This is a genomic window from Skermanella sp. TT6, from assembly GCF_016653635.2.
Lineage (GTDB): Bacteria > Pseudomonadota > Alphaproteobacteria > Azospirillales > Azospirillaceae > Skermanella > Skermanella cutis.
On record NZ_CP067421.1, the window covers coordinates 681108 to 738237 of the forward strand.

At 68.4% G+C, this 57130-nt stretch carries 49 protein-coding genes and 3 pseudogenes (2 of these 52 only partly in view); 33 read left to right on the forward strand and 19 right to left on the reverse strand.

The features are described 5' to 3' along the window. From tnpC to tnpA, 3 genes are all read right to left on the reverse strand, one after another. Positions 1–1209: the 5' portion of an IS66 family transposase gene (gene tnpC, locus IGS68_RS31025; protein ID WP_201082120.1), read on the reverse strand. 378 nt of this gene lie to the left of the window's left edge; the window shows 1209 of its 1587 coding nt (coding positions 1–1209); it begins with the start codon at positions 1207–1209; the stop codon falls past the left edge of the window. 77 nt (positions 1210–1286) lie between these two features. Then, the gene (tnpB, locus tag IGS68_RS31030; RefSeq protein ID WP_158046331.1) at positions 1287–1640 is read right to left on the reverse strand and encodes an IS66 family insertion sequence element accessory protein TnpB; all 354 of its coding nucleotides are present in this window, start codon (positions 1638–1640) and stop codon (positions 1287–1289) included. Next, positions 1637–2014: an IS66 family insertion sequence element accessory protein TnpA gene (gene tnpA / locus IGS68_RS31035; protein ID WP_158046808.1), complete on the reverse strand. Its 378-nt coding sequence runs from the start codon at positions 2012–2014 to the stop codon at positions 1637–1639. The genes tnpB and tnpA overlap by 4 nt, the downstream gene beginning before the upstream one ends. A gap of 241 nt (positions 2015–2255) precedes the next feature. Here tnpA and IGS68_RS31040 point away from each other — a divergent pair, with 241 nt between their 5' ends. The 8 genes from IGS68_RS31040 (at position 2256) to IGS68_RS31075 (ending at position 12366) form a co-directional block, all read left to right on the forward strand. Continuing rightward, positions 2256–3104: a glutamine amidotransferase-related protein gene (locus IGS68_RS31040; RefSeq protein WP_201082121.1), complete on the forward strand. Its 849-nt coding sequence runs from the start codon at positions 2256–2258 to the stop codon at positions 3102–3104. A 69-nt stretch (positions 3105–3173) separates the two neighbouring features. Further along, positions 3174–3392, forward strand: a complete 219-nt coding sequence (locus IGS68_RS31045; RefSeq protein WP_247881445.1) for a hypothetical protein — start codon at positions 3174–3176, stop codon at positions 3390–3392. Between the two features lie 391 nt (positions 3393–3783). Further along, positions 3784–5070, forward strand: a complete 1287-nt coding sequence (locus tag IGS68_RS31050) for a nucleoside hydrolase-like domain-containing protein (protein WP_201082123.1) — start codon at positions 3784–3786, stop codon at positions 5068–5070. 148 nt (positions 5071–5218) lie between these two features. Then, positions 5219–7081, forward strand: coding sequence for a glycoside hydrolase family 15 protein (locus IGS68_RS31055; protein ID WP_247881446.1), 1863 nt, complete (start codon positions 5219–5221; stop codon positions 7079–7081). Between the two features lie 367 nt (positions 7082–7448). Then, positions 7449–8930 carry a putative bifunctional diguanylate cyclase/phosphodiesterase gene (locus tag IGS68_RS31060; protein ID WP_247881447.1) on the forward strand — a complete coding sequence of 494 codons (1482 nt, stop codon included), beginning with the start codon at positions 7449–7451 and terminating at the stop codon, positions 8928–8930. 22 nt (positions 8931–8952) lie between these two features. Then, on the forward strand, positions 8953–9396 hold the full coding sequence (locus tag IGS68_RS31065; RefSeq protein ID WP_201082128.1) for a BLUF domain-containing protein: 444 nt from the start codon (positions 8953–8955) through the stop codon (positions 9394–9396). A gap of 118 nt (positions 9397–9514) precedes the next feature. Further along, complete coding sequence (locus IGS68_RS31070) at positions 9515–11242, forward strand: IlvD/Edd family dehydratase (protein ID WP_201082130.1); 1728 nt, start codon at positions 9515–9517, stop codon at positions 11240–11242. Positions 11243–11331: 89 nt separating this feature from the next. Beyond that, positions 11332–12366, forward strand: a complete 1035-nt coding sequence (locus IGS68_RS31075) for an alpha/beta hydrolase (protein ID WP_201082132.1) — start codon at positions 11332–11334, stop codon at positions 12364–12366. Positions 12367–12389: 23 nt separating this feature from the next. Here IGS68_RS31075 and IGS68_RS31080 read toward each other — a convergent pair whose 3' ends face one another. From IGS68_RS31080 to IGS68_RS31090, 3 genes are read right to left on the reverse strand one after another with little or no spacing between them, the layout of a single operon-like run. Continuing rightward, positions 12390–13124 (reverse strand): sulfite exporter TauE/SafE family protein, encoded by a 735-nt coding sequence (locus tag IGS68_RS31080; RefSeq protein ID WP_201082133.1) that lies wholly within the window; start codon positions 13122–13124, stop codon positions 12390–12392. A gap of 31 nt (positions 13125–13155) precedes the next feature. Next, positions 13156–14076: an ornithine cyclodeaminase family protein gene (locus IGS68_RS31085; RefSeq protein ID WP_201082134.1), complete on the reverse strand. Its 921-nt coding sequence runs from the start codon at positions 14074–14076 to the stop codon at positions 13156–13158. Further along, a complete protein-coding gene (locus tag IGS68_RS31090) occupies positions 14073–14801 on the reverse strand; it encodes a GntR family transcriptional regulator (protein ID WP_201082135.1) in 729 nt (242 codons plus the stop codon). The genes IGS68_RS31085 and IGS68_RS31090 overlap by 4 nt, the downstream gene beginning before the upstream one ends. A 422-nt stretch (positions 14802–15223) precedes the next feature. Here IGS68_RS31090 and IGS68_RS31095 point away from each other — a divergent pair, with 422 nt between their 5' ends. The 8 genes from IGS68_RS31095 to IGS68_RS31130 all read left to right on the forward strand — a co-directional run bounded on the left by IGS68_RS31095 (position 15224) and on the right by IGS68_RS31130 (position 21804). Further along, the gene (locus IGS68_RS31095) at positions 15224–16810 is read left to right on the forward strand and encodes a hypothetical protein (protein ID WP_201082136.1); all 1587 of its coding nucleotides are present in this window, start codon (positions 15224–15226) and stop codon (positions 16808–16810) included. 127 nt (positions 16811–16937) lie between these two features. Continuing rightward, positions 16938–17669 (forward strand): TenA family transcriptional regulator, encoded by a 732-nt coding sequence (locus IGS68_RS31100; RefSeq protein ID WP_201082137.1) that lies wholly within the window; start codon positions 16938–16940, stop codon positions 17667–17669. 67 nt (positions 17670–17736) lie between these two features. Then, a complete protein-coding gene (locus tag IGS68_RS31105) occupies positions 17737–18042 on the forward strand; it encodes a 2Fe-2S iron-sulfur cluster-binding protein (RefSeq protein WP_201082138.1) in 306 nt (101 codons plus the stop codon). A 51-nt stretch (positions 18043–18093) separates the two neighbouring features. Then, positions 18094–18417 carry a ferredoxin gene (locus tag IGS68_RS31110; RefSeq protein WP_201082139.1) on the forward strand — a complete coding sequence of 108 codons (324 nt, stop codon included), beginning with the start codon at positions 18094–18096 and terminating at the stop codon, positions 18415–18417. Then, complete coding sequence (locus tag IGS68_RS31115; RefSeq protein ID WP_201082141.1) at positions 18417–18695, forward strand: 2Fe-2S iron-sulfur cluster-binding protein; 279 nt, start codon at positions 18417–18419, stop codon at positions 18693–18695. Before IGS68_RS31110 ends, IGS68_RS31115 begins: the two co-directional genes overlap by 1 nt. A 55-nt stretch (positions 18696–18750) precedes the next feature. Next, a complete protein-coding gene (locus IGS68_RS31120; RefSeq protein WP_201082143.1) occupies positions 18751–20220 on the forward strand; it encodes an aldehyde dehydrogenase family protein in 1470 nt (489 codons plus the stop codon). Between the two features lie 22 nt (positions 20221–20242). Further along, entirely contained in the window at positions 20243–20722 is a 480-nt protein-coding gene (locus tag IGS68_RS31125) for a GlcG/HbpS family heme-binding protein (RefSeq protein WP_201082145.1), read from the forward strand. Between the two features lie 50 nt (positions 20723–20772). Then, positions 20773–21804, forward strand: a complete 1032-nt coding sequence (locus IGS68_RS31130; RefSeq protein WP_201082147.1) for a 2Fe-2S iron-sulfur cluster-binding protein — start codon at positions 20773–20775, stop codon at positions 21802–21804. 155 nt (positions 21805–21959) lie between these two features. On the opposite strand, the gene IGS68_RS31135 is transcribed toward IGS68_RS31130, so the two are convergent. The 3 genes from IGS68_RS31135 to IGS68_RS31145 form a co-directional block, all read right to left on the reverse strand. Further along, positions 21960–22355, reverse strand: coding sequence for a PRC-barrel domain-containing protein (locus tag IGS68_RS31135; RefSeq protein WP_201082149.1), 396 nt, complete (start codon positions 22353–22355; stop codon positions 21960–21962). A 426-nt stretch (positions 22356–22781) separates the two neighbouring features. Continuing rightward, positions 22782–23675, reverse strand: a complete 894-nt coding sequence (locus tag IGS68_RS31140; protein WP_201082151.1) for an urea carboxylase-associated family protein — start codon at positions 23673–23675, stop codon at positions 22782–22784. A gap of 106 nt (positions 23676–23781) precedes the next feature. Continuing rightward, positions 23782–25434 (reverse strand): right-handed parallel beta-helix repeat-containing protein, encoded by a 1653-nt coding sequence (locus tag IGS68_RS31145; protein ID WP_201082153.1) that lies wholly within the window; start codon positions 25432–25434, stop codon positions 23782–23784. 502 nt (positions 25435–25936) lie between these two features. On the opposite strand from IGS68_RS31145, the gene IGS68_RS31150 reads away from it, so the two are divergent. From IGS68_RS31150 to IGS68_RS31160, 3 genes are read left to right on the forward strand one after another with little or no spacing between them, the layout of a single operon-like run. Next, positions 25937–26788, forward strand: a complete 852-nt coding sequence (locus IGS68_RS31150; protein WP_201082155.1) for a class I SAM-dependent methyltransferase — start codon at positions 25937–25939, stop codon at positions 26786–26788. A gap of 43 nt (positions 26789–26831) precedes the next feature. Then, on the forward strand, positions 26832–28040 hold the full coding sequence (locus IGS68_RS31155; RefSeq protein ID WP_201082157.1) for a glycosyltransferase family 4 protein: 1209 nt from the start codon (positions 26832–26834) through the stop codon (positions 28038–28040). Continuing rightward, positions 28041–29504: a lipopolysaccharide biosynthesis protein gene (locus IGS68_RS31160; protein WP_201082159.1), complete on the forward strand. Its 1464-nt coding sequence runs from the start codon at positions 28041–28043 to the stop codon at positions 29502–29504. A gap of 32 nt (positions 29505–29536) precedes the next feature. Here the strand turns inward: IGS68_RS31160 and IGS68_RS31165 are convergent, their stop codons facing one another. From IGS68_RS31165 to IGS68_RS31180, 4 genes are all read right to left on the reverse strand, one after another. After that, on the reverse strand, positions 29537–31744 hold the full coding sequence (locus IGS68_RS31165) for a hypothetical protein (RefSeq protein ID WP_201082161.1): 2208 nt from the start codon (positions 31742–31744) through the stop codon (positions 29537–29539). 84 nt (positions 31745–31828) lie between these two features. Beyond that, positions 31829–32257, reverse strand: coding sequence for a GtrA family protein (locus IGS68_RS31170; RefSeq protein ID WP_201082163.1), 429 nt, complete (start codon positions 32255–32257; stop codon positions 31829–31831). Further along, positions 32254–32967: a class I SAM-dependent methyltransferase gene (locus IGS68_RS31175; RefSeq protein WP_201082165.1), complete on the reverse strand. Its 714-nt coding sequence runs from the start codon at positions 32965–32967 to the stop codon at positions 32254–32256. Before IGS68_RS31175 ends, IGS68_RS31170 begins: the two co-directional genes overlap by 4 nt. Before the next feature lie 5 nt (positions 32968–32972). Then, positions 32973–33932 (reverse strand): glycosyltransferase, encoded by a 960-nt coding sequence (locus IGS68_RS31180; RefSeq protein ID WP_201082167.1) that lies wholly within the window; start codon positions 33930–33932, stop codon positions 32973–32975. 414 nt (positions 33933–34346) lie between these two features. Here IGS68_RS31180 and IGS68_RS31185 point away from each other — a divergent pair, with 414 nt between their 5' ends. After that, on the forward strand, positions 34347–34697 hold the full coding sequence (locus tag IGS68_RS31185; RefSeq protein WP_201082169.1) for a hypothetical protein: 351 nt from the start codon (positions 34347–34349) through the stop codon (positions 34695–34697). A gap of 49 nt (positions 34698–34746) precedes the next feature. Next, positions 34747–35190, forward strand: coding sequence for a methylglyoxal synthase (locus IGS68_RS31190; protein WP_247881448.1), 444 nt, complete (start codon positions 34747–34749; stop codon positions 35188–35190). A 21-nt stretch (positions 35191–35211) separates the two neighbouring features. Here IGS68_RS31190 and IGS68_RS35805 read toward each other — a convergent pair. The 5 genes and pseudogenes from IGS68_RS35805 to araD all read right to left on the reverse strand — a co-directional run. Then, positions 35212–36408, reverse strand: a pseudogene (locus tag IGS68_RS35805) (ATP-binding protein); the annotation flags it as partial. Positions 36409–36432: 24 nt separating this feature from the next. After that, a pseudogene (locus tag IGS68_RS35810) lies at positions 36433–37920 on the reverse strand (PAS domain S-box protein); the annotation flags it as partial. A gap of 600 nt (positions 37921–38520) precedes the next feature. Beyond that, positions 38521–39240, reverse strand: a complete 720-nt coding sequence (locus IGS68_RS31200) for a ribonuclease activity regulator RraA (protein WP_201082175.1) — start codon at positions 39238–39240, stop codon at positions 38521–38523. Between the two features lie 85 nt (positions 39241–39325). Further along, positions 39326–40096: an aldolase/citrate lyase family protein gene (locus tag IGS68_RS31205; RefSeq protein ID WP_201082177.1), complete on the reverse strand. Its 771-nt coding sequence runs from the start codon at positions 40094–40096 to the stop codon at positions 39326–39328. A 49-nt stretch (positions 40097–40145) separates the two neighbouring features. Then, on the reverse strand, positions 40146–41879 hold the full coding sequence (gene araD / locus IGS68_RS31210) for an L-arabinonate dehydratase (protein WP_201082179.1): 1734 nt from the start codon (positions 41877–41879) through the stop codon (positions 40146–40148). Positions 41880–42086: 207 nt separating this feature from the next. Between araD and IGS68_RS31215 the strand changes: the two genes are divergently transcribed. The 11 genes and pseudogenes from IGS68_RS31215 (at position 42087) to IGS68_RS31265 (ending at position 54943) form a co-directional block, all read left to right on the forward strand. Then, positions 42087–43169, forward strand: coding sequence for a LacI family DNA-binding transcriptional regulator (locus IGS68_RS31215; protein WP_247881449.1), 1083 nt, complete (start codon positions 42087–42089; stop codon positions 43167–43169). Between the two features lie 126 nt (positions 43170–43295). Further along, positions 43296–44048 (forward strand): FadR/GntR family transcriptional regulator, encoded by a 753-nt coding sequence (locus tag IGS68_RS31220; protein WP_201082183.1) that lies wholly within the window; start codon positions 43296–43298, stop codon positions 44046–44048. A gap of 58 nt (positions 44049–44106) precedes the next feature. After that, complete coding sequence (gene kdgD / locus IGS68_RS31225; protein ID WP_201082185.1) at positions 44107–45012, forward strand: 5-dehydro-4-deoxyglucarate dehydratase; 906 nt, start codon at positions 44107–44109, stop codon at positions 45010–45012. A 67-nt stretch (positions 45013–45079) separates the two neighbouring features. After that, positions 45080–46591 (forward strand): ABC transporter substrate-binding protein, encoded by a 1512-nt coding sequence (locus tag IGS68_RS31230; protein WP_201082187.1) that lies wholly within the window; start codon positions 45080–45082, stop codon positions 46589–46591. Positions 46592–46661: 70 nt separating this feature from the next. Further along, on the forward strand, positions 46662–47585 hold the full coding sequence (locus IGS68_RS31235; protein WP_201082189.1) for an ABC transporter permease: 924 nt from the start codon (positions 46662–46664) through the stop codon (positions 47583–47585). Then, positions 47582–48508 (forward strand): ABC transporter permease, encoded by a 927-nt coding sequence (locus IGS68_RS31240; protein ID WP_201082190.1) that lies wholly within the window; start codon positions 47582–47584, stop codon positions 48506–48508. Before IGS68_RS31235 ends, IGS68_RS31240 begins: the two co-directional genes overlap by 4 nt. Beyond that, positions 48505–50196, forward strand: a complete 1692-nt coding sequence (locus IGS68_RS31245) for an ABC transporter ATP-binding protein (protein ID WP_201082191.1) — start codon at positions 48505–48507, stop codon at positions 50194–50196. The genes IGS68_RS31240 and IGS68_RS31245 overlap by 4 nt, the downstream gene beginning before the upstream one ends. After that, positions 50193–51111 (forward strand): annotated as a pseudogene (locus IGS68_RS31250) (dihydrodipicolinate synthase family protein). The gene IGS68_RS31245 and the pseudogene IGS68_RS31250 overlap by 4 nt, the downstream one beginning before the upstream one ends. Before the next feature lie 34 nt (positions 51112–51145). Next, positions 51146–52672 (forward strand): ABC transporter substrate-binding protein, encoded by a 1527-nt coding sequence (locus IGS68_RS31255; protein WP_201082192.1) that lies wholly within the window; start codon positions 51146–51148, stop codon positions 52670–52672. Between the two features lie 124 nt (positions 52673–52796). After that, entirely contained in the window at positions 52797–53630 is an 834-nt protein-coding gene (locus tag IGS68_RS31260; RefSeq protein ID WP_201082877.1) for a DMT family transporter, read from the forward strand. A gap of 167 nt (positions 53631–53797) precedes the next feature. After that, a complete protein-coding gene (locus IGS68_RS31265; RefSeq protein ID WP_201082193.1) occupies positions 53798–54943 on the forward strand; it encodes a PEP-CTERM sorting domain-containing protein in 1146 nt (381 codons plus the stop codon). Between the two features lie 60 nt (positions 54944–55003). On the opposite strand, the gene IGS68_RS31270 is transcribed toward IGS68_RS31265, so the two are convergent. Further along, positions 55004–56413 (reverse strand): sodium:solute symporter family protein, encoded by a 1410-nt coding sequence (locus IGS68_RS31270; protein WP_201082194.1) that lies wholly within the window; start codon positions 56411–56413, stop codon positions 55004–55006. A gap of 128 nt (positions 56414–56541) precedes the next feature. Here IGS68_RS31270 and IGS68_RS31275 point away from each other — a divergent pair, with 128 nt between their 5' ends. Beyond that, positions 56542–57130, forward strand: the beginning of a protein-coding gene (locus IGS68_RS31275; RefSeq protein WP_201082196.1) for a metal-dependent hydrolase family protein. 656 nt of this gene lie beyond the right edge of the window; the window shows 589 of its 1245 coding nt (coding positions 1–589); it begins with the start codon at positions 56542–56544; the stop codon falls past the right edge of the window.

Genomic DNA, 57130 nt, shown 5'->3' on the forward strand with positions numbered 1-57130 from the left:
GCTGCGCGGCGCCACCTGGCTCAGCCGCTCGGTCAGCCAGGCCCGCAGGACATCGAGCAGCGGCACCGCCTCGCTCTGGCGCACCGCCAGGCGTTCCGCGGGCGGCAGCCCGTAGATTCGCCGCTCGATGCGGTACAGCGCGGCAATCTGCTTCACGCCCTCGCCAGCAACCGGCGAGCCCTTGGCGCGCACCAGATCGACCAGCTTGCGCCGGGCGTGGCCAAGGCAGCCGGCCTCGACCATGGCACCATCCCGGTACAGGTGATCGAAGCCGGAGAAGGCATCGGCCTGCAGGGTGCCGGTGAAGCCCGCCAAGTGCTGGCCCGGATGCTTGCCAGCGCGTCCGGCGGAGAAGCGGAACACCGCGATCGAGGGTTCGCTGCCGCCGCGCGGCCGGGTGTCGTCGGCATAGACCCAGAAGCGGCCGTCGTGAGTGCCGGAACGGCCCGGATTGAGAACGGTCACCGGCGTGTCGTCGGCATGGATCTTGGTCCGCCGGATCAGCAGTTCGAGCAGGCGGTCGGCAATCGGCGCCAGATCGCGCGCGGCCGCTTCGACCCAGCCGTACAGGGTGGTGGTGGCGAGCAGCACGCCGAACCGGGCGTAGTGCGCCGCCTGCCGGTGCAGCGGCATGTGGTTGAGGTACTTGGCGATGACGACCTGGGCGATGGTGCCGGCGGTGGGCAGGCCGCGCTCGATCGGCCGGTCGTCAGGAGCCGGAGCCTGGGCCAGTTCACCGCAGGTCCTGCAGGCGAACTTGGGCCGGACCGTGACGTGAACCTCGGCATGGGCCGGCACGAGGTGGAGCTGTTTGCTCTCGTCCTGGCCGATCCGGGCCATCTCCCGGCTGCAGCACGGGCACTGCGTGCTGGCGGGCAGGATCTCGCGGGTCACCCGCGGCAGACTGTCGGGCAGAGGACGCCGACCCCCGCGGCTGCGGCGGTGCCGTCCGGTCGTGTCCTCGCCCGAGGGTTCCGCCTCGCCGGGATCGGCCGGGGCAGGTGCTGCCGTGTCGAGCAGGCTGAACTGATCCGGGCTCATCTTCTCCGAGGAACGGCCGAAGATCCTGTGGCGCAGAACCGCCAGGAACGTCTCCAGTCGTTCGTTCTCGCGCGTCAGCACCGCGACCCGACGTTCCAGCACGGCGATCCGCTCGAGCGGATCATCCTTCGGGTTCGCAGGATTGCTGTCGTGCCGGGCATCATCCATGTAAAGAAAGTATCCGCGCCGCCCCTCGTCGTAAACCGCAGCAGAAGCAGTAACATAGAAGTAATGCAGGCTTCTGTTCAGACGATAAGCAGGGGCTTCGCGATGGGTTTTGTCTTGGCTGATCGCCAGTCCAGACCGTCAACGAGCAGCGACATCTGGGCACGGCTGATCGTCACGATGCCATCCGCCGGGCTTGGCCAGATGAACTTTCCCTCGGTCAGGCGTTTCTGCATCAGCAGAAAGCCGGTGGTGTCGTACATTAGAACCTTGATCGTGTGCGCCGAACGCCCTCGGAAAACGAAAAGATGGCCACTGAAGGGATCCTGGAGCAGCACCGTCTGGATCTGTGCGGCAAGGCCGTCGATGCCACGGCGCAGGTCGGTCCGACCCGCCGCCAGATAGACACGCACGCCATCCGGCAGCCCGATCACGAACGCCTCTCGACGACGTCGAGCAGCCGGCCCAGGGTCACGGCGTCGAAGCCACGCCCAACCCGGAGGACGCTGCCCCCCTTCAGAACCAGTTCGATCCGGTCATCCCACGGCTCCGAAACACTCACCGCCGGTTCGGCGACATGGACCGCCAGAAACGTCGCCACGGTCTCCGATCCGGCCGATGATGTCAGGGCATCGGCGGCCTGCGCTTTGAGCCGGGAGTTCCAGTAGCCCAACGTGCCTGCCTTCAGCCCATGACGCTCGCTGTACAGCCGCAGCGACAGGCCGCTGCTCTTCCAGCCCGCCACGTGATCCCGCCAGAACTGCTCACGGTCTCCCAAGTGCCCGCCATCGGCCATCGCAGCCTCCATCGATTTCCTGTCACCAGGAAAGCTCGGCTTCAACAGACAGGCGGAAAAGGTGCCTTCGTCGCTGGTTTACCTTGCAAACAGGCCCGGCACTCCTATTTTCCGTGCCTGCGACATCACGCCGATCGCCCCGGGCCGGGGGTGGAACGAGCCCGTGTCATTCGAGGCCATGCATCCGGCGCCGGCGCAGCTTCCGGCGTGACGCCGGTTTCCCTATCCGAAATCCTCCGTAGCCAGAGATTGGATGCCTGTGTCCCTTCACTTCCTGATCGTTGCCAGCGAAACGCCGGATCAAGCCGAAGCACGCCGTCGATCCGTAGGCGCCGCGTCGCACGAGACCTACGCCTCGACCGTGCGCTCGCTGGCCGGCGGCGCGTCGATCGACTTCGTGTCTTGCGTGGATGGGTCGAGAACGCCGTCCCCTGCGGAGCTTCGTCGTTACGACGGCATCTTCTTCGCCGGCTCTCCGATCCAGATGCACGATGACAGCGGGGAAAGCCGTTCGGCCGCCCGCTTCGCGACGGACGTGTTCGAGTCCGGAACGCCCGCGTTCGGATCCTGCGCGGGCCTCCAGATCGCGGCCGTCGCTGCGGGAGGGACGTGCAAGCCGCGCGAGACCGCGTTGGAGGCCGGTTTCGCCCGGGGGATCACCGCGACGGACGCCGGGCGCGACCATCCGCTCCTGCGTGGGCGGCCGATCGTCTGGGACGCTCCGGCCATGCATTTCAGCGTCATCGACACCATGCCGCCAGGCGGCGTCGTCCTGGCAAGAACGAAGAGCACCCCGATCGAGGCGGCGGAGATCAGGTCGCGGAACGGGATGTTCTGGGGCGTGCAGTACCATCCCGAGCTGACGGTCGCCGAGATCGCCGCATCCCTGCGCAGGCAGGTGGACGACCTCATCGCTCAGGACATGGCGAGGGACGGTGCGGCCATCGAGTCCTACGCAGCTTTGCTGGACGAGTTGCACGACGACGCCGCGCGCAGGGACATCGCCTGGCGGATCGGGATCGACGACGAGATCACCGATGAGAAGAAGCGAACGAGCGAGCTGCGCAGCTTTCTCCATATGCTGCAAGCTTCGCGTTCCTGATCTGAGGCCGGGCGCGGCCAAGCCCTGTACCGCCGGCGCGGTTCGTCGGTCGAGCCGGTGTTCGGGCAGATGAAGGAGCGCCAGGGCGCCGCCCGCTTCGGCATGCGCGGGCCCGACCCTTGCCGCGGCGAGTGGCGGCTCGACGCCGCTGTCCACAACCTGCGAGAACTACACCGGGATCCTGTCCGCCGCGCGGAAGGTCCAGGGACGACGTGCCAAGATGGCCGGAAAGGCGGCCTGAAGCCGCCCCTTTTGCGCCGTTCCATGGCTCCGGACCAGCCCAGGTGAGCCATCGAACCCAGGCAGCAACAGGCTCCCTGAGGTGCCCGCTTGTTCGGGCGTCCGTCCGGGGCGGTTGCCGTGCTCTCCGCGCCAGCCGCAACGCTTCCATCGCCTGATGATTCCAGCGCAATCCGGAATCGAGGAATGGAACAATAATCCTGCGGGAAAGCATCGCTCAGGCTTGGCGGGAACCAATGTTTTCTTGATAAGAGCGCAATTCGGTGATCTTGTTCCAAACAATATAAACTTCATTGACATCCAATTTTAACATATCGCTTGTCCTTCAATTCACTCTGGTAGCGTTAATCCGATCTTAACCATCTGAAAACACATTTTGCTCTCCGTCGGATTACTTGTCGTTCCGGTGGGCGTGTCAACTTACCCGGAGAGCATAGGCATGGCTTTGCCCAGAATTTTCATCTCGACCGACCTGAGGCTTGAAGCGCAGGAGAAGGACGATGTTCAGTCCCTCGTCCATGCGCTGATGTATCAGGACAAGATGAACATCGTCGGCATCGCCGGAACCGCGTCCAAGTTCAACACCCAGGACGGCCTGGTCAGGGACATCGATGCCGTGATCGATGTCTACGGCAAGGACCTTGCCAAGCTGCGCGAGCACAGCCCTGCCTTCAAGTCCGTCGAGGACCTGAAGAAGGTAAGCCATCAAGGCGCCACGGACACCGCGCCTCCCAAGGGATATTCCAAGGCGACGGACTCGTCCGAGGCCATCGTCGCCGAAGCCAGGAAGGCCGCCGCCGCGGGCGAGAAGCTGAACGTGCTCACCTGGGGAGGGGAGGCGGACATGGCGCAGGCGCTGCACGACTCTCCCGGCATCGCCAAGCACGTCCGGCTGTTCAGCATCGATACGCAGGACATCCACGCCAAGAAGTACCTGCTGGACAACTTCAAGGGCAAGCTGGACATGTGGGTCGATAACATGACCACGTTCCGGGGCACCTACGGCACGCCGGAAAGCGGCTCCATGATCAAGGGCTGGCACGAGGCGAACGCCAAGGGCCACGGAGCCCTGGGAGACTTCTTCTCGAAGGTGTCGAGCAACATCTTCAACAAGTCCGGCGTCAAGATGGGCGATAGCCCGACCGTTCTCCGCTTCCTCGACGGGGATCAGGACGACCCGACCAAGGAAAGCTGGGGCGGGGAATTCCGCAAGGTGTCCGACGGCTACTATACGGACCTCAAGGGGCAGGGCTTCGACCGTCCCGGCACCCAAGGGGCCAGGACGGTCTACGAGCACCGCGACGAGTGGCTCGAAGACTTCGCCGGACGCTTCGATTGGCTGAAGGGCAAGGGACCGGCCCCTCTCCCCCATCCCGGAAAAGACGACGTGATCACCGTCAAGGCTTCGGGCGACCACTACAAGGGCAATCCGAACTTCGTCGTCAAGGTTGACGGCAAGACGCTGGATTTCACCAACAAGGTGACTGCCGTCCACGACAAGGGCCAGTGGCAGACCTTCACCTACAAGGGCGACCTGGACTCCCCGGGCATCCAGGAGCGGGAGGTCGAGATCATCTTCGACAACGATGCCTGGAACGGAAGGACCGGGGGCAATGGATCCGACCGGAACCTCTATATCGACGAGGTTTCGTTCAACGGCCAAGTCAACGACACGGATGCCGTGTTCAAGTGGAACAGCACCAAGTCATGGCTGTTCGAGGTCTGATGCCATGCCCGTTCCATTCCGACCGCCGGGATGGAACGGCGCCGCCGCTGTTGGCAGGGGAGGCGGCTGCGGGCGACCAACGGCGGGAGCGGACGGCGGCACGGAACCGCCGCCGTCCGCTCCCGCCCGAACGTGAAAGGCATGGGATTTGGCCGGTACCGACACACCTCGGCGCATCGAGGACTATGCCCTGATCGGCGACTGCGAGACGGCGGCGCTCGTCTCGAACCGGGGTTCCATCGACTGGCTTTGTTTTCCCCGGTTCGATTCCGCCGCCTGTTTCGCGGCCCTGCTGGGATCGCCGGAGAACGGCCGGTGGAGCATCAGGCCGAAGGATGACCAGGCGCGCACGACCCGGCGGTACCGCGACGGCACGCTCATCCTGGAGACTACTTTCGAAACGCCGGAAGGCTCGGCGACCCTGATAGACTTCATGCCGCCGCGGGACGGCTTCGCCGATCTGGTCCGGATCGTGGTCGGCAACCGGGGCCGGGTCGAGTTCGACCTCGATCTCGTGATCCGGTTCGACTACGGCCGGAGCATCCCCTGGGTCAGCCGTCTCGACGACGCCACGCTGACCGCCGTGGCCGGCCCCGATCTCCTCGTGCTGCGGACGGCCGCGGAACTGCGCGGTGCCGACATGCACACCGTGGGATCGTTCACCGTGACGGCGGGCCAGCGCATTCCGTTCACGCTGATCCATTCGCCGTCCCACCTGCCGCCTCCGGCCCCCCGCGATCCGGAAGCCGAATTGAAGAGGACGGAGGCGTTCTGGACGGAGTTCTCCGGCCGCTGTCCGCCGGTCGGGCCATGGACGGACCAGGTGAAGCGTTCCCTGATCACCCTCAAGGCCCTGACATACATGCCGACCGGCGGCATCGTCGCCGCGGCGACGACGTCGCTCCCGGAACATCCCGGCGGCCCCCGCAATTGGGATTACCGGTTCTGCTGGCTGCGCGATGCCACGATGACCCTGCAGGCCTTCATGAAGCTGGGCTACTACGAGGAGGCGTCGGCGTGGCGCGAGTGGCTCCTGCGCAGCGTTGCCGGCGACCCGTCCCAGATGCAGATCATGTACGGGCTTGCCGGCGAGCGGCGCCTGCCCGAATGGGAGGTCCCGTGGCTGGGCGGCTTCCTGGATTCCCGTCCCGTGCGCGTCGGCAACGCCGCCGCCGGGCAGTTCCAGCTCGACATTTACGGCGAGGTCGCCGACGCGCTGGCGCAGGCCCTGAAGGGCGGGTTGCCGCCGCACCCGAGATCCAGGGAGCTCAGCGAGACCATCATGCCGTTCCTGGAGCAGGCATGGCGGCGTCCGGACGAGGGCATCTGGGAGACCCGCGGCGGACCCCGGCACTTCACGCATTCCAAGGTCCTGGCCTGGGTCGCCTTCGATCGGGTGGCCGCGATAGCGCTTGCCGGTGATCCGGCCAGCGGACGGGCGGCCCGGTGGCGCCGGGTGGCGGACCTCATCCATGAGGACGTGTGCCGGAATGCCTACGATCCGGACCTCGGCAGCTTCGTGCAGTCCTATGGATCCAGGCAACTGGACGCGAGCCTGCTGGCCATACCGCTGGTCGGTTTCCTGCCGCCCGAGGATCCCCGCGTCGTCGGTACGGTGGCCGCGATAGAGCGGCATCTCGTGCGCGACGGCCTCGTGCTGCGCTACGACACGGGGACAGGGGAAGACGGATTGCCTCCCGGCGAGGGCGCATTCCTCGCCTGCAGCTTCTGGCTCGCCGACGTCCTCGTCCTCCTCGGACGCCACGCCGACGCCAGGCGGCTTTTCGAAAGGCTATGCAGACTGTGCAACGACGTCGGGCTGCTCGCCGAGGAATATGATACGGCGGAACAGCGCATGCTGGGCAATTTTCCCCAGGCGTTCAGCCATATCGGCCTGATAAACACCGCCCTGAACCTGACGCGGATTCCGGGACCCGCCGACGAGCGGTCCGAGCAGGACGAGGACGGCCCCGATCCGCAGCAACGGCCGGAGCAGCCACGCTACGTCTGAGCCGCCGCCGTCCGGCCGTTCGCTCTTCGATCTCGGCCGAACGGGTTTTCGGGACAGATCGAAGATGCCGTCAAGCAAGTGAAGCCTCACCTATTCAATAATATAAATAACCAAAATAGGATAATACCAAAGACGCTCCATTTCATAAACCGGGTCTTAATTGACAAGATGCATTGTGAAAAGAACGAACCTCCTGAGTGCACTTGTCATGGAAGAGTTTTTCGAGGATGCGTTGATCGAAGCTGTAGTTGGTGGAGATGAATTTCCTCCCCGCTCGCTTGCGGCGACGGCCCATGATGCCCTTCTGGAAGCTTGCGACCGGCTTCCCTGCGCCTTCGCGATCCTTGAACCGGACGCGCGGCCATCCATGATGAATTCCGCGTTCCGGACCCTGTTCAATCCATCCGTGCCGGTCGACGCGGGCGACCCGGATCTGGTCCGCCTTGCCGGCGGCGACGTCCGCTCGCTCAGGTCGGTGGACGGCCGGGCATGGCCGGTCAGCACCGTCCGTCTCGGCGGCGGACGCATCCTCGTGACGGTGGAGGACCGGTCGGCTCCGGCCGGCACGGACCTGACGGAGCGCAGGGACGCCTTGACGGGGGTGGCGAACCGGGTCGTCCTCAAGGAGCGTATCGTCCAGATGCTTGCCGAGCCCGAGCAGGATCGCCAAGCCGCGCTCTTCCTGCTCGACCTGGACCGCTTCAAGACGGTCAACGATACCCTCGGGCATGCGATCGGCGACAAGCTGCTGTGCCGGGTGGTCGAACGCCTGCGCTCGACGGTGCGCAAGGACGACCTGGTCGCCCGGCTGGGCGGCGACGAGTTCGCCATCCTCCAGCGCTCGTCCCGGCAGCCGGAAGCCGCCAAGGCGCTTGCCCAGCGGCTGGTCGACCTGGTCGGCCGCACCTATCTCGTCGACGACCATATACTGAACATCGGCGTCAGCATCGGGATAGCGCTGCCTCCGGCCGACGGCACCGAACCGGACCGCCTGCTCAAGAGCGCCGACCTCGCCCTGTACCGCGCCAAGGAGGAGGGGAGGGGGCGTTTCCGTTTCTTCGAGCAGGAAATGGACGCCCGCGCCCAGGCCCGCCGCGCGCTCGAACTCGACCTCCGCCGCGCCTTCGCGCTTCGCCAGTTCGAGGTCTTCTACCAGGCGCAGATGAGCCTCCAGGACAGGCGGATCGTGGGCTTCGAAGCCCTCGCCCGCTGGCGCCATCCGCAACGCGGCATGGTCTCGCCCGCGGACTTCATCCCGGTCGCCGAGGAAATCGGCCTGATCTCCCAGATCGGCGAGTGGGTTCTGCTGACCGCCTGCCGCGAAGCGGCACGCTGGCCCGGCTCGCACCGCATCGCGGTCAACCTTTCGCCCATCCAGTTCAGCAATCCCGGCCTGGTCGAGACCGTGTCGGCGGCGCTCGCGACCTCCGGCCTCGCTCCCGAACGCCTTGAGCTGGAAATCACCGAGAGCGTCCTGCTCGACAATACCGCCGCGACCCTGGCGATCCTCCATCGGCTCCGCACCCTGGGCGTCCGGATCGCCATGGACGATTTCGGTACCGGCTATTCCAGCCTGGGCTATCTCCGGTCCTTCCCGTTCGACAAGGTCAAGATCGACCAGTCCTTCATCCGCGACATGCCGACCGACGGCGACAGCGCCGCCATCGTGAAGGCGATCATCGGCCTCGGCGTCAGCCTGGGCATCTCGACCACCGCGGAGGGCGTCGAGACAGAGGAGCAGCTAAATCGCCTGCGGGCGGAAGGCTGCACCGACATACAGGGTTACCTTCTCAGCAAACCCGTCCCGGCCGCCGAGGTGGCGGCCGTCCTGAACCGTATCCCCACGTGAGCATCGAGCAGGCCGCCAAACCATGTCCGAACAGATCCACCGCCTCGTCTATTTCAGCCGCAACGCCATGCCCGGGACCGAAGACGAGATCGTCGCGGGCGTCCGGCAGATCCTGGCAAGCTCCCGCAGCAACAACGCCCGGGCCGGCGTGACCGGTGCCCTGCTGTTCAACAGCGGGTGCTTCGCCCAGGTGCTGGAAGGCCCCTCGCCGGCGGTCACCGAGACCTTCGAGCGCATCCAGTGGGATGAGCGCCACAGCGAGGTCCTGGTGCTGGAATACGCCCCCGTCGCCGCCCGTTCCTTCCCCGACTGGTCGATGTCCTTCGTGGGCGCCGACCGGTCCGGCCAGCAGCTGTTCGGCGACGTTTCCGTGACGAGCGGATTCAACCCGATCCACCTCAAGGCGGACCAGATCTTCGGGACGCTCGAACGCCTGGTGCGGGAGGAGGAGAAGCAGACCGCCTGACCGCCCGGCCGTCGGCCACGGGTGCATTTCCCGATCCGCGCGGCCATGCCGGCGGATGACCGGGCCCGGATTACGCGTTAGGCTGGTCCCGGACGGCGGCGAGAGAAAGGATGCACCCATGGCGCAGAAGTCCCCCAGGCCGCTGCGGTCACAGGCCTGGTTCGGCGGCGACAGCAAGGACAGCTTCATCCATCGGAGCTGGATGAAGAACGGCGGACTGCCGGACGATGCCTTCGACGGCCGCCCGGTGATCGGCATCTGCAACACCTTCTCCGAGTTCACGCCGTGCAACGCGCATTTCCGCGGCCTGGCGGAGCAGGTGAAGCTGGGCGTGCTGGAGGCGGGCGGCCTTCCGCTGGAATTTCCGGTCTTCTCCTGCGGCGAGTCCAACCTCAGGCCGACGGCCATGCTGTTCCGCAATCTCGCCTCGATGGATGTCGAGGAGGCGATCCGCGGAAACCCGATGGACGGGGTGGTCCTGATGGCCGGCTGCGACAAGACCACGCCGTCCCTTCTGATGGGGGCGGCGAGCTGCGACCTGCCGTCGATCGTCATTTCCGGCGGGCCGATGCTGAACGGCAAGTTCCGCGGGGCCGACATCGGGTCGGGTACCGACGTCTGGAGATTCTCGGAGGATGTCCGGGCGGGCCGCATGTCGCGCGAGCGTTTCATGGCGGCGGAAAGCGCCATGTCGCGTTCGCCCGGGCACTGCATGACCATGGGGACGGCTTCGACCATGGCCTCCATGGCCGAATCCCTGGGGCTGACCCTGCCCGGCAACGCCGCCTATCCGGCGGTGGATGCCCACCGCGCGCGGCTTGCCCGCCTGACCGGCCGGCGCATCGTCGGGATGGTCGGTGAGGATTTGCGCCTGTCCAAGGTCCTGACCCGCAGGGCCTTCCTCAACGCGATCCGGATGAACGGCGCGATCGGCGGTTCGACCAACGCGGTCGTCCACCTGCTGGCGATCGCCGGACGCGTCGGGGTCGACCTGACGCTCGACGACTGGGATGCCGCCGGCCGGAACGTGCCGACGATCGTCAACCTGATGCCGTCCGGGCGGTACCTGATGGAGGATTTCTGCTATGCCGGCGGCATCCCGGCGGTGATGAAGGAACTGTCGGACCTGCTGGACCTGGACGTGCCGACCGTGACGGGAGGGACCCTGGGCGACAACATCCGCTCCGCCGAGAACTTCGATCCCGACGTGATCCTGCCCCGCGACCGGGCCCTGGTGCGGGACGGAGGCATCGCCGTGCTGCGCGGCAACCTGGCGGCCGCCGGCGCGATCCTGAAGCCGTCGGCCGCGTCGCCCGAGCTGATGCGCCATCGCGGCCGCGCCGTCGTCTTCGAGAGCATCGAGCACTACAAGGCGACGGTCGATGACCCCTCCCTGGAGATCGACGAGACCTGCGTGATGGTGCTGAAGAACTGCGGCCCGAAGGGTTATCCGGGGATGGCCGAGGTCGGCAACATGGCGCTGCCGAAAAAGCTGCTGGAACGCGGCGTGCGGGACATGGTGCGGATCTCTGACGCCCGCATGTCGGGCACCGCCTACGGCACCGTGGTCCTGCACTGCGCCCCCGAGGCCGCGGTCGGCGGCACGCTGGCGCTGGTGCGGACCGGCGATTTCATCGAGCTGGACGTCGAGGCAAGGCGCCTGCACCTGGACGTGGCGGAGGACGAACTGGCCCGCCGCGCCGCCGCCTGGTCGCCGCCCGAACCGTCGATGCGGGGCGGTTACCAGAGCCTCTACGTGGAACATGTCCTGCAGGCCGATCGGGGCGCCGATCTGGATTTCCTGGTCGGTTGCCGGGGCCACGACGTGCCGCGCGAGAGTCATTGATCGGAACCCCGCCGGCTGCGGCCGGTATTGCGCAAGCGCTCCGAACCCGTGATCCTTAGGTGACGCACCAATCAGGAAAGAGGAACGCCGTGACAGACAAGCTTCCGGAGCTCCGGCTGACGGCCGAGCATCTCCATCTGGCCGAGGCGGACGCGGAACGGCTGCTGGACGGGTACCGGATCCGGCGCGGCGACCGGGTGATGGATCCCAAGGCGCAGGTGATCGGCGAAGTGATCAAGCAGCTGCGCTCCCCCGACAGCCTGCCGACGCCGGAGGAGTCGCGCGGCCAGTTCCGGAAGATGGTCGAACTGCTCGACGAGCCGCCGCCGGCCTCGGTCGAGGTTTCCGACCTCGCCTGCCCCGGCCCGGCGGGACAGGTCCCGTTGCGGCTCTACGCGCCAGAGGGTACGGGAGCCCGGCCCCTGCTGCTGTATCTCCACGGCGGAGGATGGATCCAGGGGGACCTGGAGACCCATCACGGCGCCTGCGGCAAGCTCGCCGCCTGGTCCGGATGCCTTGTGCTCGCCGTCGACTACCGGCTGGCGCCCGAGCACAAGTTCCCCGCCGGGTTGGAAGACTGCCTCGCGGCGTGGCGCTGGCTCGCCGCCAACGCGGCCACGCTCGGCGCCGATCCCGCGCGGCTGGCGGTCGGCGGCGATTCGGCGGGCGGCAACCTCGCCGCGGCGGTCTGCCAGATCCTGGCGGCCGGGGGCGAACCCGGGCCCGCGGCCCAGCTGCTGATCTATCCTTCACTGGATTTGGGCTGGCAGCTGCCCTCGCACCGGGAACTGGCGGATGCCTACATCCTGCCCAGGATCCGGGTCCGCTGGTACACCGAGCTGTATCTGTCGTCCCCGGAGCAGGCGGCCGATGTCCGCGTTTCCCCCCTGTGGACGGAGGACCTGCGCGGGCAGCCCCCGGCGATGATCGTCACCGCGGGTTTCGACCCGCTGCTCGACGACGGGCGCCGCTATGCCGACCGGCTCGAGGCGGCGGGCGTGCCGGTGGCCTACCGCGAGTTCACCGGACAGATCCACGCCTTCATCTCGCTCACCCGCGTGATCCCCCAGGGCAACGAGTGCCTGCGGGAGATGGCCGGTTGGCTGAAGTCGAGGCTGGGCTGAGACCAGGACCGGGCGGGGGCGGCTCAGGCGAGGCTTTTCGCCAGCAGGAGCAGGGCGGAGACCGCCGAAAGGCCGAGCAGAACCGGCCGCACCCGCCCGCGGTCGACCGCGCGCCGGCCCCAGAAGGACAGCGCGAACCCGACCGGCACCGCCGGGGCGAGATAGGCCGTCAGGATCATCTCCGTCCGGCCGAAATGGCCGAACAGGGCCAGGGCGGCGATCGAGAACCCGGCGCCGACGACGAAGAACGCACCCATGGTCGAGCGCACCTCCGGACCGGCCGCGTTCTGGAGAACGATCGCCATGGGCGGTGCGCCGATCGAGGTGAGCGTGCCCATGTAGCCCGAGGCCGCCCCGGCCGTGAACAGGGTCCCGGGGGTCGTGCGGACGCGCGGACCGGCCAGGCTGAGCCCGACCGCCGCGAGGACCAGCACGGAGAAGGTCACCCCGAACGCCGACGCGGGCATCAGCGAGATGCTGAGCCCCGCCAGGAAGGATGCGGGGATGCGCCCGCACAGCGCCACCAGCAGCTTGGCGGGGTCGATCGAGCGCCACTCGCGCGCCGCCTGCAGCACCGAGATCAGGAAGGCCAGTGCCAGAAGCGGCCCCGGGACGAACGCCGGGTCCATCATGCCCAGGATCGGCGCCGCCAGCAGGCCGAAGCCCAGGCCGGTCGACCCCTGCACGGCGGCGGCCAGGGCGACGCAGGCGAAGGCGGCGGCGTAGATCCAGCCGCCGAGGGCTATCGAGGACAGCATTTCCGTGTACGAAGCTCCGTATGGCGGGCCGTCAGGTCCGCTCGCTCGACAGGCGGTTCCAGACTTCGGCGGCGCAGGCGACGTCCTCCAGCCCGATGCCGACGCTCTCGAACAGGAAGATCTCGTCGGGCCGTGTCCTTCCGGGAGCCCGGCCGGTCAGGATCGCGCCCAGTTCGACCGCGCTGTCCCACGAGAAGGCGCCGGCCTCGGCGGCGAGCAGCAGGTCCCCCGCCTCCTCGCGCGCCTGGGGCAGCCACTCGACCACGACCCGCGCCGCACCGATGACGTCGGCGCCGATCTCGGCATGGCCGGGCAGGGTGGAGCCGACCGCCGCCACGAAGGCGCCGGGGGCGAGCTGGTCGAGACCGAACAGGGGCGTGGCCGACCGGGTGGCCGTCACGACCAGCCCGGCCCCGTCGAGCGCCGCCCGCGTTCCCGCCTGTTCGACCGGAAGGCCCGTCGCCTCGGCCATGCGGCGGCAGAAATCCCGCGCGTCGCCGCGGCTGACGACCCGCACCTGCCGGACGGGCAGGGTGCCGGCCAGGGCGCGGACGTGGGAGCCCGCCTGTATGCCGGTGCCGAAGACCGCGAGGGTGTCGGCATCGGCCCGGGCGAGTGCCCGCGCGGCGACCGCGGTCACGGCCGCGGTGCGCACTTCGGTCATCGCGTCGCTCTCCAGCACGGCGAGCGGGGCGCCGCTCTCCGCGTCGAACAGCAGGACCACGAACCGGAACCGCCCGGCGATCGTGGTGTAGACCTTGGCTCCCGCGACCCTGCCGCCGAGGTCGACGGCGGCCATGGTGGACAGCTTGACAGGACCGGCGATGGTCCTGACCCGGGCCTGCACGGCGGCCTGCCCGTCGGCGAAATGCCGGAGCGCGCGGTCCACCGCCTCCCGGGCGGCGGCGGGGTCGAGGAGTCGCCTGACGGTGGCGTCGTCGATCAGCTTCATGCCGGCTCCGCCCCATCTATCCGGTGGCGGACGGTCTCGGCAAAGGCCTTGACGGCCCTGCCGACATGGCGGTTCGCCAGGATCGCGGCCAGCTCCTCGTCGCCATCGGCGATCGCCCTCAGGATGGCGGCATGCTCGCGCCAGGCATCGATCTGCCGCCAGGAGACGGAGGAAAGATACATCCAGTGCGTCCGGTCGCGCAGGCTGCGCATGAAGTCGGCCAGGAAGCGGTTGCAGCCGGCGTCCGCCAGGAAGCCGTGGAACTCGTCGTTGATGGTATTGAGCCCCTCGCGGTCGTCCGCTCCCGCGGCGGCATCGCCGCGCTCGAGCAGCGCTTCGATCCGGGCGCGGATCTCCGGCGTGACGCGCCGGGCCGCGAAACGCGCGCTGAGTCCTTCCAGTTCGGCCCGCAGCTCGCTCAGTTCGCGGAACTCCTCCTCGCTCAGCGAGGCGACGAAGGCGCCGCGCCGGGGGAGCACGGCGACGAGGCCTTCGGTTTCCAAAGAGCGCAGCGCTTCGCGGACCGGATTCCGGGAGACTCCCAGCTCCTCCGCCAGCCGCTCCTCCACCAAGCGGGTGCCGGGCGCCAGGGCGCCGGACAGGATGCTGCGCCGGATCTCGCCGGTGACGACGTCGCGCAGCGCCGGATGAGGGGGCTGCTGGAGCGGGCGCGGCTCTCCGGAGGATGTGCCAGGGGACGACGACGTCGGAAGAGGCTGTCTCATGATGCTCATGGTCGGCTCGGCATAAAATTGTCTTTTGTATACGGCCTTGGACGCGGAGCGTACCCGGAAACGGACGACACCAGCAAGCCCAAAGGGAGGACTGGCACCAAATCGTATACAGGATGCGACCGATGTCTTGATCCGACAGGATCGAAGGCTAGTGCGTTGAAATTTTCCATCACAGAACGCGGTCATCACAGCAACATAACTGCTTTTTTACCTGTGGCACCCATGCGGACGCGCATTCCGCGACATTTCCATATTGACGCTTCGGACGACTGTATACAGACTAGTCCGTGTTCGGTATACAGAACCGTGGCGATGTCGAGGGAAAAATACTCCCGGCGGATCCATAAGAAAATGAACGGGAGGAGGGTCGCCGCCGGCGGGCCCTTGAAATATCAAACAAGAGGTTCTGGCGCATGGAACCAGTCCACTACGTCTATCTCTGCGGTGTTGCGGCCATCGTCGTTTCAATGATTCTGCGAACGAATGTCGTGGTGGCTGCGATCATCGCTACGCTCGCCGTAGCTGCTGCTTTTTCGGGCGATGTGATCATTGCCATTACCGCCGTGTTCAACAGCTCCCTCGTGGCGGCGAAGGAGTTGTTCAGCATCTTCCTCGTGATCGCCTTCATGACGGCCCTGCTGAATGCCCTGCGCTCCCTCGGGGCCGACCAGAAGATGGTCAGTCCGCTCCGTCACGTCGTCGGCAACGGCCATATGGCGTTCCTGGTGCTGGCATCCGTCACCTACGTGATCTCGCTGTTCTTCTGGCCCACGCCGGCCGTGCCGCTGGTGGTGGCGACCCTGCTGCCGGCGGCGATCGTCGCCGGCCTGTCCCCGATCGGGGCCGCAATGGCCATGGCGATCGCGGGACAGGGCATGGCGCTTTCGTCGGACTACGTGATCCGGGTGGCGCCGTCCATCAGCGCACGGGCCGCCGGCCTGCCCGACGCCACGGCAATGGTCGCCGACAAGGCCTTGGTGATGTCGCTGATCACCGGCGCGGTGGCGCTGACGCTGGGCTATCTGGCGATCCGCCGGACCATCAAGGCGCCGGACCGGCAGCACCTGTCGATCTGGCTGACGGGGTCGCCGGCCGGCGAGGGCATCGCGGAGCAGCGGCGCCGGATCGCCCGTATCGGATCGTTCAACAAGTCGGTGCTTGCCCTGCGCGCGGCTCCCGAAGCGGCGGCCGCGGAGAAGCCGGCCAGGCTGCCGCCGGGCAATGCCGAGCTGACCGGCGACGGTACCCTGGCCCTCGACGGGACCGTCGGCTCCCTCGATGTGGTCGGCCAGGGGCGCTGGCCGAACGTGCTGGCCCTGCTGACGCCGGTCGTGTTCCTGTCGCTGATCGCCTACATGCTGGCTCCCAAGTTCGTTCCCGGCCTGTCGAGCCTGAAGGGCGGCGAGGCGGCGGCGCTGGTGGGCGGGACCGCGACGCTGCTGATGCTGTTCGCGACCTTCGCCTGCAACGGCAGGAAGGCGATCCACATCGCCGCCGACCACATCGTGGACGGGCTGGTCTTCGCCTTCCGGGCCATGGGCACCGTGCTGCCGATCGCCGGCTTCTTCTTTCTCGGCTCGTCCGAGACCTCGGGCACGATCCTGGGGCTTCCCGCCGGCGTCGCCGGTCCGGCGCTGCTGTTCGAGGCGATCCAGTCGATGCAGCACCTGATCCCGCACAGCGCCACGGCCATCGCGTTCGGCGTGCTGGTCGTGGGGATCATCACCGGCATCGACGGTTCCGGCTTCTCCGGCCTGCCGCTGACCGGGGCCCTGGCCGGCGCGCTGGCCCCGGTCGCCAACGCCGATCCAACGACGCTGGCGGCGATCGGCCAGATCGGCTCGATCTGGACGGGCGGGGGAACGCTCGTCGCCTGGTCCTCGCTGATCGCCATCGCCGGCTTCGTCCGCGTGCCGGTGCTGGAACTGGTCCGCGCGCTCTTCCTGCCGGTCGTGGCCGGCCTGTTCGTCGCGACCCTTGCCGCCGTGGTCCTGTGGTGACGGCCCGACGGGCCCGGTGCCGCGCGGACCATACCCGCAACCCGTAACACCCTTCCACCGCAGGGGCCGAATCCCCGGATCGACCGGCCGACGGGGTCCCTGCCACTTCCGAGAACGAGAGGACGTCATGACCAAGCTGATGAACCAGGACGAGTTCCGCACGGCGCTGGAGAACGCCATCCAGGGCAAGAGCGCCAACAAGTCCCCGTTCAGCGTCGCCTGGGCTTCCGGCCGGCTGACCCGCGACCATCTCGCCCGGTGGGCCGAGAACCATTACCACTATGTCGGCCCGTTCGCGGACTATCTCGGCTACATCTACGCCCGCATGCCGGAACGGTACACCGAGGCAAAGGATTTCCTGCTGGCCAACATGTACGAGGAGGAGATCGGCGGCGACCGGCACACCGACCTGCTGATCCGGTTCGCCGAAGCCTGCGGCACGACCGCCGAGCGGGTGCGGGACCCCGAGAACATGTCGCCGACCACCCGCGGCCTGCAGAGCTGGTGCTACACGGTCGCCATGCGCGAGGACCCCATCGTCGCCGTGGCCGGCCTGGTCGTCGGGCTGGAATCGCAGGTGCCGTCGATCTACCGCAAGCAGACCCCGACGCTGCGGGACAAGTACGGCTTCACCGACGAGGAGGTGGAGTTCTTCGACCTCCATATCGTCTCGGACGAGATCCACGGGGAGCGCGGCTACCAGATCGTCCTGGAGCACGCCGACACCGTGGAACTGCAGCAGCGCTGCCTAAAGATCTGCGAGATCGGCGCCCAGATGCGACTGCTCTACACCACGGCGCTCTACAACGACTACGCGGCGGACAAGATCCCGCTCGGCGAACTCGGCCTCGCGGCCTGAGCCGGAGGCGCGGCGCCCGGGCGCCGCGCTTCCCCCCGGAGTTCCCGCAATCATCGGAAAAAGCCAGATGCCGACGGTCATTTTTCACAAGGGGGGCCAGACCTACCGGGACGAGGTCCAGGACCGGACCAACCTGGTGGTGCGGGCCGGCATTAGGAAATTCCCTTTCCCGCACCTGAGCTACAGCTGCGGCATGGGCAAGTGCGGGAAATGCGCCTGCCGCGTCGTCAAGGGCGCCGAGCATCTTCCCGAACCGAACTGGAAGGAGAGGAAGCGGCTCGGCGATCGGATCGCCTCCGGGTACCGGCTGGCCTGTCAGCTTTGGCTGACCCACGACGCCGAGTTCGTGCAGGACGAGAGCGACGCGGCCTGAGGGTTCGGGCAGCCCCGCATCCCACGTCCACCCATTCCGCTGGAGATTTCCATGTACGTCATCCTGACCAGCAAGCCCGGACAGTTCCGGACCGAGCCAAGCGAGGACCTGCGTCCCATCGAGGTCTACGACTATCTTTTCTACGGCTCCAGAAAGGCGCGGTTCAGCATCGCCGAGCTGGTCCGCGACACCCGGGTCACGATCGTCGACGAGCCCGAGTGCGGCATCGTCAACCGCGTCCCGTCCAAGTTCCTGGAGAAGTTCGATACCGTCGAGCGGGCGCGCCGCGAACTGGAGCATCTCACCTCCTTCGGCGGCATGGACGCGCGGCTGGTCCGTCTCGACCCCGCCCGGGCCGATGCGGTGGCCGTGTGATGGTGCAGGTGACCTTCATCAGCAACGACCGCAAGGTCGTTTCCTGCCCGGAAAAGAGCAACCTGCTCCGGGTCTCCCTGCGCGAGAAGGGGGGCATCCCCTTCAAGTGCGGCGGCGGCCTGTGCGGAACCTGCAAGTGCAGGATCGAGCAGGGCATCGAGAACACCGACGCCGTCAAGCCGAAGGAGCGGAAGATCCTGTCCCAGGCGGACCTGGACGGCGGGCTGCGCCTGGCCTGCCAGACCTTCGTCAACGGCGACGTCAGCGTTTCGTGGTAGTGGGGCCGCCCCGCCGGCACCCTATCCCCCGGAACGCGATCCACAGGAAGCCGCAATGACTGACACCACGAATCCCCCGGCCGAAACCTTCGGCAACCATATCGACGGCGAATGGGCCCCGAGCCGGTCGGGCGAGGTCTTCGCCAACACCAATCCGGCCGACACCTCCGACTTGGTCGGCCTGTTCCAGGCCTCCTCGGCCGAGGACGCCCGGGCCGCGGTCGCCGCGGCCGCGGCCGCCTTCGAGGGCTGGCGCCGGACCCCGGTCACGGCACGCGCCCGCGTTCTCGACCATGCCGCGGCCTATCTCGAAGCCCATGTCAACCGGTTCGCCGAGGAGCTGACCCGGGAGGAAGGCAAGTCTTTGGCCCAGAGCCGGGACGAGTTCCTGCGCGCCGCGCAGACTCTGCGGTTCTATGCCGTCGAGGGCCAGTCGCTGACGGGCGAGACCTTCGTCAACGACGATCCGGACATGGATGTCCACACCGTGCGGGAACCGCTCGGCGTGGTCACGGTGATCACGCCCTGGAACTTCCCCGTCTCGATCCCGGCCCGCAAGATCGCCCCGGCCCTGGTGACCGGCAACACGGTGGTGTTCAAGCCGTCATCGGACGCGCCCTTGAGCGGCCTGCGCCTCGCCGAGGCGCTGGTGGAGGCCGGACTGCCGAAGGGCGTGTTCAATTTCATCACCGGCCGGGCCGGCGCGATCGGCGCCGCGATCACCGAGCCGGCCGATGTGCGCGCCGTGACCTTCACCGGATCAACCGCCGCCGGCGAGCGGATCCACCGGTCGGTTCCCTTCACGACCCGCACCCAGATGGAGTTGGGCGGCAAGAACCCGCTGATCGTGATGGAGGACGCCGACCTGGACAAGGCGGTGGACCTCGCGGTCAAGGGCGGCCTGTCGCTGAGCGGGCAGGCCTGCACGGGGACCAGCCGCATCCTGGTGATGAAGTCCGTGAAAGCCGATTTCACCGAGCGGCTGCTCGCGAGGGTCAGGGCGCTGAAGATCGGCAGCGGCTTGAAGCCCGGCATGGACATCGGCCCGCTCGCTACGGCCGGGCAGCTCGAGCGCGTGCTGGGCTATGTCGAGATCGGCAGGCGCGAGGCGACGCACCTGCATGGCGGCGAACGCCTGGCCGGCCCCGGGTACGACCGCGGCTACTTCGTGTCGCCCGCGGTTTTCACCGACGTGACCCAGGACATGCGGATCGCCCGCGAGGAGATCTTCGGCCCCGTCCTGGCCATCATAGAAGTCGACGGCTACGCCGACGCCGTGGCCAAGGCGAACGACACCGACTACGGCCTGTCGGCCGCGATCGCGACGGCCGATCCGCGGCTCATGCACGCCTTCGCCCGCGACATCCAGTCCGGCACCGTGAAGATCAACCGCACCACCACCGGCAACCTGATCAACGCGCCGTTCGGCGGCCTGAAGCGGTCCAGCACCTCGACCTTCCGGGAGTCCGGACGGACCGGGCTCGATTTCTTCACCCAGACCAAGACGGTCTATCGCGGCTGCTGAACCCGAACGAGGAGACAAGACGATGAAAAGCACCCTGAAGCTCGAACTGCGGGAAGCCCGCCACATGGTCGAGGCCGCCATCCGGGAGGCCGGCCGCATCGGCGTGCTGGAGACCGTCTGCGTGGTCGATGACGGCGGCTATCCGATCGCGCTGGACCGCATGGACGGCGCGCGCGTCACCGGCCCGCAGATCGCCTGGAACAAGGCCTTCACGGCGGCCGGCCACAAGCGATCCACCCACCTGTTCAACCAGGCCCCGAACGGCCCGGCGCTGCCCGGCAACGAGGCGTTCGGCATCCAGTGGAGCTTCGAGGGCAAGTTCGCCGTGTTCGTGGGCGGCTTCCCCATCGTGGTCAACGGAGCGGTCGTGGGCGGAGTCGGCCTGAGCGGCGGCAACGGCGAGCAGGACACCGCCTGCGGTCTGGCGGCGCTGCGGGCGCTCCGCGAGCTTCTCGGGTCCGAAGGCCACGACGTCCTGGTCGAGGCGGATATCAAGAAGTGAGGCACAGTTCCCGCGGCCCGGCGATCCGGCCGGCCCGGTTGGAGGCATCCATGTCGTTCCAAGTCCAGATTCCAGAAACCGGCGAATCCTTCGTCGCCAAGGCCGGAGAAACAGTCCTGGCCGCCGCACTGCGGGCGGACGTCCGGCTGCCCCATGACTGCCAGGCCGGCGGCTGCGGGACCTGTCGCGTCAGGCTCGCCGCGGGTTCGGTCTCCTACGATGAGGCCCCGTTCGGACTGTCGCCCGAGGAGGAGGCCGAAGGCTACGCGCTCGCCTGCCAGGCCGTTCCCGAGGGCGACCTCGTGATCGAGGTGCCCCTGGTGACGGTGACGCTGCCCGAGCCCAGGCTGCACACGGCCGTGGTGGCCGGCATCGAGCCGCTGTGCGACGGCGTCAGCCGTCTGACCCTGACGTTTCCCGACGACCCGGCGCCCGACTATCTGCCGGGCCAATATATGAACGTCCTGCTGGAGGACGGGGTCATCCGGAGCTTCTCCATGGGTTCGGCTCCCGGCAAGGGCGTGCTGGACTTCCATGTCAGGAGGAATCCCGGAGGCCGCTTCACCGACCGGCTGCTGGCCCGCGCCAAGCCCGGCGACAGGATCCGGGTAGAGTTGCCGATGGGCTCGTTCCTGTATAGGGAAGAGGATTACCGCCCGCTGCTGATGGTGGCGACCGGGACGGGCATCGCGCCGCTCAGGAGCATCCTGGAAGCGCTGATGGACGATCCGGATTGCCCTCCCGTCCATCTATACTGGGGAATGCGGACCGAAGCCGACCTCTACCTGGACCGGGAGATCCGGACCTGGGGCGACCGCTTCGACGAGTTCACCTATGTCCCCGTCCTGTCGCGGCCCGGCCCGTCCTGGGACGGCCGGCGCGGCCATGTCCAGGACGCCGTCGCCGAGGATTTCGGGGACCTTTCGGAGCATGCCGTATATCTCTGCGGCTCGCCGGCGATGATCGTGGACGCCAAGCGGATCTTCATGGCACGGGGTGCCAGTCCCGACCATGTCTATGTCGAGGGGTTCACGACCGGAGCCTCCGCCGGCAATGCGGCCGTGCCGGTCCCGGCGGAGTAGGCATCTCGTACCTGCTCCGGGAGCTTCCGAATCGCGCGGACGGGAAATCCCGGCGTCGGGTTCGACCGGGTATAGGAACATCCCGACGCCGAGGGATGGCGCTGATCACGATGCGGCCGGCGGGATCCGTTTGATCCGGCCGGCTCGCGGCCCGGTCAGTCCTCCCATTCCTGCAGCTGGGCGAGGTCCTCCTCGACCATGTCGGTGACCAAGCGGCCGTCCTGGCCCAGCTGGAGCCGGTCCAGCGGCACGACGACCTGCTTGTCGCCGATGCCCAGCGTGCCGCCGAATTCCACGGCCACGGCGGTGATCCGGCCGTCGGCATCGCCAAGGACCTCCTCGACTTCGCCGATCTTGTCGCCGCCGGTGTTGTAGAGGTCCATGTCCTCCAGCTCGTCGATCGAGCGGCCCTGCCAGTTGACATCCGTCCGGTCGTCGTCGAGCTCGACGAGACCGCCGGCATTGGTGTTCGGAGCCGCCGTCTGGGAGATGGCGGCGGCCGGCATCGTCAGCGCGGCGGCCATGGTCAAGATGGCGAAACGCTTCAACATGGTGAGATCCTCCTGAACTTTGTCTGGCCGGCCCTGACATCGTGAAAAGTAGACCCGGCACGGTATCCCCTGAACCTCCTCAAAGTTCAGGAACCGATTGATTCAACACAGAATTCGGCATATGGTTCCGAAGCGGAGACCACGTGCCTGCTGTCCGGAGATCAGGTGGATTTCAGGAGTGGCGAGCCGGGCGCGCGCTCACTCGACCCATGATTACATGCGGCCCGGGCTATTGTTCCGGACCAGCCTCACGTGCCGTTGAACATCCGTTTCCGGGCATTGGAGACTAGACTGCCCGCCTTCCGTCGCGCGTTGCGGGTGACCGGCATGATCATCCGCAAAGCGGGAAACCCGACGGGTCGATGCCGCAGGCGTCCGCCGAAGGGGTGACGAACCGGTTCTTCCCGGACGGCGCGCCTACCAGCGTCAGGAGTCGTCGGACCCATGGGTCCGGTCATATCCGCTGATCGCGGGGGAGGTCCAGCCGCGCGGCGGCGCGGCCGGCCTGAAGACCTCCACGAGCAGGGGATGGCACGCGGACGCGTCGCTCGAATGCTCGGCGCCGCAGTCCCCGCCGGGGCAGGCCGACAGGGCGCCGAGCAGGTCGATCTCGGCGAAGAACTCCAGGAAGTCGCCCGGCCGGACGGGGCTCGCCTTCATGAAGTACTGGCCGGTATCGCGGGTGAACCCCGTGCACATGAAGACGTTCAGCACATCGTGCACGGCCGGCTCGACGCTCTCGCGGGGACGGCCCAGGCGGCCGGCGAGGGCGCGCGTCAGGTTCGAGTGGCAGCAGTGATGATAATCCCCGCCCGCGAGGAGCCGGTGGGTATAGGGATCGCAGCGCGTCCCGATCACGTCGTGCACCGACCCGCCCCAGTCGTCGAAGCCGTACCAGTCGAGGGTATCCTCCGTGATGGTCGCCATCGGCCGCAGGTAGGGCAGGCACGACCATAGCCGGTCCCCGGTCGAGACATGCGTGCCGTGCAGTGCCCGCGTCTTGCCCGAGAAGAAGCGCTCCTGAAGGTCGCCTGCCGACCAGAGGTTGAGGTCGCCTGCCGACCAGAGGTTGAGGTCGCCGACCTGCGGGCCTTCGATGCTGACGATGCGGAAGAAGCATCCCGCGGGAACGTCGAAGCACCGGGCCTCGCGCGGCGGGACGACGGTCTCGGACAGTTTCTCCCAGCCCTCCCGCGCGGCGCGGTAGGAGGGCAGGTCCGGCGGGGCCAAGCTGTCCACCGGGTAGCAGATCACGGGCCGGATCTTCCGGCGGGCGTCCGCGTCGCCGGGTTCCGGGTGCTCGGGCTTTTCGAGCTTCATCAAGGCTCTCCAGGGTCCTGGGTCCGGTCGATACCGGAGCACCATGGCATGTCCGAAGGGCCTCCGGAAGCCCCGATCGACGCTCCCTCGCGATCCGGGGCGCCGGTCAGAACAGGCTGGCCGTCGGGGTGTCGGGGTCCACTCCCAGCAGGGTGATCGATTGGGTCCCGTGCTGGAGCACCATGTCGCCCGCAGGGGTCTGGGCCACCTTCAGGTCACCCAGGGCGACCGAGGCATCCAGCTTGATGCGGTCGGTGCCCAACTCGAACCCGACGATCAGGTCGTTGCCATGGCTCGCCACGAAGGTGAAGGTATCGGCACCGGCGCCGCCGGTCAGCCTGTTGTCCAGGCCGTTGTCGACCACCTCCGAACCCGCCGACGTCGAGATCACCAGATTCTCGACATTGGCGGCCAGGGTGTAGCCGGTTGCGTAGACCTGGACCGTGTCCCGGCCCTCGCCGGCCTTCTCGACCACCACGTCGAGCCTGGATCCGATGACGTAGTGGTCGTCGCCCGCCAAGCCCGCCATGGTATCGGCTCCCGATCCGCCGTCGATGCGGTCATGGCCGGAGGTGCCGGTCAGCCTGTCCGCCGAGGCGGTACCGGTCATGGTCTTGGTGGGGATCGCCCCGACCTTCCAGTCGAAGGTGCGGCTGTCGACCGGAATCCCGGACGGGACGGGGGCGGGCTGGGCCGTGCCGAACATCACCAGTCCTTCCGGACCGGCCTTGGACCCGTCGAAGGTGCCGCCGACCTTGTTGCCGGTATTGACGCTGACCGCCCCGGCCTTGGCCGACAGCCAGGAGGATTTGGAAACGATGTTGTCGATCAGCTGTATGTTCTTGCTGGCATAGCCCAGGTTGTCCGTGCTGACGTTGACCACCGAGCCCGGGCCGGTGGACGCCAGGTAGTTGCCCTTGATCACGCTGTCGACGGCGCCGTAGGCGTTGACGGCATGCTTGGAGGCGGCATCCACCTTGTTGCCGGAGACCGTGAAGCCCTTGGCCTGATAGCCGAGAGTGCTGGGCCAGGTCGAGCCCTGGTTGCCGGCGAAGCCGCCGACCAGGATGCCGTCGGGCACCTGGTAGAGGTGGTTGTCCAGGATCCTGACGTTTTCCGAGCCGGCCTTGGCGACGATGCCCGAGAGCCCGACGATGTCGTAGACCCTGTTGTGGGCGATGATGCCGTTCCGCATATAGACGTCGTCGATGCCTTCCTCGCCGCGCACCCCGTAGACGGTATTGCCGGTGATCGCCGCGTTGACGGTCTGGGCCGTCTTGATGCCGTCCGTGGTCTGGCCGTGGACGATGTTCTGCTCGATCACGATGTTGGTGGCGAAGTTCGTCAGGGTATTGCCGCCCTGGGTGATCTTGACGCCCTCGGTGCCGCCGATCAGCTCGAATCCCTTGATGACGATGTTGTCCGGCCCAAAGCCGTAGATCGCGGGAAGGCCGGCGTTGGCCGCCTTGATGTCGGCCTTGCCCTGCCCGTCGGCCGAGACGATCCAGATCGGCTTGTCGGCGGTGCCGCTGACGCCGATCTTGACGTTCTCGGCATAGACCCCTTCCCTGACCATCACGGCGGTGCCGGGCTTCGCCTTGGACACGGCGGCCTGGATGGTCTTGAGCGGCGAGGAGGCGGTTCCGGTCCCTGCATCGCTGCCCGTGGGGGAGACCCACAGGAAGGCGGCGGGCTTGGCCGCCTCGTAGGGGACCACGCTGGCCGCCGCGGTGGAGATGGACGTGGCATTGTAAGGCATGGGAACGACCTATACAAACTAACGAGGTAACTCGTTCGAGTGTACGGACGCACGGACCATGCCTAAAGCCAAAAACCGCGCAGCCTCAAGTCATTTCTGTGACATTGAAACAAATGTGAGGTTTTTACTGCGTGTTTACTCGGGGTTTTTCGGGGGATTTGCTTCGGGGGACCGGGTCGCCCCGGCGCCGCGGGCGTGACGGCGAAGGAGGGCCGAACCGGCGTCCGGACGGGTCGCCGCCAGTGGCCCCGCCATCCCGGAAGTCCCCTGGACCTGGTGTTAACTCGATTCAGGCCGGCCGGAATCGGCTGCGCCATTTGCGGTCCCGGGACCTCCTCATTAGGGTGAGACCAAGCATCCTCTATGGATAGTTTTTAGACTAATCCACCGTAAATGCGGCCAGCCGGTCCCGGTGGATACAATCTTGCAGGTGGACGCCGAGGCAATGGAAGCACAGATCTCCGCTCGCGATCATATCGATTTGCACGCCAGTCAGCATCCGATGGAGTTTTTCGACGAATTCAGGACAGCGGAGGCGTATTGCCTGCACCTCATGCACAGCCATGCCTACAAGGAGGCCGCCGGGCTCGTGCCTGCCGGCCGGGTCCTCGACCTGGGCTGCAACAACGGGTACGGCTCCTACGAGTTGAGCCGGCATGGCCACCGGGTCGTCGGCGTGGACGTCTCCGCCGAGGCGCTCGACGACGCGCGGAGGCGCTTCAACGCCGACAATCTGGAATACCGGCAGGTGAGCGGGCAGGACCTCCCGTTCGAGGCCGACAGCTTCGACCTGATCACCAGCTTCCAGGTCATCGAGCACATCGTCGAGATGGAGCCCTACCTGCGGGAGATCCGCCGCGTCCTGAAGCCAGGCGGCCTCGCGGTCTTCACCACCCCGAACGCCCGGATCAGGCTCGACCCCGGGATGCAGCCCTGGAACCGGTTCCATGTCCAGGAGTTCACGCCGGAACACCTGAAGGAAACAGTGACGCCGTTCTTCGCCGACGTGACGATCAGGGGCCTCTATGCGTCGGAGGAACTCTACGCGACGGAGTTCAATCGCTGCCAGCGGGCGCTGAAACAGGCGCGCGAGACGCAGCGCGCCGCTCCGACCGCCGCCCAGCCGGTTCACGAGCCGATCCGCGACGCGATCGCCGCCGCGGTGAAGGCGGTCCTGCCGGCGAGGGCCGTCGAGTATATCCGCACCAGGCGCGACGGCGCGCCGGCTAGGAACGGCTCCGCCGAGGGCACCCTGGCTTCCGCCGACAAGGAGAGGCTGGCCCGCGGAAGCATCTTCTACCGCGAGGACGGCCTGGACAAGGCGCTGGACCTGATGGCGGTCTGCCGGCGGTGACGTGCCTTCGACTGGAGCCCGCTCCGATCCGACCGGAGATGACATGAAGATCGGCATGATATCCACCGAGTTCCCGCCGGCGATCGGCGGCATGCAGGTGATGGCGTTCAACCTGGCGCAGGGCCTGTCCCGGCGCCACGACCTCGTCGTGTACACGCGCAGGAACCAGGGAGTCCCGGCGGCGGGCCTCGCCATCGAGCCGGTCCTCGCCGCCGACATCAGGCACGACCTGCGGCCCCTGGCGGCGGCCGACGTCGATGTCTGGCTGGCCATGAATGCCGGATACGGTGCCCTGGCGGGGCGCTTGCCCAAGCCGATGGCGGTGGTCTGCAACGGCAACGACTTCCTGACGCCCTGGGTGATCGACTATCCCCGCCAGATCGACTTCCTGGAGGGAAAGCCCCATGTCTGGCGGTATGCCCATCCCCTCCGGCAGGCATGGCGCCGCCGGCTCCTCCGCCGAGGGCTTTCCCGTGCCGCGGCCGTGCTGCCGATCAGCGAGCATTCCAGGGACCTGGCCGTCCGCAGGTTCGGCCTCGACGGCGACCGGACCGTCATCCTCCATCCCGGGGTGGAGGACAGGTTCTTCCAGACCCGGACGCCTGCCGCGGCCGGGTCCCTCAGGCTGCTGACGGTATCGAGGCTGGATATCCATAACCGGCGCAAGAACGTCGACGGCGTCCTGCGCGCGGTCGCCGAACTCAGGCGTGGGATGGATATCCGCTACACGGTGGTGGGCGACGGAAACGACAGGCCCCGCCTCGAGGCCCTGGCCGGAGAACTCGGCATCGCCGATGCCGTGAGGTTCACCGGAAAGCTGGACGAGGCCGAACTCCTCGCCGCCTACCGGGAAGCCGACCTGTTCGTGCTGGCGGGCCAGGCCTCGGAAACCGACGTCGAGGGGTTCGGGATCGTCTATATCGAGGCCATCGCGGGCGGGGTCCCGGTGCTGTGCAGCCGGAGCGGCGGAGCCGTCGACGCCGTGCGGGACGGGGAGACCGGGATCCTGATCGAGCGGTCCGACGCCACGTCCATCGCCGAGGGGATCCGGCGTTTCCAGGCCGCCCGGTCCGGGTTCGACCCCGCCCGGATCAGCGCCCATGCGGAGAAGTTCCGGTGGAGTGCCGCGATCGACCGGGTCGATGCGGTGCTGGCGTCCGTGCTCCGCGGCGGCGTTCCGCGGGGCGCCGCGGTTCCCGTGGAAATGCCGGCCGGCGCGGCGCGCCGGGCGGACAGCGTGGGGATGACCTGAATGTCCGTCCGCCGTTCGCTCTTCATCCAGTTCCTCAACAGCTACAGCGCCGCGGGCATATCCTTCGTCTCCATCATCATCCTGGCGCGCCTGCTCACGCCGCAGGAGATCGGCATCTTCTCGGTGTGCATGGCGTTCGTCGGGTTCCTGCATACGCTGCGGGATTTCGGGATCGGGGCCTATCTCCTCCAGGAGAGGAACCTCGATGCCGAGATCCTCCGGAGCGCCTACGGGCTGGCGCTCCTGTTCGGCTGGACGGCCGCCGCCGTGCTGGCCCTGTCCAGCGGGCTGGTGGCCGATTTCTTCAACGAGCCGGGCGTCAGGTCCGTGACCCTGGTCCTGGCGGTCAATTTCCTGCTGATCCCGCTGGGCAGCCTGGCGATCCCGCTGCTGAAGCGCGACATGCACTTCGTGAGCATCATGAAGATCAATGTCGCGGTGAGCTTCGCCTACGCCGTCTCCACGATCCTCTTCGCCCTGCTCGGCGCGGGGTACATGAGCATGGCGTGGGGGACCCTGGTCAGCACCGTGGTGAACGTGGCGGGCAGCCTGGCGGCCCGTCGGGACCTGATCGGGATACGCCCGAGCCTGCGGCATGCGCGGCGCATCATCTCGTTCGGCGCCTACTCCGTCGGCTCCAACTTCATCGTGGCCTTCGGTCCCAACGGCACCGAGATCGTCATCGGCCGCATGCTGGGGCTCAGCGCCGTGGCCCTGCTGGGCAAGGGACGCAGCCTGATCACGCTGTTCCAGCAGGCCATCATGGCCTTCATCATGCCGGTGGCGGGCGCCATGTTCGCCCGCCAGTCGCGCGACGGAAGCGATGTCGGGAAATCCTTCCTGCAGGTGATCGGCTACCTGACGGCGATCGGCTGGCCGAGCTACATCTTCATGGGCTTCATGGCCTTCCCGATCATCGACATCCTGTTCGGGGACCAGTGGTACGAGGCGGTGCCGGTAGCCCAGATCTTCTGCATCGCCTACAGCATCGCGCTGCTGCACAGCATGAACAACATGACGATGGAAGCCTGCGGGCATGCCAGGGCCGCTTTCCGGTACCAGATCATCCTCTATCCGCCGACCGTCCTCCTGGTCATCGCCGCCGCTCCCTTCGGCCTCGTGGCCGTGGCCGGCACGACGATCATTTCCGCCACGGCCGGCCTGATCCTGTCGTACATGTTCCTGGGAAAGGTGATCAACATCCGGGCAGGGCAGGTCGCCCGGGCGGTGCGCAAGAGCGCGCTGGTCGCCGCCATCACCTCCGTCCCGCCGGCGGCGGTCTATTTCTGGGGCGGGATCGGCCCGGGAAACACCGTCATCCCGCTGCTTGCCGCCGCCGTCATGACGGGTCTGGTCTGGCTGGCCGCCGTCTTCGCCACGGACCACGAGATCAAGCAGGAAATCCTGAGGCTGATGCGTAGCGTCCTCGAGCAGATGCGCAGGATGGTGGGCTCGGCCGCTTGAGGGGCCCCCGCCCGGGACCGGCGCCGCCTCGCCTACGGCGAGCCCCGACGCCGGAACCGGGTCCGCAGGAGCCAGGCGGCCAGCAGCCCCAGGCCGCCGCTGGCCGCCAGCCACCCCGCCGTCCCTCCGGGCGGATCGAAGCGGACCCGCAGTTCGCCGGACGGATCGTCAGGCAGCACCACCGAGACCAGCACGCCCAGATAGGCCTCGACCGGCAGCGGCCGGCCGTTCAGCTCGGCCCGATAGCCCGGATAGGCGGCGCGGGCGAGGACCAGCCGTCCCCCCCGGTAGGCCGGGCCGGCGCTAAGGACATGGCGTTCCTCCCGGTCCGAGACGACCGGCGTCCTGTCCACGGCGACGCCGGGCGGCAGCCATGACAGGTTGCCGCCGCCGGCCGGAAGCGGCTCGCGCCGCCGGAACTCCGTCATGAAGCGCCCTTCCGCGGCGACGAGCCATCGGTCCGGCTTGTGGGCCAGGAAGGCATCGAGGTGGCTGCTTCGGCTGACCGAGATCCGGTCGATCCGGGCCAGATCCGCCAGGTCCAGGCCGGTCTCCGCATCCCGCCGGAACAGCTCGGCGGCGGCATCCGGGCAGGTCCAGCCGAACAGCCCCATGCACAGGCGCTGGGCCAAGCCCCTGGGCGAGATGGGCGAATAGCCGTTGATCATCCCGCCTTCCCCGAGCAGGAAGGCATTGCCGGACGTCGCCTCCTCCATGACGTCGGCCCGTCCCGAGCTCACATGGCCGGCCAGTTGCAGCGACCGTCCCCCGGCCGCCGCCTCGCCCTCGACGAAGGCGGGCGGGCGCTCCGGGAGAACCATCCTGCCCAGGATGTTGTTGTGGGGCCAGGCGGCGTGGGTGGCGACCGTGAAGCACAGCGACGAGGCGACCAGGAAGGCGCCGACCGGCGTCCCGCGCGTCCGGACCATGGCCGCCAGGACGAGGGAGAAGCCCAGGTGCAGGGCGAAGAACCCGGCGTGCAGGCGCCAAAGGTCAGGCTGCTGCTGCACCGACAGGACGAACATCACCAGGCTCAGCGCGCCCAGGATCACGCCGGTGCCGAGGCCGGATCCGGCCCCGGTCGGGCGCGGCCCGGCCCGCGTCGCCCGGTGGAGCAGGACCAGGCAGGCCAGCGCCAGGCAGAGATGGAACCAGGGAAGATACCGGAACGGATACCGGAACGGGCCGAGCTGGTCGGGTCCCTGGGCCAGGACCGCGAAACACAGCGCCGCCGCGAACGGAAGCAGCGCGGCCGGCGCGATCAGGCAGCGCCTTGCGAGGCAGATCAGGACGACCGGCAGGGCGAACCAGGCGGTCAGGTAAAGCGGCGGCGTCACCGACCGGACGCCGCCGTAGGTGTTGAGCAGGCTGGCATGCGACGGGAAGGAGAACTTCAGCAGGTCACCCAGCAGGGCCGTGTTGAAGCCGTTGTTGGACCAGCCCCGGGGCCGCATCGAGTCCTCGACCAGGGCCGCCACGGGAAGGATCGCCGGCAGCGAGACCAGCACTCCGCACGCCACCGACACCGCCAGCGCCGCGGCCGGCCTGAAGCTGCCGGTCCTGTACCGGCGCTCGCCGGCGAGAACCGCGGCCCACACGGCGACGGCGATCGCCGCCTGCGGGAATCCGGACGTCAGCGTCAGGAAGATCGCCGCGGCTGCCGTGACCGCGTGGCGCGGATCCTCCGTCGCCCTGACCAGGAACGCCATGGCCCAGGTGGACCAGGCGAAGGCCACCAAGTGGGATATCCAGGATGCGGCGAACCAGTACACCAGCATATTGTTGGTGGAGACCACCACGGCCGCCACGACGGCCAGGTCGTTCCGCAGGCCGACGGCCCGGGCCAGCAGGAAGGTCCCGAGCGAGCAGAGGGCGAGATGGAAGACCGAGAAGACGAAGGCCGCGGCCGCGGGGTCCGACATCCGGTGGATGGCCCAGTACAGCAGCAGCGACACCGGATTGTAGACGGCGTACTGGTACTCCCCGACCAGATTGCCGCCGAACCAGGTCCTGAGGCTGATCGCCGGCCAAGTGCCCTGGGCCAGCTGTCCGCCGATCTCCATGAACATCGGCATGAAGTAATGCTGCATGTCGTCGCGGAAGAAGAACCCGGGCTCCCCCAGTTCAGCGACGATGCCGCCCGCGACGGCCAGCAGGACGGCAAGGCTCGCCATGGCGGCGGTGGAGAGGCCGCGGGAGCCGGTCCACGCCCGCGGCGCAAGGATGTTCAGGTGCGTCATGGCCATTTCACCCTGTCCCGCCGACCGCGGGGCCGGACGCGGCGCTCACGGCCGGACCCGTGCGTGGGCGGCGGCGTCCCGCGCTCACTCCTGCATCCGGAAGCTCCAGAGGGCGTTGACCAGGTAGCTGGCCGGCGGGTAGCCGACGGCGACCGAGAGTGCCGCGACGCGGTGATCGAAGCGCAGCAGGTCGGTCAGCACGAGGCTCAGGGCCGTGCTCAGCGCCAGGAGGATGCCGGAGCAGATCAGGAAGCGCCGCAGATGGCGTTCGTGATCGCCGGACAGCCCGAAGGTGAAGCGGTGGTGGCCGACATAGGAGAAGGCCGTGGCCGCCAGGAGCGCCAACACGTGCGCGGCGGCCGGGGCGATGCCGGTCCGCTCGCCCGGAAGCCCGATGCTGATCAGGAGGTAAAGCAGGGTGGCGCAGCCCCCGACCAGGGCGAAACGGACCATGGCGCCGAGGGACAGGGCCCGGCGCCATCCGGGTCCGTGACGGGGACCCCGCCATCTCACGGTGCCGTCCAGATGGCGACCACGGTCTTGCCGAGGCTCCGGCGCAGGAGAGGGTCGAGACCCCGGGACAGCGGCACCATCATCCGGTCCCATAGGCGGATCTGTCCGGCCGTCGGCATGCTCGACCGCAGCAGCAGTCGGTTGCCCAGCGAGGCCAGCATGCCGACGCTGTCGAGGTAGAAGGCCGTGGCCATGCGCAGTCCCGGCGGCTCCAGGGCGAGCAGGGACTTGCGGTCATAGCGCCGGTAATGGCCGATCTCCCGGTCGAACGCGGTGAACAGGAACTGATGCGCCGGGGCCAGCACGATCAGGTGGCCGCCCGGTTCCAGGCGCGCGGCCGCGCGCGCCAGTTCCGCACGGTCATCCTCGATATGCTCCAGCACGTCGATGTAGAGGACCGTGTCGAACCGGTCCTCGGCGCCAAGGTCGGCCACCGTGCCGGTCACCACGCGGCAGCGATCCGGCAGCCGGCCGGCATCCACCGACCGGCGCAGCCGGTCGCTCAGGGCGGGATCCGGCTCCAGGCAGACCCACTCGATCGCCCGTCCGGTGACCAGCACCTCCGTGGTCCCGCCGATCCCCGCGCCGACCTCCAGGACGCGGCCGGTCACATAGCCGCCCAGGCGGCTGCCCCAGTACGTCTTCCAGCGCTCCGCGGACCGGAACAGCTCCAGTTCGGATCCGGCGTAGGAAAAGCCCGTCGTGTCCATGTTCCTCATCGTCTGGCAAGGGTGGTGCAGTCCCGGATGAACCGCAAGGCGTCCGTCGCCGGGATCGTGCTGCGGGCGGACCGGCCGCTGAGGTTCAGGAAGACCGCGACCACGGAGAACATCACCGTCTGGGACAGCAGGATCAGCAGGATGCCCGACACGGTGGATGTCCAGCCCGGGACCGCCAGGTCCGTCAGCAGGCGGACCAGCATCACGGTCACCAGACCCGCGGCGCAACCCACGGCCAGCAGCAGGGACAGCAGGAGCATCCTGACGAACGCGGCCTCGCTGAAGGCCGAAACCGCGCTCAACCCATGGGTCACCAGCGAGACCAGGTTCATCTTGGAGCGGCCGGCGTAGCGGGTCCCGCGGGGCAGGTCCTCCCTGCGGATCAGCAGGCGGGACTTGATCAGGGCGGCGGCCAGGTGGTTCCAGGCGTCGGGAAGATGGACGATCCGTTCGAGCGCGCTGGCCGGGATCAGGCAGAAATTGCCGAAATCGATGCGCCTGCCGGTGATCGCGGCGAAGGCCGCCTTGTAGAGCGAATAGAAGGTTCGGAAGACCAGCCCCTCGGATCTTTCGCACCGGCGGGCAACGATCACATGGTCGGGATGGCGATGGTGCTCGCGCATCAGGCGGAGCAGATCCTGCGGCCGGTCCTCGCCGTCCCCGTCCATCACGCACACGACGTCGAAGGTGCCGCGCCGGTGGATCTCGGCCAGGGCGGTGGCGATGGCCCGCTGGTGCCCGAGATTGCACGCCAGGCGAACCAGCTCGACGCGCTCTATGGCGCGCAGGCCGCCGACCGGGTTGGACGCGGACGGTACCGGATCGGTAGAGCCGTCGTCCACCGGCAGCACCTCGACCGAGGCGTTGGCTCCGGCCAGGACACGGTCCAGTTCCCGCACCAGGATGACGAACGAGTCCCAGTCGTTGAAGATCGGAATGACAACCGCGATGCGCATGATGATCCGGTCCGGCAATGGGGGGTACGGTATCGTGCTCCGCCGGTCGGCGGGCCCGAGGGGGGAAATGCTGTCGGCCTGGAGCATCCGCGGGTGATCGGGCCTGCGGGTTGATCGCGGCGCGCCGTCGCGCGCCGGTGGCCGCGGCCGCTGCGGTGACGTGCGCCGGGACACGGGTTCGAGGCCCATGGCCGGGCCTGCCGATCAATAATCGTCAAAATCCGATGACGCCGGTGATCCACAACAGGAGTACAAGAATCCCCGGTACGCCAAGCAACCAAAGCAAGAGAGGCATCATTTTTCTCCAGGTTCACGTATGGCTTTCCGCCGTCTGTTATCCAGCTACGGCGCAAGGGTCGTCCGGCTGCGTTTTGCTGGCACGGCCGAAGGACTCGCGGGATAGACACCCCCGGGATGGAGACGGTTCCATCGAAATTTACGGTCGGCTCGATCGGCACGCCCCGTCGCGGCGAAGCCCGACGGCGTCAGGCTGACCGGCGGGGCGCTTGCGCCGGCGCGACCGTGGACAGGCGGACCACGGGCGGCGCGAACCTGGAGGAGGGCCGCAACGCCCGGAACGGCCAGTACTGCCGGGTGTTCCCGCAGACCATCGACGTCGACGGCCGGCCCGAGCAGGGTACCGGGCGGGCGCGCCAGCGGCAGGACGGTTCCTGGCAGATCGTCGGCTGGCCTCCGGCGGGGTCGGACGGATCCGGGGGCGGTGATCGCCGAAGGCGCGCAACGCCTTCGGGGCGGGACGGTTGACCGCTTCGCGGAACCGAAGTCCCGTCCGCCCCCTTGAGCCGGAGATATGATGGAAGCCTCGAAACGGATCGCCCTGGTCGCCCACGACTCCATGAAGGAGGAACTCCTCGCCTGGGTCCGGCACAATGCCGGCACCCTCGAGGCCCACCGGTTCTGGTCCACCGGGACGACCGGGTCCAGGATCAAGGAGGCGTGCCCCGAGCTCGAGGTCACCGCCCTGAAGTCCGGCCCGCTCGGCGGGGACCAGCAGGTCGGCGCCATGATCGCCGACGGCGGCCTCGACATCCTGCTGTTCTTCACCGACGCCCTGTCGCCTCACCCCCACGACGCCGACGTCCAGGCGCTGACCCGCCTGTCCACGCTCTACAACGTCGCCCTGGCGACCAACCGGACGACGGCCGATTTCCTGATCACCTCGCCGTTCTTCGGAAAGTCTTTCCAGCCCACCGGCGGCGGGGACGGGACGCCCGCCCATCCGGACGCGCGGGGCTGATGCCCCGGGGTTCCGGGCGGGTCATGCCGGCCGGCCGTCCCGGAGTCCGAGGGCCGGCGCCGGAACCTTGTGCCCCCGGATCGCGGCCTCCAGCGCCGCGGCGAGGCCGGCCATCCGGTAGGGCTTCGCGATGACCCGGATGCCTTCCGCGACGGCGCCGGCGGCCGAGGCCTCGTAGCCGGTCGTGAGCAGCACGGGTAGGTCCGGCCGGCGGAGCCTGAGTTCCCGCGCGAGGGCGACGCCGCTCATGCCGCCGGGCATCATGACGTCGGAGAACACCGCATCGACCGTACGGCCGTCCGCCAGGGCGCCGAGGGCGGCCGCGGCGCTCGCGACCCGGGTCACCTCGTAGCCCAGCGAGGCCAGCATCTCCTCGGCCAGGGCGGCGACCTCGTCGCCGTCCTCCACCAGAAGCACGTGGCCCAGCGCCGCGATCTCCCGCAGCTCTCCGGGATCCAGGAGGGGACGGGCGGGCCTGTTCGGCGCCTTCGCCGACCGGGGCAGCAGAACCGTCACCGTCGTGCCCCGGCCGGGTGCGGTGTCGATGTCGACACGGCCGCCCGAGGCCTGGGCGAAGCCGAACGCCTGGGCCAGGCCGAGGCCGGATCCCTTGCCGACCTCCTTGGTCGTGAAGAACGGCTCGAAGACCCGGGCAGCGACATCGGGCGTCATCCCGGTCCCGTCGTCGGCGACGCTCAGCCGGACGAAGTCGCCCCGCAGGTCACCATTTTCCAACCCCGGGGCGTTCCGGGCCGCGAGGGTGATCGTTCCGCCGCCCGGCATGGCATCGCGGGCGTTGACGCAGAGGTTCAGCACGACGAGCTCGAGTTCGCCCGGATCAGCCTCGACCGGCCAGAGGCCGGGCGGAAAACGGGTCCGGATCTGGATGTCGCCCCGCAGCGACCGGTCGAGCAGTTCGCGCATGCCGCCGATCTGCCCCGCGAGGTCGACCGGCTCGGACCGCAGCGGCTGGCGCCGGGAGAACGCCAGCAGCTGGCGGGTGAGGGACGCGCCGCGCTCGACGGCCTGGTGCATACCGTCGAGCAGCCGCTGGCGGCGGGCCGGCTCCATGCTGCGGTCGAACATGCCGAGCCCGCCCGACAGGACCTGGAGCAGGTTGTTGAAGTCGTGGGCGACGCCGCCGGTGAGTTGGCCGATGGCCTCCATCTTCTGCGCCTGGCGCAACTGCTCGGAGGCGCGCTTCTGCTCGGTGACGTCGCGCCCTTCCGCGATGAGATGGTAGAGCCGCCCGGCGCCGTCGTGAACCGGCTTGACCGAGAAGTCGATGGTCGCGCGCACGTCGCCCGCGCCGCGCATCCCATGCTCCTCGCGCACCACCTCGCCGGCCGCGGCGCGCCGGATCGCGTCGCGGACCGCCGCCTGGAGCGCCGGATCGCCGCGCATCGGCGCGGCGAGCCAGAAGGGCCGTCCGACGATGTCCTCCGGTCCGATCCTGCTCCAGGCCATGGCGGTCCGGTTCACTTCCTCGACCGTCCCGTCCGGCGCGAGCAAGGCCATGAACTGGAATGTGGAGTCGAAGATCGTACGGAAGCGCCGTTCGCTTTCGGCCAGCGCCTCGGTGCGTTCGGCCACCCGCATTTCCAGCTCTTCGCGGGCCGATTTCGCGTCCGTGATGTCCACGCTGCAGCCGGTGTAGCCGAGGAACTCGCCATAGTCGTCGAAACGGGCGACGCCCTCGCAGCGCAGCCAGCGGACCTGTCCCCGGCGATCCACGACGCGGGTCTCGTGCCGGAACGGCCCCCGGGCCTGGAAGGCCGCGGCGAAGGCGCCGGTGTACGCCTCCAGGTCCTCCGGCAGGACGACCGCTGTCCAGCCCTCGCCGAGCATGTCGGCGGCCGGCCGGCCGAACAGGTAATCGTAGTGCATGTTCGCGAAGGTGAGGCTCCCCTCGACATCCGTCATCCAGATCAGGGCGGGCGCCGAGTCCGCCATGTGCCGGAAGCGCGCCTCGCTCTCGCGCAGCGCCGCCTCGGCCCGCCGACGGTCGGTCAGGTCGATCGAGACCGCGATCACGGACGTCAGCCGTCCCGCATCGTCGCGGATCGCGCTGACGCTGTTGTTGGCCCACACGCTGGAGCCGTCCGGCCGCACATAGCGCTTCTCGATCTCGAAGGCCTCGCCGCCGTCCACCAGATGCTGGAAAAGGACCGCGTTGCGCGGCAGGTCGTCGGGATGCGTGATGTCGTGCATGCGCAGGCCGAACAGTTCACCGCGCGGGCGACCGACGGCTTGGCAGTAGCGGTCGTTGACGGCGAGGAAACGGCCGTCGGGATCGCAGATCGCGAGTCCGGCGGCGGCCTGTTCGAAGAAGGCCAGGAACTCCCGGTCGCGCGCCCTCAGCTCCGCCTCCATGCGGCGGTGCTCGGTGACGTCGCGGCAGATCGCGGACACGCCGACGATCGAGCCGTCGCCGGCCTGCATCGGCGCGAGCGTCACCATTGCGTCCACGTGACGGCCGTCCTCGCGCCGGCCGGACAGCTCGAAGCTTATGGTCTCGCCCCGCGCCGCCTGGCCGAAGCGCCGCGGGGACTCGCCGGCGTCGTCCGGCATGAGGAACCCCGCCGATCGTCCGACCGCCTCTTCCGCCGTGCAGGCGAAGATTCGCTCCGCGCCGGGGTTCCAGGTCAGGATGGTGCCGTCGAGGGCGAAACTGATGATTCCGTCGGGAGACGAGGCGACCACGGCGGCCAGGTGCGCGTTGGCGACCATTACGCGGCGGTCCTCCGGTCCCGCAGCCGCTTCCAGGCAGCCGGCTTGGCTCCGATCCTCAGGACCATGTCGTCATCCAGGTATTCGCTTTCACAGTCATGGAGGGAAAGCTTCGACTGAAGAATAAACATCGATGCGCCGTAATGCCAACATCGATATTGTCCATCGTCATTGCCCTCGCGGCGCTCAATGTAGCATCGATATTGCCAAGCACGTCAGGGCGTATTTCAGGTGTGGCGCATGCTACATTGCGCCTTGCGACTGGTGCCGGGCGGCGTTCCGCCGACTACGGAAGCGCATCGGACTATGGGCTGGCAGAAAGGCATTTCAAGAGTACGGGAAGATCGCCGGATGGGGTGACCGCCTCGCCGTACGCTTGCCCGCCGCCGTCGTCGTGACCTTGGACCTGAAGGAAGGCGACGAGACCGTAATCCATGCCGCCGACGAGTGAAGCTTCGACATCGAGCGCGACCGGAGCCGCGAGAGAGCCCTGGAGCGGATCCGCTCCTTTCGCGGCGATTCCCATCCGATAGCGTGCGGACCGGATCGACTCCGCCGGCTCCCCGGGGCTGTGCGGCAACCCCGGGAAGGAATTTGCCGTCAGCGGCCGTTGGCCCTGCGCCAGTGGGCGAACTGCGTGCGGTTCTCCTCCTCGGTCGCGGGATAGAGGCCGAGGATCGAGCGTCCCGCCATGACCTGCTCGGCGACGAAATCCTCGAACGCCGTCATCTCCACGGCTTCGTCGGCGATCTCGTCGGCCATGCCGGCCGGAATGACGATCACGCCTTCGGCATCGCCGACGATCACATCGCGGGGAAAGACCGGCGCATCGCCGCAGCCGATCGGCACGTCGATGTCGATCGCCTGGTGCAGGGTCAGGTTGGTCGGGGCCGACGGGCGCTTGTGATAGGCCGGAAAATCCAGCGCCGCGATGTCCGGCGAGTCCCGGAAGCCGCCATCGGTGACGATGCCGGCGACGCCGCGCTTCATCAGCCGGGAGACCAGGATCGACCCGGCGGACGCCGCCCGGGGATCCTTGCGGCTGTCGATCACCAGGACGGCGCCTTCCGGGCACTCCTCCACCGCCTTGCGCTGGGGATGTCCGCGGTCCTGGAACACGCTGATCGGGTTCAGGTCCTCGCGGGCGGGAATGTAGCGGAGCGTGTAGGCCTCGCCCACCATCGGCGCGTTGGCGGGATTGAGCGGCCGGACGTCCTGGATAACCTGGTTGCGCAGCCCCCGCTTGAACAGGGCGGTGGCCAGGGTCGCGGTGCTGACGGTCTTCAGCTTCTCGCGCGTTTCCGGCTTGAGGGTGGTCATATCGAAGGTCCCCGGTTCCACGGAATTGGCTTTCCCTCCCCGGCGGGACCGCCGCGGGGGAGGGGGCTGGGGTCGCTCGCCGGGCTCAGGCGGGATTCCTGAACCGGGCGGCAAGCTGTTCGGAGGTGCGGGCCAGCAGGCCCACGTCGGAGCCGACCGCCGTGAACAGGCAGCCGCGCTCGATGAAGCGGCGGGCCAGGGCCTCGTCGCCGGTCAGGATGCCGGGAGCCTTGCCGCACGCCTTGATCCGGTCGATCGCGTCCTCGATGGCTGCGGTCACGTCGGGGTGGCCGGGCTGGCCCAGGTAGCCCATGTCCGAGGACAGGTCGCCGGGGCCGATGAACACGCCGTCGACTCCCGGAACGGCGGCGATCTCCTCCAGGTGGCCCAGGGCTTCGCGGGTCTCGACCTGCACCAGCACGCAGGTCTCCTCCGCGGCGCGGGCGTAGTAGTCCTTGACGCGGCCGAACCGCGACGCCCGCGAGGCGGAGGCGAACCCGCGGACCCCGTCCGGCGGATAGCGGGTCGAGGCGACCGCCTGCCGGGCCTCCTCGGCGTTCTGGACATAGGGGATCAGGAAGGTCTGCACCCCGGCGTCCAGGTAGCGCTTGATCGTCACCATGTCGTTCCACGGCGGACGGACGATCGGGTGCGCCGTCCCGCCCACCGCCGCCTGGAGCTGGCTGTAGACCATGGGCAGGTCGTTGGGCGCGTGCTCCGTGTCGATCAGCAGCCAGTCGAACCCCGATCCGGCCAGGATCTCGACGGAGATGTGGCTGGACAGGCTCGACCACAGGCCGATCTGCTGGCGGCCTTCCGTGATCGCCTTCTTGAAGCTGTTGATGGGCATGTCCATGGCGTTTCCTCGTCGCGTTATTGCTTGGCGGCCCTGGTCGATGGACCGGTCAGTGGATTTCCGGCTCTCCCGCGGGGGCGGTCGAGGCTCCCGTCTCCAGGAACTTGAAGTCGCAGCCCTCGTCGGCCTGGCTGACGAACTGCGAGAACATCGCGCCGTAGCCGCGCTCGAACCGGGGGGCGGGAGCCTTCCACGCCGCGCGCCGGCGGGCAAGCTCGTCCTCGCCGACCCGCAGCTCCAGCCGGCGGGCGGGAATGTCCAGCTCGATCACGTCGCCGTCCCGGACCAGGGCCAGCGGGCCGCCCACGAAGGATTCCGGCGCCACGTGCAGCACGCAGGCGCCGTAGCTGGTGCCGCTCATGCGGGCGTCGGAGATCCTGAGCATGTCCCGCACGCCCTGCTGGAGCAGCTTCCTCGGGATCGGCAGCTGACCCCATTCCGGCATGCCGGGTGCCCCCAGCGGGCCGGCGTTGCGCAGCACCAGCACCGAGGTCGCGTCCACCTCCAGGCCGGGATCGTCGATCCGGGCCGCCATGTCGTTGTAGTCGTCGAACACCACGGCCTTGCCGGCGTGGCGGTGCAGGTGGGGCTCGGCGGCGGGCGGCTTGATCACGGCGCCCTTGGGCGCCAGGTTGCCGCGCAGCACCGCCAGGCTGTCCGATGCGACCACCGGATTGTCGAGCGGCCGGATCACGTCGTCGTTGAAGACCTTGAAGCCCTCGATGTTGGCGCCGAGCGCCAGGCCGTTGACGGTCAGGCAGTCCCGGTGGATCAGGTCGCCCAGCCGCGCCAGCATCGCGCGCAGTCCGCCGGCATAGTAGAAGTCCTCCATCAGGTGTTTGCCGGACGGGCGGATGTCGGCCAGCAGCGGCGTCCTGCGCGCCAGCTCGTCGAACCGCTCCAGCGTCAGCTCCACGCCGGCCCGGCGGGCCATGGCGATCAGGTGGACCACGGCGTTGGTCGAGCCGCCCAGCGCCAGCACGGTGGTGACCGCGTTGTCGATGGATCGCGGCGTGACGATGTCCGACGGCTTCAGGTCGTCCCAAACCATGTCGACGATGCGCTTGCCGGTCAGCGTCGCCATCGCGGCGTGGCGCGAGTCCGGCGCCGGGATCGACGACGCGCCCGGCAGCGTGAAGCCCAGGGCCTCGGTGGCGCCGGTCAGGGTCGAGGCGGTGCCCATGGTCATGCAGTGGCCGGCGGAGCGGGCGATGCCCTGCTCGACGCCCTGCCAGTCGTCCTCGGTGATGTTGCCGGCGCGCAGTTCGGCCCAGTATTTCCAGCTGTCGCTGCCCGAGCCGAGCACCACGCCGCCCCAGTCGCCGCGCAGCATCGGGCCGGCCGGCATGAAGATGGTCGGCAGGTCCATGGAGAAGGCGCCCATCAGCAGCGCCGGCGTGGTCTTGTCGCAGCCGCCCATCAGGACGCAGCCGTCCGCCGGGTACGAGCGCAGCAGCTCCTCGGTCTCCATGGCCAGGAAGTTGCGGTAGAGCATCGTGGTCGGCTTCTGGAACGGCTCCGACAGGGACATGGCCGGCATCTCGACCGGGAAGCCGCCCGCCTGCCAGACGCCGCGCTTGACCTCCTCGACCCGCTGCTTGAAGTGGGTGTGGCAGGGGTTGATGTCGCTCCAGGTGTTGATGATGGCGATCACCGGCTTGCCGGCATAGTCGGAGCGGTCGTAGCCCATCTGGGCCGTGCGCGACCGGTGGCCGAACGACCGCAGGTCCTTGACCCCGTACCAGCGATGACTGCGAAGCTCCTCTGGTTTCTTGCCAGACATTCCCTGTTTCCCTCCCGCGCCTGCCCGCGCGTTTGACCGGCAGCCGTTATGATAACGCTAACAGAGCCATGGTAGCGATACCCGCCAATTCATAAAAGCACTTTTTGCCGCGGTTTCGGGGCAGGCGGTATCCCTTGGAAGGGGATCGGAGCGATGATAATGTCAGCGCTATCTACAGGACGAACATCTTGCAAGGCAGGCTTTCCCGTGGCCCGTTCCGCCCCCGCGCCGTCCCGCCGAAAAACTGCCGACGGCAAATCCGCAGCGGAGCGGCCGGGCGGCCGCGCCTCCAGCCGGTCGTCCGGCAGCGTGACGCTGAGCGACGTGGCCAAGCTCGCCGGCGTGTCGCCGATCACGGTGTCGCGCGTGCTCAACCGGCCGGAACTGGTGACCCAGAATACCATCGACGTCGTGCGCGAGGCCATCGCGCGGACCGGCTACGTTCCCAACCTGCTCGCCGGGGGGCTTGCCTCGAAGCGCAGCCGCCTGGTCGCCGCGATCGTCCCGACCATCGCGAGCTCGATGTTCGCCGAAACCGTGGAGGCGCTGACCGACAAGCTGGGCGAGTCCGGGTATCAGGTGCTGCTCGGCCTTTCGGGCTATCCGGCGATCCGTGAGGACGGCCTGCTGGACGCGATCCTGGGTCGCCGGCCCGACGGCATCCTGCTGACCGGCATCATGCATTCGCCCGCGACCCGGCAGCGCCTGCTCGCCGCCGGGATCCCGGTGGTGGAGATCTGGGACTACACGCCCACGCCGATCGACACCCTGGTCGGGTTCTCCCACGAGAAGGCGGGGGACGCGGTCGCCCGTCATCTCCTGGGCAAAGGCCGCCGACGACTGGCCGTGGTCGGCGCGGACGACGACCGGGCGATCCTGCGGCGGAACGGTTTCCGCGCGGCCCTGGCCGGGCAGGGCATCACCGACGTGCCCGCTGTCACCGTCCCGGCCCCGGGCACCCTGCGGACGGGCCGCGACGGCATGGCGCGGCTGCTGGACGGCGGCGCCCGTCCGGACGCGGTCTTCTGCAGTTCCGACATCGTTGCGCAGGGCGTACTGGCCGAGGCCCAGTCGCGCGGGATTTCGGTTCCCGGCGACTTGGCGGTCATGGGCTTCGGCGATCTCGACTTCGCAGCCTATACTTTCCCAGCGCTGTCGACCGTGCGGATCGACCGGCGGGCCATGGGGCGGATCGCCGCCGAAACCATGCTGGCCCGCATGGAGGACCGGGGCGACATCGAGCGCGTGATCGACATCGGCTTCGAGGTGATCGAGCGCGCCAGCACCTGACTGCCGCCCCGGCGCTGTCGAGCTATATGATGTATGATCAATCAGCCGGCTTGCGCCGGACTCATATGATGAGTAGTAATTCGGCGGCGCTGGCCGGTCACGGACAGCAGGTTCGGGAGAAGGGAAATGGCGATCGTCGCACGAGCCGGGGCCCGCAAGACCCTGAGCGCCCAGGTGGTCGAGGCGCTGCGGCGCCAGATCGAGGAGGGCGACTACGCGCCGGGGGACAAGCTGCCGGCCGAGCCGGTGCTGGTCGAGCGCTTCGGATTCAGCCGGACGGTCATCCGCGAGGCCATCGCGGCGCTCCGGGCCGACGGCCTGGTCGAATCGCGCCACGGCGCCGGCGTCTTCGTGCTCGGGTCCCGGCGGACCCTGGAAAGCCCGGAGCTGTTCACCCAGGCGACCGACAAGATCTCCGACATCATCGAGGAGCTGGAGCTCCGCATCGGCATCGAGGTCGAGGCGGCGGGCCTCGCAGCCCTGCGCAGCTCGCCCGCCCAGGAGGCGGAGATCCAATCCCAGCTCGAGATCTTCGGCGACCTGGTCGAGCGCGGGCTGCCGACCGACCAGGCCGATTTCGACTTCCACATGGCGATCGCGCGGGCGACCAACAACGGCCGGTTCAAGGCCTTCCTGGAGCATGTCGGCCGCCGGATCATCCCGCGGGTGAAGTTCCGCAGCGTCATGGGCGGGGTCGATCCGCTGCCGAGCCGGGACAGGATCCTGTTCGCGGAGCACACCGAGGTGGCGGAAGCGATCTGGGCGCGCGATCCCGAGCGCGCGCGGGAGGCGATGCGCCGGCACCTGCTCGGCGGCATCAAGCGCTACCGGGCCCTGACCCGCCCGAAGCCACCGCCGGGCGAGCCCGGTAAAGCTTGACAGTTCCGCCATATCATCATACGACTTTGAAAAGGTCATATTATGAGAAGGGTGGTGGATGTCTCCCGCTGAAATCAAGTCGCGCCTGTCGTCCGGCCTGTTGTCGTTCCCGGTCACCCATTTCGACGCCGAGCTGCGCCTGAACCTGGACAGCTACGGACGCCATGTCGAGTGGCTGTCCGGTTTCGGCGCCGCGGCGCTGTTCGCCGCCGGCGGCACGGGGGAGTTCTTCTCGCTGTCCCCGCAAGAGATCGCCGACGTGACCCGCGCCGCCAAGGCGGCTTCCGGCGACGTGCCCATCATCGCCGGCTGCGGATACGGCACCGCGCTGGCCACGGACATCGCCGCGAAGGCCGAGGAGGCCGGGGCCGACGGGCTGCTGCTCCTGCCGCACTACCTGATCGGGGCGCCGCAGGAGGGCATTCACCGGCACGTCAAGGCCGTCTGCCGGTCCACCGGGCTCGGCGTGATCCTCTACAACCGGGCCAATTCCGTGGTGAAGGCCGATACCCTGGCCCGGCTGGCGGACGAGTGCCCCAACCTCATCGGGTTCAAGGACGGCACCGGCCAGATCGACACGGTGCGCGCGATCACCGCCAAGCTGGGCGACCGGCTCTGCTACATCGGCGGCATGCCGACCCACGAGCTCTATGCCGAGGCCTTCAATGCGGTCGGGGTCACGACCTATTCGTCGGCCGTGTTCAATTTCGTCCCCGAGCTGGCCCAGCGCTTCTACCGGGCGATGCGCGGCAACGACGCCGCCACCATGGAAGCCATCCTGAAGGATTTCTTCTTCCCGTTCGCGGCGATCCGCGACCGGCAGCCGGGATATCCGGTGTCGATCATCAAGGCCGGCGTCGAGATCATCGGCCGCACTCCCGGCCCGGTACGCCCGCCGCTGACCGATCTCACGCCCGAGGAGAAGGACATGCTCCGGACCCTCGTGACCCGGACCGCCGGCTGAGCGCGGCTGCCCGGACCCGCCCCGGAGACGGCGGCGGCCCCAGACAAAAAAACACGGAGGAAACACCATGACACCCAGAGGTGTGCTGTCCGTCGCCTGCGCCATGCTGATGGCATCGGCGGCCCTTCCCGCGGCGGCCCAGACGGCAGGCGACGCCATCACTGTCGTCCTGCCGGAGCAGCCGGGCAACCTGGAGCCGTGCGGCAGCATCATGACCAATGTCGGCCAGATCCTGAACCAGAACGTCACGGAACCCCTGACGGTCATCGACCCGGAGAACGGGACGCCCCGGCCCAAGCTCGCGACGTCGTGGGAACGGGTGGACGACACGACCTGGCGCTTCCGCCTGCGCGACGGGGTGAAGTTCCATGACGGCGCCGACTTCGACGCCGAGGCGGCGGCCTTCTCGATCCGGCGGATGACCAGCGGGGCCTTCACCTGCAACAACATCGCCAAGTTCGGCAGCGCGAAGCTGACGGTGACCCCGGTGGACAAGTCCACACTGGAGATCCGGACCGGGATGCCGGAACCGATCCTGCCGGCGCTGCTGAGCGTCGCGATGATGGTCTCGCCGAACACGCCGGCCGACCGGGCGGTCAACGATCCGGTCGGCACCGGACCCTACGAGCTGGAAACCTTCACGCCGCAGACGGTCGTCGTGGAGCGGTTCGACGGCTACTGGGGCGAGACGCCCGACATCGCCAAGGCGACCTATGTCTGGCGCGCGGAGTCCTCGCTGCGGGCCGCGATGGTCCAGACCGGCGAGGCCCAGCTGACGCCCGCGATCGCCATCCAGGACGCCACCAACCCGGAAACGGACTTCTCCTACCTGAATTCCGAGACGACCGCGATCCGGATCGACACCGGCAAGGCGCCGCTCGACGACGTGCGCGTCCGCAAGGCGCTCAACCTCGCGATCGACTGGCAGGGCATGGCGGAGCTGTTCGGCGACGACGTGCTGCGCGCCTCGCAGATGGTCGTCCCCGGGATCAACGGCCACAACGCCGCCCTCGAGCCCTGGACCTCCGATCCGGACCGGGCGGCGGCGCTCCTGGAGGAGGCGCGCGCGGACGGCGTCCCGGTCGAGACCGAGATCAAGCTGATCGGCCGCAACGGCATCTATCCCAACGGCAACGAGGCGCTGGAGGCGATGATGACGATGTGGGAGGCCGTCGGCTTCAACATCGACCTGACCATGCTCGACGTGGCGGACTGGACCCGGTACCTGCAGAAGCCCTTCCCGTCGGAGCGCGGACCGACCCTGCTGCAGGTCATGCACGACAACAACAAGGGCGACGCCGCCTTCACGATCCCGATCTTCTACCATTCGTCGGGACAGTACGCGACCTTCGCCGACCCGAGGCTGGACGCCCGGATAGACGAGGCGCTCGACCTGACCGACGAGGCCCGGACCAAGGCCTTCCAGGAGATCCTGACGGAAGTGCATGACGGGATCGCGGTGGACATCCCGATGTTCCACATGATCGGCTATACCCGCGTCGGACCCGGCCTCGACTGGCGCCCGAACCTGACGACCAACAGCGAGATCCCCCTCGCGGAAATCCGCCTGAAGAAGTGACGCCGATCCGCGCCGCCGCCCGGCGGCGGCGCGGCGGCCCGCTTCCGCATCTCCGACAAGGGAAATCCGGATGTTCGGTTACCTCGGAAAACGCGCCCTTCACAGCGTCGTCTCGGTCCTGGGACTGCTGGTGCTCGTCTTCTTCCTGACGCGGCTGACCGGCGACCCGTCCTATCTCTTCCTGCCCCTCGACGCGACGCCGCAGGCGCGCGAAGCCTTCTCCCGGCTCCACGGCTTCGACCAGCCGCTCTACGTCCAGTTCTTCGATTATCTCGGCGACCTGCTCCGTCTCGATTTCGGGGAGTCGCTGCGCCAGAACCGGTCGGCGATGGAGGTGGCGCTGGAGGCCTTTCCCCAGACGCTGAAGCTCGCCGTGCTGGCGATGACCTTCGCCGTCGCCCTGGCGCTGGTCGTCGGGTCGCTGGCGGCGGCGAAGCCCGGGAGCCCGTTCGACCGGTTCGCCAGCCTGGTGTCGCTGGCCGGGGCCAGCGCCCCGGACTTCTGGGTGGCGATCGTCGGCATCCTGGTCTTTGCGGTCAGCCTCGACCTGCTGCCGACCTCCGGGACCGGCTCCGCGGCGCACTGGATCATGCCGGTTGCCGTCCTGATGCTGCGGCCCTTCGGCCTGCTCGTCCAGGTCGTCCGCGGCACGATGATCGGCGCACTGTCGTCGCCCTACGTCAAGACGGCGCGGGCCAAGGGGGTGAGGCGCCGGAAGATCATCTTCGCCCACGCGCTGCGCAATTCCCTGCTGCCGGTCGTGACCGTGGCGGGCGACCTCGCCACCAGCCTGGTCAACGGCGCGGTCGTCGTCGAGACCGTGTTCGGATGGCCGGGCATCGGCAAGCTGATGATCGACGCCATCATCCAGCGCGACTTCGCGGTGGTGCAATCGACCGTGCTGGTCACGGCGACCGCCATCTTCCTCCTGAACATCGCGATCGACATCCTCTACGCCGTTCTCGATCCGCGCATCCGGTACCAGACGTCATGACCGTGATCCCGACCGACGCGAAGGCGGCGCCCGGCGAGCCGGGCAGGGCCCGGGTCCTCCTGGGCTATCTCGTCCACGACAAGCTGGCGCTGCTCTCCGCCCTGTACCTGCTGTTCCTGATCGCCGCGGCGATCGTCGGCCCGCTGCTGGTCGGCGACCTGGCGACCAAGCTGGGCCTGCGCCAGCGCAACCTGCCGCCGTTCACGCTCGACCAGGGCTGGGCCTACGTGCTGGGCGCCGACACCCTCGGCCGCAGCATCCTCGCCCGCCTGGTGGTGGGCGCGCAGAACACCCTCGGCATCGCCGCGGCTGCCGTGCTGACCTCCGCCCTGGTCGGCGGCACGCTGGGCCTGGTGGCCGGCTACTCGAACCGATGGTACAGCCAAGCCATCATGCGGCTGGCCGACATCGCCATGAGCTTCCCGTCGCTGCTGCTGGCGCTGATCGTGCTCTACACGCTGGGGCCGAGCATCCCCAACCTGATCATCGTCCTGGCGATCACCCGGGTGCCGATTTACCTGCGGACCACCCGCGCCGAGGTGCTGGAACTGCGCGAGCGCATGTTCGTGAGCGCCGCGAAGGCGATGGGGGCCGGCTCGCTGCGCATCGTGCTGCGGCACATAGCGCCGCTGGTGGCGCCCACGCTGGTCACCATCGCCGCGATCGACTTCGCCGCGGTCATCCTGGCGGAATCGGCGCTCAGCTTCCTCGGGCTCGGCATCCAGCCGCCGCAGTTCACCTGGGGCGCCATGGTCGCGACCGGGCGGGGCTACCTGGCGAGCGCCTGGTGGGTCGCGTTCTGGCCCGGCTTCGCGATCCTGCTGACGACGCTTTCGCTGAACCTGTTGTCGAGCTGGGCCAGGACGGTCGCCGATCCGCAGCAGCGGTGGCGGCTCCAGACCCTGCGGAGGGCTCCGCGATGACCGGAGGGACGATCCCGAAGAAACCCATCCTGGAGGTGCGGGGGCTGACGGTCGACTTCCTGTCCGACCGCGACCCGTTCCGCGCCGTCAGCTCGGTCGATTTCCATGTCTGCCCCGGGGAAACGCTCTGCATCCTGGGGGAGAGCGGTTCGGGCAAGAGCGTCAGCACCAGCGCCATCATGGGGCTGATCGACACGCCGCCGGGCGACATCGTCGCCGGCCGGATGGTGTTCGACGGCCGCGACCTCTCGGCCATGAGCGCGGAGGAGCGGCGCGACCTGAACGGCCGCCGGATCGCCATGATCTTCCAGGACCCGCTGGCGCACCTGAACCCGGTGCACACGATCGGCCGGCAGATCGCGGAGGTGTTCGAGGCCCACGGCGTCGCCCGGGGAGGCGAGGCGAGGCGGCGGGCGGTCGACCTGCTGCGCCGGGTCGGGATTCCCGATCCGGAACACCGGGTCGACCAATATCCGCACCAGTTCTCGGGCGGCCAGCGCCAGCGCGTGATGATCGCCATGGCCATAGCGCTCCAGCCCTCCGTGATCATCGCCGACGAGCCGACGACCGCGCTGGACGTCAGCGTCCAGGCGCAGATCCTGGAGCTGCTGCGCGACCTCCAGGCCGAGCACGGCATGGCGCTCGTCCTGATCACCCACGACCTGGAGGTGGCGGCCTCCATGGCCGACCGGGTCATGGTGATGAAGGGCGGCCGGATCGTCGAGGAGGGCGAGGCCAGGACGGTCTTCACCCGGCCGAGGCACGATTATACCCGCGCGCTGCTGTCGGCCCTGCCGCATGCCGACGACGCGGACTCCCACCGGCGTTCCGGCACGGCCGCCGGCGAGCCGATCCTGCGGGTCGAGAACATCGTCAAGCGCTACACCCTCGGCACCGGCCTGTTCGGCCCCGCCAGGTACGTCGATGCCGTCAACGACGTCAGCTTCGTGGTCGGCAAGGGCGAGACGGTCGGCATCGTCGGCGAGTCCGGTTCCGGCAAGTCCAGCGTCGCGCGCATCCTGCTGCGCCTCAACGAGCCGACCTCGGGCCGGGCGCTCTACAAGGGGGACGACATCTTCGGCATGGACCGGCGCGCGCTGCTCAAGCTGCGGCGGAAGGTGCAGATGGTGTTCCAGGACCCCTACGGGTCCATGAACCCGAGGATGGACGTGCGCACGATCATCTCGGAACCGCTCCGCATCCACCGCGACATCCTGCCCAAAGCCCGGTGGAACGACCGCGTGGTCGAGCTCCTGGAGCTGGTCGGGCTGAAGGCGGAGCACGCCGCCCGGCACATCCACCAGTTCTCGGGCGGGCAGCGCCAGCGGATCGCGATCGCCCGGGCGCTCGCCAGCGATCCCGAGCTGATCGTCTGCGACGAGGCGGTGTCGGCCCTGGACGTCTCGATCCAGGCGCAGGTGATCGACCTGCTCGCTGACCTGCGGACCCGCTTGGGTCTGTCCTACATCTTCATCACCCACGACCTGCCGATCGTCCGGCACTTCGCCGACCGCATCATCGTCATGAAGCACGGCGAGATCGTCGAGCAGGGCGCCACGCAGGCGTTGTTCTCCAACCCGCAACATCCCTATACGCGCACGCTGCTGAACGCCACGCCCCATCCCAAGTGGGAGACCGGCGCCGCGGTTGGCGCTGCCGCGCTTCCTGACAGGCAGGCACTTCCATGAAATTCGACAATCAGGATCTGCAACGGGCCCTGACCGGCATCTCCGGCATCCTGGTAACGCCGTTCGACGGCGAGGACCGGCTGGCCGCCCGCCCTCCAGGCGCCGATCGTGGACCGCGCGGTGGCGGCCGGCGTCCACATCCTGGTCGCCAACGGCAACACCGGCGAGTTCTACGCCCTGACCACGGACGAGGCGGAGACGATGGTGCGGGCATCGGCGCGCCACGTCGACGGGCGCGTCCCGCTGGTGGCCGGCGTCGGCCGCGCCATCGGGGACGCCTGCCGCCTGGCCAGGGTCTCGGCGGAGGCGGGGGCCGACGCGCTGATGGTCCACCAGCCACCCGACCCCTTCGTGGCGCCGCGCGGCATCGCGGAATACGTGAAGCGCATCGCCGACGCCTCCGGCGGCCTGCCGCTGGTCGTTTATCTCCGCAACGACGCGATCGGGGTCAAGGCCATCGAGGCCCTGTGCGCGGTCGAGGGCGTCGTGGGCGTCAAGTGGGCGACGCCCAACCCCCTGAAGCTGGCCGAGGCCATGGCCGCCTGCGACCCGGACATCGTCTGGGTCGGCGGGCTGGCGGAAGTGTGGGCGCCGCCGCTCTACGCCGTCGGCGCGCGGGGCTTCACCTCGGGCCTGATCAATGTCTGGCCGGAAAGGTCGGTGGCGATCCACGCTGCCCTGGAAAGCGGCGACTACGCCGAGGCGCGCCGCCTGATCGCCGGGATGCGGGCCTTCGAGGACATCCGGGCCCAGGAGATGAACGGCACCAACGTGACGGGCGTGAAGGCGGCGCTGCGCCTGCTCGGACACGACTGCGGTGCCACCCGCCCGCCGTCGGCCTGGCCGCTGACCGAGGCCCAGTCGGCGATGCTGGCCGCCTTCGTCGAGGCCAACGGCCTCCGGCGGCTTGCTTGACGGAAAAGAAAATCAGTCCAAGGGGAGGAAACCAATGAAAACGAAGAAATCCATCAGGGGCACCGCGGCGCTCCTGGCGCCGGCGCTGGCATTGGCCCTGTCGGCGGGTACGGCGCTCGCGGCGCCGGGGGAGATCACGGTCGTCCTGCCGGAGCAGCCGGCCAACCTGGATCCCTGCCGGTCGATCCGAAACGACATCGGCCGCATCATCAACATGAACATCACCGAAACGCTGACCGACATCCAGGCGGAGGAGGGCACCGTCCAGCCCTTCCTGGCGACCGGCTGGCAGCAGGTGGACGACCTGACCTGGCGCTTCACGCTCCGGGACGGCGTCAAGTTCCAGGACGGGGCGGACTTCGACGCCGCGGCCGTCGTCCACACGATCAACCGCCTGATGAATCCCAACCTGTCCTGCGACAGCCGCTCCAAGTTCGGCGACATCAAGCTGACGCCCAAGGCCGTCGATCCCCGGACCGTGGAGATCAGGTCCGATATCCCGATCCCCATCCTGCCGACCCTGATGGGCACGGTCCAGATCGTCTCCCCGAACCTGCCGATGGACAAGGAAACCAACAGCCCGGTCGGCACCGGTCCCTACCGGCTGGACGGCGCATCGCCGGAGCGGGTGGTCCTGGCGCGGTTCGACGGCTATTGGGGGGAAGACCCGGAAGTCGCCCGCGCCACCTTCGTCTGGCGCCCGGAATCCGCCATCCGTGCCGCCATGGTCTCGACCGGCGAGGCCGACCTGACGCCGACCATCGCGGTCCAGGACGCGACCGACCCGGATACCGACTTCGCCTACCTGAACTCCGAGACGACGCGCATGCGCATCGACGCGCAGATGCCGCCGCTGGACGACCGCCGGGTCCGCGAGGCGCTCAACCTCGCCATCGACTGGGACTCGCTGGGCAGCGCCCTGTTCGGCGACGACGTGCTCCGCGCCTCGCAGATGGTGGCGCCGGGGGTCAGGGGACACAATCCCGACATCAAGCCCTGGGGCTACGATCCGCAGCGGGCGAGGGAACTCCTGGAAGCCGCCCGCGCCGACGGCGTTCCGATGGACAAGGAGATCCGACTGATCGCCCGCAACGGCTTCTTCCCCAACTCGGCGGAATCGCTGGAGGCGATGATGGGCATGTGGCAGGAGGTCGGCTTCAACATGACCATGGTGCAGCTGGAGGCCGCGGACTGGGTGCGCTACCTGGACAAGCCGTTTCCGCCGGAGCGGGGGGCGACGCTGTTCCAGCAGCAGCACGACAACAACACCGGCGACGCCGGCTTCACCGCCCCGGTCATGTATTCCAGCGGCGGCCAGTACTCGACCATCGCCGACCCCGAGGTGGACCGGCTGCTCCGGCAGGCGATGAGCGCCACCGGCGACGAACGCGCCAAGCTGTTCCAGGAAGTCTTCGCCCGGGTCCATGACGAGGTCGTGGCGGATGTCCCGATGTACCACATGATCGGGTACACCCGCGTCGGCCCACGCATCGAGGGCTGGCGCCCGACCCTCAAGACCAACAGCGAGATCAGGCTTTCGGAAATCGACCTGAAGGACTGACGATCCGGACGGCGGCGCCCCGACCGGCGGGCGCCGCCCATTCCCGCAGGGGCAGGCATTGACTCAGATTTCCAGAACCGGCGCCGCCGCGTGGCTGCCGCCGGTGATCGCCGGCGCGCTCTTCATGGCGGTCAACTCGGCCGTGGGCGCGTTCGACGCGGTCATCGTCCGCTTCGTCGCGGCCGAGGTCCATCCCTTCGGGATCGTCTTCTTCCGCAACCTCTTCAGCCTTCTCTTCCTGGCCTTCTTCCTGCGGCGGATCGGCCCGCACCCGTTCCGCTCCCCCCTGTGGCCGGTCCACTGCCTGCGGGCGGTGATGAAGCTCGCGGCGCTGGTGGCCTATTTCTACGCGGTGACCCTGCTGCCCCTGTCGGTGGCGATCGCCGTGGCCTTCACCACGCCCCTGTTCGTCTCGCTCGGCTCCATCCTGTTCCTGGGCGAACGCCCGCGTCCCCTCCGGCTGCTGGCGCTCGCCGCGGGTTTCGGCGGAGTCTGGATCGTCCTGCGCCCGGATACTGTACCCGTCGGGTTGGGCGCGGTCCTGGCGCTGGGCGCTGCGGTCGGCCTGGCGGGGGTCGCCCTGCTGATGAAGGTCTCCTCCTCGCGCGAGCCAGCACTCCGGATCGTCCTGCTCAACCTGCTGGTGACGGTCCCGGTGGCGTTCCTGCTCTGCCTGCCGGTCTGGACCACGCCGTCGCCCGCCAGCCTGCTGCTGCTGGCGGTGCAGGGTGCCGGAGGCCTCGCCGCCCAGTTCGCCTTCGCCCGCGCGATGAGGCTCGCCGACGCGTCGCTCCTCATCCTGGTGGACTTCATCCGGCTGCCGCTCGCCGTGTTCCTCGGCCTGGCACTGTTCGGCGAGCCGGTCGAGATCTCGGTCTTCGCCGGCGGCGGCATCATCCTCGCCTCGCTCCTCCTGCTGCTCCGGCAGGAGCGGAAGACGGCCCGGCAGGGACCCTAGCGATCGCGGCCCGATTCCTTGAAGCGCCGTTGCCCCGTTCTCAAGCACAGTGGCCCTAAGCGTGCGACAACCGGGGGCCCGCTTCCCCATACTGGGCCGCGTGCCGCCGAACTCCGCAGCGCGGTAATAACGGCGAATCGGGCTCAGCATTCAACGGGAGGCATTTCATGCATGTAAACTGCCTATTCTTCCTGGCCGGCATCCTCCTTGCTCCCGGCGCGGCACTCGCCGTCCCGGCCTATACCGTCGCCGACCTCGGCACGCTCCCGGGCGGAGGCTTCAGCATCGGTTTCGCCATCAACGCCGGTGGACAGGTCGTGGGGACCAGCGGGGTCGCGGACCCCAGCAGCCGTGGGTTCCTGTGGGACCCGGCGACCGGCATGCGGGACCTCGGTTCCCTTGGCCGCGGGAGCGAAGCCTTCGGCATCAACGCCGGCGGCCAGGTGACCGGAATAAGCTTCAACGCCAACGGTGTCCCACGGGCGTTCCTGTGGGATCGGGCGACCGGCCTGAGGGACCTCGGCACCCTCGGCGGAGACGAGAGGGAAGCAAGCAGCGGCGCCGACATCAACGCGAGCGGCCAGGTGACGGGAGCCAGCAACTTCGGTCCGAGCAGCGTCAGGGCGTTCCTGTGGGACCCGGCGACCGGCATGCGGAACCTCGGTACTCTCGGCGGCGGGAGCTTCAGCGCCGGCTCCGGCATCAACGCCGGCGGCCAGGTCACGGGAACCAGCGACACCGCGGGCGGCAACCGCCATGCCTTCGTGTGGGATGCCGAGACCGGCATGCGGGATCTCGGCACCCTCGGCGGGGCCTTGAGCGCCGGCGTCGACATCAACGACGACGGCCGGGTGACGGGAGCCAGCATCACCGCGGACGGGGGCATCAATGCGTTCCTGTGGGACCCGACGACCGGCATGAAGGACCTCGGCACCCTTGGCGGGGGTAGCTTCAGTGTCGGTAACGGCATCAACGCCGGCGGTCAGGTAACGGGACAGAGCATCACCTCGGACGGTGCCGATCTCGCGTTCCTGTGGGACGGAACGGGCATGTTCAACTTGAACGACCTGATCGACCCGGATGCGGGATGGACCCTCCTGAGCGGAAACGCGATCAACGACGCCGGGCAAATCACCGGTTTCGGCATCAATCCGGGTGGTCAAGGCAACGCCTTCCTGCTGACGCCGGTCACCGTGGCGGAGATTCCGGAACCGGGAACGCTGGCGCTGATCGCCTTCGGTTGTATCGGACTGGGCCTGTCGCGGCGGCGCATCCTTCAGTACCGGCCCTCCTTATCCGCTTTCAGTAGATGAGAGCTCCGAAGATCACCGAAGGAGGAGCGGACCGCATCCTTGCCCGGTCCGCGGACCTCGTCACCTGGCCCCGGCGATCGCCCGCGTCGCCCTCTCCTCGTTCTCCCGCGTCGCTGTCGCCAGGCTGACGATCACCAGGACGGCGACGGAGCACGGCAGCGCGAACAGCACGCTGTTCCAGCCCAGAGGCTTGCCGAGCGCCAGTTCCCACACCAGGGTCGCCACGCCGCCGGTCAGGATCGCCGCGAGGCCGCCCGCGGGCGTCGCCTTGCGCCACACCAGGGCGGCCAGCAGGGCCGGGGTGATGGCGGCGCCGTACATGGTGTAGGAGTACATCTGCAGGGCCAGGATGGTCGGGAAGAAGGTGCCGAGCGCGTAGGCCAGGACTCCCAGCCCGACCACCGCCAGCCGGTCGAACATCAGCCGGCGCTCGGGCGCCACGGTCCTGCCCAACAGGGAGCCGTAGAGGTCGTACATCAGGTTGGCGGATGCCGACAGCAGGTAGGAATTGCCGGTCGTGATGATGATCGCGACGGCCGCGGCCAGCAGCATGCCGCCCAGCAGGACCGGCAGCTTCTGGTTCGCCAGCGAGAGCACCGCCGTGGCCGGGTCGATCTCGGGCAGCAGGACGGCGGCCGAGGCGGCGAGCACCAGGATGATGCCGATGGTCAGGACGGAGCCCACGAAGAAGCCGATCGCCGCGGTTCGGGCCGTCCTCGGGTTCTCCGCCGCGGAGAACCGCTGGTAGACGTTCTGGTCGCCCAGCAGCAGCAGGAACAGGGGCAGGAAATAGCCTAGCATCTGCGGTACGGTGAGGCCGCCGGTGATGGTCTGCTTGGCCTCTGGAAGGGCAGCGATCATGCCGTCCAGCCCGCCCGTCTGCGACAGGATCAGCGGCACCGCGGCGATCAGCGAGACCAGGATGAAGATGGCGCTGATGAAGTCCGTGTAGGCCACCGACACCAGGCCGCCGATCGTGGCGAGGAAGATGATGATGGCCGCCGCGATCAAGGTCGCCTGCCACTCCGGGATGCCCGTCGTGATGTGAAGGACCTTGCCCCCGCCGATGAACTGGTAGGAGGTGATGCCGATGAAGGCGAAGAGGATGATCAGGGCCGCCACCGCGCGGGCCGCCTTGCCGTACCGGATCTCCAGGATCTCGGGCACGGTGTAGCGCGCCGCGACGCGGACCTTGTCGGCCAGCCAGAAATACAGGATCAGCACGCCGATCGGCGTGCCGAGGAAGAAGAAGATCCCGGCGAACGGACCGTACTGGAACACGAAGCTGGCGCCGCCGACGATGGTGCCCGATCCGACGAAGGTCGCCAGCAGCGTGCCGGCCAGCACGGCCTTGGACAGGCTGCGTCCGGCCACCATGAAGTCGTCGCTGTCCTTGACCAGCTTGCGCATGATGTAGACGCCGAACACGCATACGAAGAGCAGGTACGCGGCGATGATTACGATCTGCATGTCTCGGATCTCCCGGATTGCCACCCTGAGGTTTCGCTCGATTTCGAAACTTATCGAAAGCGAAACCGTTGGAATCGGACTTGGTGGCATCCCGGGCCGCCCAATTTTCCCGAGATCGGAGAAGCATCGTGTCCGTCGTGATTTTCAAGGATTGCACCGTGTTCGACGGGACCAGCGCGGATCTTCGCGAGGGCATGAGCGTCGTCGTGGAGAACGACCGGATCCGGGAGGTCGCCGACCGGCAGGTAAGCGTCGAGGGCGCGCGCGTCATCGAAGCCAAGGGGAAGACCCTGATGCCGGGCCTGATCGACGCCCATTTCCATGCGATCGCCGCCGATCCCGACCTGGGCAAGCTCGAGAACATGCCGAAGATGCTGCTGGCCCAGCATGCCCGCCGGTTCCTCGAGGCGGCGCTTCACCGCGGCTTCACCTCCCTGCGGGATGCCGGCGGGGCGGACTACGGACTGGCGCTGGCGACGGAGCACGGCCTGATCGCCGGGCCCCGCCTGTTCTTCGCCGGCCGCGCCCTGACCCAGACGGGAGGGCACGGCGACTTCCGGTCCTACGAGGACGGCTCGTCGCTCAGCCTGTGCCTGTGCTGCCGCGGCGGCGCCGCCCTGGCCCAGGTCGCGGACGGCGTCACGGAGGTGCGCAAGGCCGCGCGCGAGGAGCTGCGCCGCGGCGCCACCCAGATCAAGATCATGGCGTCCGGCGGCG

What these genes read in the sequence shown, in the direction of transcription:
- IGS68_RS31110 (WP_201082139.1), top strand. Translation starts at nt 18,094, where the DNA reads ATGTACGTCATCCTGACCAGCAAGCCCGGACAGTTCCGGACCGAGCCA.
- IGS68_RS31130 (WP_201082147.1), top strand. Translation starts at nt 20,773, where the DNA reads ATGTCGTTCCAAGTCCAGATTCCAGAAACCGGCGAATCCTTCGTCGCC.
- IGS68_RS31140 (WP_201082151.1), bottom strand. Translation starts at nt 23,675, where the DNA reads ATGAAGCTCGAAAAGCCCGAGCACCCGGAACCCGGCGACGCGGACGCC.
- IGS68_RS31125 (WP_201082145.1), top strand. Translation starts at nt 20,243, where the DNA reads ATGAAAAGCACCCTGAAGCTCGAACTGCGGGAAGCCCGCCACATGGTC.
- IGS68_RS31190 (WP_247881448.1), top strand. Translation starts at nt 34,747, where the DNA reads ATGGAAGCCTCGAAACGGATCGCCCTGGTCGCCCACGACTCCATGAAG.
- IGS68_RS31245 (WP_201082191.1), top strand. Translation starts at nt 48,505, where the DNA reads ATGACCGGAGGGACGATCCCGAAGAAACCCATCCTGGAGGTGCGGGGG.
- araD (WP_201082179.1), bottom strand. Translation starts at nt 41,879, where the DNA reads ATGTCTGGCAAGAAACCAGAGGAGCTTCGCAGTCATCGCTGGTACGGG.
- IGS68_RS31230 (WP_201082187.1), top strand. Translation starts at nt 45,080, where the DNA reads ATGACACCCAGAGGTGTGCTGTCCGTCGCCTGCGCCATGCTGATGGCA.
- IGS68_RS31165 (WP_201082161.1), bottom strand. Translation starts at nt 31,744, where the DNA reads ATGACGCACCTGAACATCCTTGCGCCGCGGGCGTGGACCGGCTCCCGC.
- IGS68_RS31105 (WP_201082138.1), top strand. Translation starts at nt 17,737, where the DNA reads ATGCCGACGGTCATTTTTCACAAGGGGGGCCAGACCTACCGGGACGAG.
- IGS68_RS31270 (WP_201082194.1), bottom strand. Translation starts at nt 56,413, where the DNA reads ATGCAGATCGTAATCATCGCCGCGTACCTGCTCTTCGTATGCGTGTTC.
- IGS68_RS31050 (WP_201082123.1), top strand. Translation starts at nt 3,784, where the DNA reads ATGGCTTTGCCCAGAATTTTCATCTCGACCGACCTGAGGCTTGAAGCG.
- IGS68_RS31175 (WP_201082165.1), bottom strand. Translation starts at nt 32,967, where the DNA reads ATGGACACGACGGGCTTTTCCTACGCCGGATCCGAACTGGAGCTGTTC.
- IGS68_RS31205 (WP_201082177.1), bottom strand. Translation starts at nt 40,096, where the DNA reads ATGGACATGCCCATCAACAGCTTCAAGAAGGCGATCACGGAAGGCCGC.
- IGS68_RS31145 (WP_201082153.1), bottom strand. Translation starts at nt 25,434, where the DNA reads ATGCCTTACAATGCCACGTCCATCTCCACCGCGGCGGCCAGCGTGGTC.
- IGS68_RS31180 (WP_201082167.1), bottom strand. Translation starts at nt 33,932, where the DNA reads ATGCGCATCGCGGTTGTCATTCCGATCTTCAACGACTGGGACTCGTTC.
- IGS68_RS31160 (WP_201082159.1), top strand. Translation starts at nt 28,041, where the DNA reads ATGTCCGTCCGCCGTTCGCTCTTCATCCAGTTCCTCAACAGCTACAGC.
- IGS68_RS31120 (WP_201082143.1), top strand. Translation starts at nt 18,751, where the DNA reads ATGACTGACACCACGAATCCCCCGGCCGAAACCTTCGGCAACCATATC.
- IGS68_RS31070 (WP_201082130.1), top strand. Translation starts at nt 9,515, where the DNA reads ATGGCGCAGAAGTCCCCCAGGCCGCTGCGGTCACAGGCCTGGTTCGGC.
- IGS68_RS31260 (WP_201082877.1), top strand. Translation starts at nt 52,797, where the DNA reads ATGGCGGTCAACTCGGCCGTGGGCGCGTTCGACGCGGTCATCGTCCGC.
- IGS68_RS31150 (WP_201082155.1), top strand. Translation starts at nt 25,937, where the DNA reads ATGGAGTTTTTCGACGAATTCAGGACAGCGGAGGCGTATTGCCTGCAC.
- IGS68_RS31085 (WP_201082134.1), bottom strand. Translation starts at nt 14,076, where the DNA reads ATGAAGCTGATCGACGACGCCACCGTCAGGCGACTCCTCGACCCCGCC.
- IGS68_RS31095 (WP_201082136.1), top strand. Translation starts at nt 15,224, where the DNA reads ATGGAACCAGTCCACTACGTCTATCTCTGCGGTGTTGCGGCCATCGTC.
- IGS68_RS31045 (WP_247881445.1), top strand. Translation starts at nt 3,174, where the DNA reads ATGAAGGAGCGCCAGGGCGCCGCCCGCTTCGGCATGCGCGGGCCCGAC.
- IGS68_RS31185 (WP_201082169.1), top strand. Translation starts at nt 34,347, where the DNA reads ATGGAGACGGTTCCATCGAAATTTACGGTCGGCTCGATCGGCACGCCC.
- IGS68_RS31200 (WP_201082175.1), bottom strand. Translation starts at nt 39,240, where the DNA reads ATGACCACCCTCAAGCCGGAAACGCGCGAGAAGCTGAAGACCGTCAGC.
- IGS68_RS31265 (WP_201082193.1), top strand. Translation starts at nt 53,798, where the DNA reads ATGCATGTAAACTGCCTATTCTTCCTGGCCGGCATCCTCCTTGCTCCC.
- IGS68_RS31090 (WP_201082135.1), bottom strand. Translation starts at nt 14,801, where the DNA reads ATGAGACAGCCTCTTCCGACGTCGTCGTCCCCTGGCACATCCTCCGGA.
- IGS68_RS31240 (WP_201082190.1), top strand. Translation starts at nt 47,582, where the DNA reads ATGACCGTGATCCCGACCGACGCGAAGGCGGCGCCCGGCGAGCCGGGC.
- IGS68_RS31060 (WP_247881447.1), top strand. Translation starts at nt 7,449, where the DNA reads ATGATGAATTCCGCGTTCCGGACCCTGTTCAATCCATCCGTGCCGGTC.
- IGS68_RS31100 (WP_201082137.1), top strand. Translation starts at nt 16,938, where the DNA reads ATGACCAAGCTGATGAACCAGGACGAGTTCCGCACGGCGCTGGAGAAC.
- tnpA (WP_158046808.1), bottom strand. Translation starts at nt 2,014, where the DNA reads ATGGAGGCTGCGATGGCCGATGGCGGGCACTTGGGAGACCGTGAGCAG.
- IGS68_RS31155 (WP_201082157.1), top strand. Translation starts at nt 26,832, where the DNA reads ATGAAGATCGGCATGATATCCACCGAGTTCCCGCCGGCGATCGGCGGC.
- IGS68_RS31220 (WP_201082183.1), top strand. Translation starts at nt 43,296, where the DNA reads ATGGCGATCGTCGCACGAGCCGGGGCCCGCAAGACCCTGAGCGCCCAG.
- IGS68_RS31065 (WP_201082128.1), top strand. Translation starts at nt 8,953, where the DNA reads ATGTCCGAACAGATCCACCGCCTCGTCTATTTCAGCCGCAACGCCATG.
- IGS68_RS31080 (WP_201082133.1), bottom strand. Translation starts at nt 13,124, where the DNA reads ATGCTGTCCTCGATAGCCCTCGGCGGCTGGATCTACGCCGCCGCCTTC.
- IGS68_RS31115 (WP_201082141.1), top strand. Translation starts at nt 18,417, where the DNA reads ATGGTGCAGGTGACCTTCATCAGCAACGACCGCAAGGTCGTTTCCTGC.
- IGS68_RS31135 (WP_201082149.1), bottom strand. Translation starts at nt 22,355, where the DNA reads ATGTTGAAGCGTTTCGCCATCTTGACCATGGCCGCCGCGCTGACGATG.
- IGS68_RS31255 (WP_201082192.1), top strand. Translation starts at nt 51,146, where the DNA reads ATGAAAACGAAGAAATCCATCAGGGGCACCGCGGCGCTCCTGGCGCCG.
- IGS68_RS31235 (WP_201082189.1), top strand. Translation starts at nt 46,662, where the DNA reads ATGTTCGGTTACCTCGGAAAACGCGCCCTTCACAGCGTCGTCTCGGTC.
- IGS68_RS31040 (WP_201082121.1), top strand. Translation starts at nt 2,256, where the DNA reads ATGCCTGTGTCCCTTCACTTCCTGATCGTTGCCAGCGAAACGCCGGAT.
- kdgD (WP_201082185.1), top strand. Translation starts at nt 44,107, where the DNA reads ATGTCTCCCGCTGAAATCAAGTCGCGCCTGTCGTCCGGCCTGTTGTCG.